Raw genomic sequence first — 44,808 nt, forward strand, 5'->3', positions numbered from 1 at the left:
TCTTATCAAGGTGGCATACTCAAGCGTGAATTACAAGGATGCGCTGGCTGCGACGGGGGCTGGAAAGATCATTCGCCGCTTTCCGTGCGTGGGGGGGATCGATCTGTCCGGGACGGTCGTCGAGAGAGCCGATCCGCGCTTCAAGATCGGTGATGCAATGATCGCCACCAGTTTCGACATCGGGGTGGCACACCACGGCGGTTACGCTGAATACGCGCGGATTCCGGCAGGCTGGGTTGTTCCTCTTCCGGCGGGCTTGTCACTTTTCGAGTCGATGGCCCTGGGCACCGCAGGCTTCACTGCCGCACTGGGCGTGGTCCGGATGGAAGACAACGGCCTGCGACCCGCGAACGGCCCGGTGGTCGTCACCGGCGCCAGTGGCGGCGTTGGCGGTCTGGCCATCGACATGCTTGCAGGGCTCGGCTACCACGTGGTCGCGCTGACCGGCAAGGCGCACGAGGAGGCCTACCTGAAGGAACTCGGTGCGGCAGAGATTCGCTTGCGTGACACCATCGATCCGGCCAAGACGCGCCCGCTTGATGCCGGCTTGTGGGCAGGTGCAGTGGACAACGTGGGCGGAGACATTCTGGCCTGGGTGCTGTCCACCATGAAGCAGGCCGGTACGGTGGCGAGCATCGGCAACGCCCAGAGCATCAACCTGCCGACCACCGTGTTTCCGTTCATCCTGCGGGGCGTGAGCCTGCTCGGGATCGATTCCGGCTACATGGGCTTTCCCACCCGGGCGCGGGTGTGGGAGCGCCTGGCCACCGATCTCAAGCCGCGCCACCTGGCAGCGATGACCCGGACCGTACCGTTTGCCGACTTGCCCGGGGTTTTTGACGACTTCATCGCCGGACGGGTCAAGGGGCGCACAGTCATTGCCGTAAATCCCTGAAGCCCATTTTGAGCGAGTCCAGCATGACAGAAGACAGCGATCAGGCCCTGCCTAGGGTCTTGATCATCGACGATTCCCGGATGGTGCGTGCTTCCATCATCCGGCACGTGCGGGACCGCTTTGAGGTGCGGGAAGAGGCCGATGGGGAGGCTGGCTGGCAGACCCTGATGGTGGACCCCACCATTCAGGCCGTGATCACCGACATTGGCATGCCTCGCCTAGATGGCTATGGTTTGCTCGAGCGCATCCGTCGCAGCCGTATTTCCCGTATCAACACCTTGCCGGTGGTGGTGATTTCCGGGGACGATGAACCGGATGTGAGGGTTAAGGCCAAGAGTGCCGGGGCCACTGATTTCATCTCCAAGAGCATCGGCAACGTCGAGTTGCTGGCGCGCCTGGAGGCCCTGACCCAACTGGCTCGTACCCAGCGGGACCTGGAAGAGAGTCGGGCGGCCCTGGCCACCGCCAGCCCTACCGACCCCGCTTCCGGGCTGGCCACTCCGTCCTATCTGCACTACCACGCAGCCCAGGAGCTGTCGCTGGCTCAGCGGCGACATGGGGATCTTTCGGTGATGGTCATCGAGATCGACCAGTTCGACACGTTGATTGCCCGTTACGGGGCGCATGTGGCGCAGCTGGTCAATCGCAAGCTCTCCAAGATCCTTGCCACCAAGCTGCGTCAGGAAGACACGGTCGCCGAACTGGCCCCGGCCCGTTTCGTGATTGTGTCCCCGAGTACCAACATGGATGGTGCTTGTGCTTTTGCCATGCGTCTGCGGGCGGCCATCGATCACATCGTGATGACCTATCGCGAGGAGCGTATCCGCATTCAGATCACTATCGGTCTGGCGGCTGCCGAGCCTGGCCGGACCCAGACCGTCAGTCACCTCATCGGTGTTGCGGTGCAGCGCATTGCGGCAGGCAGGGCCGACGGCGGCAACCGGGTGATGGGCGAGAAGGGCGAGGTTACGGCCGACATGGTCAGCGTGCCGACCCGTGCGCCGGTCAGCATCGACCAGTACCTCCTCCAGTTGCGGACTGCGGGTCTCGACCCTCGCTTGCGTAAGCAGCTTCCCGACGCCATACGGACACTCTTGCCGCTACTGGAATTGATAGAATCCGAATTCCCCTCCGGTCTGCCGCTAGCCACCCTCGCGCGCGTTGCAGAAACCGGTCTGGTGAATGCAGCATCCAAAGACGAATAACAAGGCGGGCGCCACGACGCATCGCCATCCTACGCAGTGGTTTGACTATTCGAAAAAGGGAGAGGAACCCATGGCTTCATACAAGGAATTTCACAAGCGCTCCGTTGAAGACCGCAACGGCTTCTGGGGCGAGCAGGCGCAGCTGGTCCACTGGAACAAGCAACCCGAACAGGTTTACGATTTTTCCAAGCCACCCTTCGTCAAGTGGTTCGTCGGCGGCGAAACCAACCTCTGCTACAACGCGGTTGACCGCCACGCCGAAACCAATCCCAACGGCAAGGCCCTGGTCTACATCTCCACCGAGACCGACGAGGAGAAGGTCTACTCCTTCTCTGAACTGCGTACCGAAGTCATGCGCATGGCGGCGATCTACCAGGAGCTGGGTGTCAAAAAGGGCGACCGGGTCCTGATCTACATGCCGATGATCGCCGAGGCCTGCTTCGCGATGCTGGCCTGCACCCGTATCGGCGCCATCCATTCCGTGGTTTTCGGCGGTTTTGCCTCCCACTCCCTGGCCACCCGCATCGACGACGCCAAGCCCACCGTGATCGTCTCCTCCGACGCCGGCATGCGTGGCGGCCGTCCGGTTCCCTACAAGCACCTGCTGGACGAAGCCATCGGCCTCGCCGAGCACAAGCCGGCTGCCGTGCTGATGGTCAATCGCGGCCTCGACAAGGAGATGAACGTCGTCGCCGGCCGCGACGTGGATTACGCCACCCTGCGCGCCAAGCATATGGATGCCCAGGTTCCCGTCACCTGGCTTGAATCCTCCGAGCCCAGCTACATCCTGTATACCTCCGGCACCACTGGCAAGCCGAAGGGCGTGCAGCGTGACACCGGCGGCTACGCAGTGGCCCTGGCTGCATCGATGAAGCACATCTACTGTGGCAATCCGGGCGAAACCTTCTTCTCCACCTCCGATATCGGCTGGGTGGTGGGTCACAGTTACATCATCTACGGCCCGCTGATCAACGGCATGGCCACGATCATGTACGAAGGCACCCCGCTGCGTCCCGACGCAGGCATCTGGTGGAAAATCTGCCAGGAGCAGGAAGTCACCGTGATGTTCAGTGCGCCGACAGCCATCCGCGTTCTCAAGAAGCAGGATCCGGCCTTCCTCAAGAAGTACGACCTGTCCAAGTTGCGCGCTCTGTATTGCGCCGGCGAACCGATGGATGAAACCTCCCACCAGTGGATGATGGACGAGTTGGGCATCCAGGTCATCGACCACTACTGGCAGACCGAGACCGGTTGGGCGATGCTGTCGCTGATGCCGGGCGTCGAGAAACACGACGTTCAGCTGGGTTCCCCGGGCTTCCCGGTGTATGGCTACGACGTGCGTCTGTTCCGCGATGACGGTTCCGAGTGTGGCCCCAATGAAAAAGGCATCGTCGGCGTTGTGCCGCCGCTACCGCCGGGTTGTTTGTCCACCGTATGGGGCGACGACAAGCGCTTCGTGTCCACCTACTTCACCCTGTTCCAGGAGCCGCTGGTCTACTCCAGCTTCGACTGGGGCATCAAGGACGACGCCGGTTACTACAAGATTCTTGGTCGTACCGACGATGTGATCAACGTGGCCGGCCACCGCTTGGGAACCCGTGAGATCGAGGAGGCCGTCCAGGCCCACCCGGCGATTGCCGAAGTGGCCGTGGTCGGTGTGGCTGATCAGCTCAAGGGCCAAATGCCCATGGCCTTCGCGGTGGTCAAGGATCCCGCTTCGGTGGATACGCCGGAAAAGGTGGTCGAGCTTGAGAAGGCCGTCATGAAGCTGGTGGATGGCAGCCTCGGCGCCATCGCCCGTCCGGCCCGCGTGCATTTCATCTCCGGTCTGCCCAAGACCCGCTCCGGCAAGATGCTGCGGCGCTCCATCCAGGCCCTGGCTGAGGGCCGCGATCCGGGTGATCTGACTACCATCGAAGATCCTTCGACCCTCGAGCAGATCAAGACCGCGCTGGCTGCAAAGTAAGTCGCCGGCCGCTCTGCCGTAAAAACCCGACCGGCCCATAAGGCCGGTCGGGTTTTTTATCCCTCCTGACGGAAGCCCGGGATCGGGGCGCTTCAGTAACCCTGGAAGTCCCGCAGCAAAAAGATATGGACTTCGCGCCGGAAATCCTTGTGGATCGGCACGACGATCTTGCCGAGCTTCTCGCTGGAGGCGAAGCGTGCGGCGATCTCGGGGATGTCGGCCTTGCGGCCGATGTAGAGGATGTCCCGGCCGCGCTTGTCGTCCAGTCTGGTCATCAGCTCATAGTGGTCGATGGGCGTTCCACCCGGATGCCAGGCGGCATATTCGGTGGGGTGGAGGCGATACACCAAGTGGGCGATCAGCTCACGGTCCTCGGCAACCATCACAGCGCCCGGATGTGCGGCCAGGTAAGGGCGTACGGCCTCAGCCAGATTGATCCAGCCGCGGGCGCGCTTGAAGGGGTCGTTCTTGGCAGTGAGTTCGATGCCGGTGGCACGGGCCAGATCCGGCCAGTGGTAGGCCGCAGTGGAGGCCAGCAGATTAAAGGCGATGCCGGCGATGACCCAGCGCTTGCGCTCTTTCAAGAACACGGCCGGAACCAGCAAGCAGGCTGCCACGAAAATGGGGGCCGCCCAGTTGCCGTTAGCCCGGCCGGTGAGTGCCTGCACGCTCACCAGCAGCAGTAGCGGCAGGATGAAGATCAGCAGCGTCCGGTGGGCTGGCGTTCTGGCCAGGCTGCGGCTGCGGAGCAGAGCCCAGGCCAGGAGTATTCCCAGCACCGGGCCGAAAGAAAGCCACTGGGCGCCCAGAAACTCTCCCAGCTGACCTGGGTGCAAGCCCCTTTCACCATGACCGACCCGGGTGATCTCGGCGGTATGGCGGAAGGTGGGGAAGTCGTGAGCCCAGTTCCAGTAAAGGTTTGGCGACAGCACCGCGAAGGCGAGGAGTAGCGCCACCCAAGGCTGGGGGCGGGCCAACCAGCGCCGATGATGTGGGTCGATGGTAAGGAGCAGCAGTGCCGACGGCAGAAAGGCGGCCATGGTGTACTTGGACATCAGGCCGATTCCGATCATTGCACCGCAGGCCAGCCAGTTGCTCCATCCGTCTCGCTCCAATGCCCGGAGCAGGAACAGCAGCGCCAGGGACCAACACAGCAGCAGCGGCGCGTCTGTGGACACGAACAGGCCCAAGGCGGCCACCAGCGGCATGGACAGGAAACCCAGCCCGGCCCAGAAACCGATCCGGGGCGAATACAAGCGACAGCCCAGCGCATACAGGGCGAAGGCGGTGGCGGGGTAGAGCAGCAGCGAGGGCAACTTGATGGCCACCAGCCCGTTGCCGAGCAAGGCGGTGCTGGCGGCGATCAGCGCGGCGATCAGCGGCGGCTTGGAGTAATAGCCCCAGTCCAGATTCTGGGACCAGCCCCAGTAATAGGCCTCGTCCACATACAGATCGATCCCCAGGTGGTTGATCACCCAGATGCGATAGGTGGTGAGGAGGGCGGCAATAAGGGCCAGCGGCCCGACAAGACTGCGGTCTTTCATGGCTTGATCCGCACCAGGGCAACACCGCCTTCACGGAACAGGATGTCCACCGGCGCATCTGCGGGCAGGCGGTCCACGCGTGTCAGAGCCACCTGGCCGGCTTCGGGGTTGCCCTTGAGGGTGATCGCCTGGCGATAGACGCTGAAGCTGGGCGCAGTGGTAAAGCGCCAGAACATCACTTCTTCGCCGAGCTCCCGGGCTTTCAGGCCGGCGGCCTTGACCGGGCCTTGTGCCAGCTCGCCCGCATAGGGGACAACCACGCCGGCGAGCAGGACGGCCTGCAATGCCGCGGTGATGACCAACTTGGGAATGAGTCGGACCCGGGGAAAGAACACGATGCCGAGCCACACCATCAGACCACCCACCGTGGCGCCGATGTAGATGCCGTCGGCCACCTCCAGAGCGCGGCCAAGCTGGGCACGGTAAAAGCCGTCGCCCAGGCTGCTGTGGGCTAGCGCATCAAACAGGTTTGGCAGCAGAGGGAAGAGCAGCAGCAGCAGGCCCGGCGCAATCAGGTGGGGCCAGGCCCGGCGGGCTTCGTCTGCATGCAGCCCGATCAGAATGAACAGCGGTGTACAGCCATAGAGCACGTAGTGGGGCAGCTTGGTGCCAGACAGGGAGAAGAAGGCCAGCACGAAGCCGAACCAGATCCACAGGAAGCGCCGGAGCGGGTAGGGCACATCGCTGCGGATCTTTCTCAGGCTGTTCACGAACAGGCCGCTCCACGGGAGCAGGAGCAGGGGTACGGCAATCAGGTAATAGAAGGCGCCGCCGCCGTGGCCCTCCAGGGATCCAGAGAAACGCTGGACGTTGTGGCGCATGATGAAGCCGTCGATGAAGTCCTGGCCGTGGAGCGCGTAGGCGTAGGCGTACCAGGGTGCCGCGATGGCCGTCAGAATCAGCAGACCAAGGGGGTTGAAGACGGTGCGCAGCCAGGTCTTCCACTCACCGCGGCTGGCGCAGTAGAGCAGGGTGACCGTACCCGGGACGATCAGGGCGACTGGTCCCTTGGTCAGGGCACCCAGCCCGATCCATACAAAGGCCCGCAGCAAGGGTGTGCGACGGCCACTTTCCAGGTGGCGCCAGACGTCGAAGAGGGTCAGGGCCAGCAGGCAATTGAGCAGGCCGTCAGCGGTAGCGGCGCGGCCGATGGCGAAGGGGCCGAGGGCCGTGCAAGCCACGGCCAGGGCGATCAGGGCGGCGTCCTCGCCGATGCGGCGGCGGGCAAAGAAGTAGGTGGCGTAGCTCCAAACGATGGCCGCCACTGCCGACGGCAGCCGGAAAGCCCATTCGCTGGGGCCGAAGATCAGGTAGCCGATGGACTGCAGCCAGTAAACCAGGATCGGCTTGTCGAAGCGCGGCGCGCCATTGAGGTAGGTGAACAGGAAGTCGCCCCGCTCGAACATCTCACGGGTGGCCTCCGAGAACGCCCCCTCGTCCACATCGAAGAGCGGTGCCCCGCCGAGACGCAGCAGGAAGGCCAGCAGCGGAAGTGCGAGAATAAGGCGGCCAAGGAGGCTGCCGGCGAGCGTTCCGCCGGCGGGATGGAATCCGGGCATCGGCGGAAGCGCTTACTTGTCGTCGCCGGTGCGCCAGCCCTGGCTGTCGTCCAGGGCTGCACTGTCCCGGGCCACGTAGGCTTGGCTCTGGCCGGATTCAAAGTACACCCGGGTGAGCAACTCGGCGAGGACGCCGGTGGTCACCATCTGGATGCCGGCGATAACGAAGAAGAAGCCGCCGAAGAACATCGGGCGGGTGCCGATCGAGGCGCCGGTGAACAGCTTGAGCAGGCCCAGGTAGCTGAGGATCAGCATGCCCAGCGCCCCCAGCCCCAGCCCAATGCCACCGAAGAAGTGGCCTGGGCGGGTGCGGAAGCGCATGAAGAAGTAAACAAAGATCAGGTCGAGAATGACCCGGAAGGTGCGCGAGATGCCGTACTTGGATTCGCCGAACATGCGCGCGTGGTGGGTCACGACCTCCTGGGCGATCTTGCGCGGCGTGGTGACCGTGGCCAGCCAGGCCGGGATGAAGCGATGCATCTCGCCATAAAGACGCACATTCTTGATGGCGCTGGCGCGGAAGGCCTTGAGGGAGCAGCCGTAATCCTGCAGATGCACGCCGGTGATGCGGGCGATCAGGCGGTTGGCGATCTTGGAGGGGATCTTGCGCAGGATCATCCCGTCCTTGCGGTTCTTGCGCCAGCCGGCCACCAGATCGAGGTCTTCGCGGAGCAGGCGGCCGACCATGCGGGGGATGTCGATGGGGTCGTTCTGCAGGTCACCGTCCATGGTGACAATGACATCGCCGCGGGCTGCGTCAAGACCCGCCTGCATGGCAGCAGTCTGCTTGAAGTTGCGCATCAGGGCGACGATGCGTACGTGGGGCCCGTAGCGCAGGGCGGCCTTCTCGAGATTGGGTACGGTGTTGTCGGACGAGCCGTCGTCAACGATCACCACCTCCCACGGATAGGGGTAGGGGCCGAGGGCCAGATGGATGCGCGCGAGGAGCGGGTCCACGTTGTCTTCTTCGTTGTACAGAGGCACGACCACCGACAGGCGATGAGGAGGCAGGTCAGCCGGGATGTCCGGTGAGGCCGGTGGAAGCGGGGAGAGCTGGGTGGAGTCGGTCATGATGGCTATTCGGCTGAGATTTTGGTTTGCGCCCCGTCGGCGGCGGACGAGGCGGATTGTAAGTCGGACGCGGCGGCTGCGCTCGCCTGATGGGCGGCCGGGGCGGGGAAAAGCCAGGCTCCAGCGCCGGCAGTGACCGAGCACGCGATGACGAATAAATGCAGGGCCAGGGCGACCTGCAGTCCGGCCGCCAGCGCAATGCCACTGGGCAGCAGGGCTGCAGCGGCACCGGCTTCGTAGGTGCCAAAGCCGGCCACGCCCTGGATCGGAAGGATGGCTGCCAGTTCGGCACCCAGGGCGCCGGCGGCCCCAATGGCGATGCCCGCGGGGATCAGGGCGGCCAGTAGGCTGGCCTGGGCAGCGAGCTTGACGGTCCAGTTGGCCAGCGTCCACACCCAGCCGAAGCGCGCGTGGCGTGTGCTTTCGGCGAAGGCGTCGCGAATCTTGCCGAGCTTGGCCGTGAGGGCTTTGCCCTCGGCCCAGTTGTGGGGCATGCGGGCCCAGCGGGGGAGCCACCAGGCCAGGGTCAGCACACCTGCCACGGCCAGGGCCTTTAGCGCTGGGTGTAGCCCCGGCCAGACAAGGGCCGCCAGCGCCAGGACGACGAAGGCGTCCTGCAGGCGGAACCAGAACAGGGACGCCACCGCCCGGGGTAGTGGAATGCCGAAGCTCTGCCGCAGGAGCAGCGGAAAGGCCGCCTCGCCACCGCGGAAGGGCACCACATTGACCATCGCGTTGTGGATCAGCACGATGCGCAGGCATGCGCCGAAACGCCCCTTCGCCTGGGCCCGGAACTCATCGAAGACCCGCAGGGTGCGTAGCAGATAGGACAGGAGGAAGCCGGCGGTGGACAGCGCCAGGGTAAGTCGGTCGACACGGCTGACCACCTCGCCGACCCCACGCCAGCGGTCGTCGGAGATCAGCCAGGCCAGCAGGCCCAGAGAGACGGTGACAGCGAGGATCCGTTTGATGATTTTCATGGTCAGCGTTCCCGATCCCGCATCAGCGCTGCAGCTGCCCCACCGATTCCCCATGCGGCGAGGCCGATCTGGTAGAGGTGCGCTTGAGGATAGCCCAGGTCCACGAAGATCATGGCCAGGCTGGTGGCTACTGCGACGGCGGCCATGGCGCGGACGCCCCCGGGGCGGTCCCAGAAGCGCAACCGGCCCGACAGCCACACGCCCAGGCTGCCGGCCAGCCAGCCCCCGGCCGCACCGACCAGCACATCCAGGGGCCAATGGGCGCCCACCGCGATGCGCGACAGGCCGATGAGGGCAGCAAGGGAAAGAAGGACGAGGGCCGCCCGGCCGCGGCGGTCATCCCGGGGCCAGGCGAGGATCAGTACCGCGGCGACCAGGAAGGCCGTCGTGCTGTGGCCTGAAGGGAAGGCATGCACATAGAGCTTCTGGCCGATCTGCTGAAAGCTGCCGGCTTCCAGCACACCGGCCGGGCGCATCACGTCGAAGTAGCGCTTCCCACCCTGGCTGAACAGCACGCCGAGCGGTGCCGCAAGAAAGGCGGCGGCGAGCCAGCGGGGCTGGGTCTTCAGGGTTGGGGCGAGAAGGGCGATCATGCCGAGCACTGACCCGCTCAGGGTGATGGCTGACCACAGGGCGGGCGGGAGCCATTCGGTGCTGGCCGCATTGATGCGCAGAAAAACGGCCTGGTTGTGCCCACTCAATGCCAAACCAGCTGCCATAGCCACCAGAAACGTGGCCGGGATCGCTGCCCACAGACGCGGGAAAGCATCGGCGGAGGTCGCTGGCGGATCGAATCCGGGCTTGGGCAGGGAGTGTGAGGGCAAGGCGTGGATGGTGACAGCAAAGCCCAGCAGTTTACCCGATCAGGCTGCCGGATTGACGCCGTTGTCAGGCTGCGCGGCCGTTGTTTCCGATGCTGGTCAGTAGAGCGGGGCGCTTGCCTGCCTGTTTTGCCCGGTACATGGCGGCATCTGCGGCGCGCAGGAGGCTGTCCTGATCGTTGCCGTCTTCCGGGGCCAGGGCCAGGCCAATGCTGCCCGCCATGGGAATAAGGTGCTCCTGAATCTGAAAGGGGTGGGCAAACACGCCGAGCAAGCGATCACCGAGGAAGCGCAGGCTTTCCCGGTTGTTGATGTCGGGAAATACCCCCACGAACTCGTCGCCGCCGACGCGGGCGATCACGTCGTCGTTGCGCAGGGCAGCGCTCAGGCGCTGGGCAATCTGCACCAGCAGGGCGTCGCCAATGGCGTGTCCGTAGGTGTCGTTGATGGGCTTGAAGCCATCCAGGTCGAGAACAGCGACACCCAGCGCCAGACCCTGTGCTGTGCTGCGGGCAAGCTCCTTCTTGAAGTGCCCTTCGAGGAAGCTGCGGTTGGGCAGGCTGGTGAGGGCATCATGATTGGCCAGGTGCTGCAGGCATTCGGCGGTCAGGTGGCGTGCTGTCACATCCAGCAGCGTTACGATGCGCAAGGGGCCTTTGTAACCTTCGATGGTGCCCGGAATGCGCTCGATGGCAAGGGGCATGCCGTCGGGGCGTTCGCCGGTCCAGACGCCTTCCTGCTCGGTCAGTATGTCTTCCAGGCGCTTGCCTCGGAGGGCCTTGCGAGGGCGGCCCAGCATGCGGCAGGCAGCCCGGTTGGCATCGGCGATTTTGTCGGTGCTGCCCAGGATGCAAACTCCGGCACCAATCTGGTTCATCATCGAACGCATCAACCGGCCTGAGCGCTCGGAGCGTTGCGTCTGCCGCAGGAATACGGCACACATGACCACAAAGGCGACCAGACCGGTGATCACCGCCAGCGCGGTGAGCCGGTCGGCCAGTACGACAGCCTCCTCGTGCTGGGTGGCGAGCAGTCGGGCCAGCTCGCTCAGGATCGGAGCGATGGTGGCGAGCTCGCGGGCGGCACTGGCAGAGCCTGGGTCAAGGACTTCGAGCCGGGCAAAATTGTTCCAGCGGGCCATCAGTTCGGTCAGGGTGCGGCGTGCGGCGACGTTGTCGAGGGGTGTCAGGACAAGTTCGACGTTCTCGAGGGTGTGCACCGTCCCTCCGCCGGCAAGCCCTTGCAGTGCTGACTCCAGCCAGCGGTGGCGTGGGTCGCGGACGGCGGGGTTGATGATGATGTCAGCGTGTACCGTGGGGGACTGGCCGGCCGCGATATCCCAAGCCATGGCTGTGCTCTGCCGGACTAGCGACAGCTGCTCTGACACGCGCCGATGGGCTACTGTCTGCTGGTAGGCCAGCATCAGGATGATCGTTTCGATGGCGCAGAATAGAACGGCGAGCACCCAGAACGTCCGGGAGGACAGGGAGGTTCGAGGTGATGCGCGGCGAGATGACATGAACGATCAATCCACAGACGGGATGGCGCCGGATTATTGCATAGGTCGGATGCATTTCCGACCGTCCGGGTAGTGCGTCCGGCATGCACGGTCGTGCCCTCCCATGAAACCCTGATCGGAGCCGGCCATGGGCTCGGGTATAATGCCGGGCTTTTCTCGGGTCCGTTTGTGAGTCTGCTGACTCCCGCGGGCCGGTACAAACCTCGCGCCCATCCTTGCCATGTCCGAAATCCTCAAGCTGCGCGGTGCGCCCGCCGTTTCCCGTTCCCGTCTTGCCCGCCTGACCGAATCGGTCAAAACCGTGCTGCCCCGCTTGCGGGGGCTGGCTGCGGAGCACTGGTACCTTGTCGAGATCAGTGCGCCCCTGTCGGCCGACGAGCTCGCCCGTCTGGTGGATCTGCTGGGTGCGCACCCGGAGGGAGAGGCGCCGGCGGGTAGCCTGCTGCTGGTCACGCCGCGCCTGGGCACCATTTCGCCCTGGTCGTCCAAGGCCACCGACATTGCCCGGCAATGCGGCTTTGACAAGATCATCCGCATCGAGCGGGGTATGGCTCTCAGCTTCGATCTGCGCGGCGGCCTCGACGCCCGCGACAGGGAGGCGGTGTTGCCGGCCATCCACGATCGCATGACGGAGTCGGTGCTGGACAACGTGGATGCGGCCCACGCCCTGTTCCACCACTACGAGCCCCAGCCCCTCACCACCGTGGCCATCATCGAGCAGGGCCGTGACGCCCTGGTGGTGGCCAACAGTGAGCTGGGCCTGGCCTTGTCCGAGGACGAGATCGACTACCTGGTGGACAACTTCACCCGCATGGGGCGCAACCCCACCGACGTGGAGCTGATGATGTTCGCCCAGGCCAACTCCGAGCACTGTCGCCACAAGATCTTCAACGCCGACTGGGTGATCGACGGCCGGCCGATGGACAAGACCCTGTTCGGCATGATCCGTGAGACCCACAAGGCCCACCCGGAGGGCACGGTGGTGGCCTACTCCGACAACGCCTCGGTGATCGAAGGCGCCACCGTCGCCAAGCTCTATCCGGATGCCGATGGCGCCTGGAAGTTCCGCGACGAGCTGACCCACATCCTGGCCAAGGTCGAGACCCACAACCACCCCACCGCGATCTCTCCCTTCCCGGGCGCTTCCACCGGCTCCGGCGGCGAGATCCGCGACGAAGGCGCAACCGGCCGCGGCTCCAAGCCCAAGGCCGGTCTGGCCGGCTTCTCCGTGTCCAACCTGGAGATTCCCGGCTTCGAGCAGCCCTGGGAGCAGGCCTACGGCAAGCCCGAGCGCATCGCGTCGCCGCTGGACATCATGATTGAAGGCCCCCTGGGTGCGGCCGCTTTCAACAACGAATTCGGTCGTCCCAACCTGACCGGTTATTTCCGCACCTTTCAGCAGAGCGTGCAGGACGAGGTGCGGGGCTACCACAAGCCCATCATGATCGCCGGCGGTCTGGGTAGCATTCAGGACCAGCAGTCCTTCAAGATCAAGTTCGGCCCCGGCACCCTGCTGATCCAGCTGGGCGGCCCCGGCATGCTGATCGGCCTGGGCGGCGGCGCCGCCTCGTCGATGGCGACCGGCACCAATACCGCCGACCTGGACTTCGCTTCCGTGCAGCGCGGCAATCCGGAGATCCAGCGCCGTTGCCAGGAGGTCATCGACGCCTGCTGGCAGAAGGGTGAAGCCAACCCCATCCTGTCGATCCACGACGTGGGCGCCGGCGGCCTGTCCAACGCCTTCCCCGAGCTGGCGGACTCCGCCGAACTGGGCGCGCACTTCGAACTGCGCGAGGTACACATCGAAGAGCCGGGCATGAGCCCGCGGGAGATCTGGTCGAACGAGTCCCAGGAGCGCTACGTGCTGGCCATTGCGCCGGAGAGTCTGGATGTCTTCAAGGCCATCTGCGAACGTGAGCGCTGCCCGTTTGCGGTGGTCGGCACGGCCTCGGACGACGGCCAGCTGGTGGTCTCCGACCGCCACTTCGACAACAACGCGGTGGACATGGAGATGCAGGTCCTGCTGGGCAAGCCGCCCAAGATGACCCGCAACGTGTCCAGCCGCCAGGTCTTCGTGCCGCCCTTCGACGTCACCGACATTGATCTGGGCGACGCCTGTCGCCGCGTGCTGCGCATGCCGGCGGTGGCCAGCAAGAACTTCCTGATCACCATCGGCGACCGCTCCGTTGGCGGCATGACCGCCCGCGACCAGATGGTCGGCCCGTGGCAGATTCCGGTGGCCGACGTGGCCGTGACCACCATGAGCTACCAGGGCTACCTGGGCGAGGCCTTCGCCATGGGCGAGCGTACCCCGGTGGCTACCCTCGATGCGCCGGCCTCCGGCCGCATGGCGATCGGCGAGGCCATCACCAACATCGCCGCCGCCGACATCCGCAGCCTGGGTGACGTGAAGCTCTCCGCCAACTGGATGGCTGCTGCCGGCCACCGGGGCGAGGACGTCAAGCTCTACATGACCGTCGAGGCCGTCTCGCAGTTCTGCCAGCGGGCCGGCATCGCCATCCCGGTGGGCAAGGACTCCCTGTCCATGCGTACCGCCTGGAACGAGGAGGGTGAGGACAAGCAGGTGGTGTCGCCCCTGTCCCTGATTGTCACCGGCTTTGCGCCGGTGCAGGATGTGCGCCGGACCCTCACGCCCCAGCTACAGTTCCCCGAGGGCGTCGACACCGAGCTGCTGCTCATCGATCTGGGCAACAACGCCAACCGCCTCGGCGGCTCGGTACTGCCCAGGCCTACAACTCGGTGGCCGAGCATGCTCCCGACGTGGACGCCGACCAGCTCAAGGCTTTCTTCGAGCTGATCCAGCAGTGGCGTCAGGATGACCTGATCCTTGCTTACCACGATCGCGCTGATGGCGGCCTTTTTGCCACCCTGTGCGAGATGGCCTTTGCCTCGAAATGCGGTTTGTCGGTGATGCTGGATACCGTGGCCTACGACCAGTACATGAACGACGTGGACGGCCTCGACAAGCGCCCGGATTCCCTCAAGGGGCGCTTCAACGACAAGCTTTTCCAGGCCCTGTTTGCCGAAGAGCTGGGTGCCGTCATCCAGATCCGTCGCGACGACCGCAGCCGTTTCACCGAGGCCTTGCGCGCCGCCAAGCTGTCCTACCACTTCGTTGGCGAGCCCAACGACCGGGACGAGCTGCGCTTCTGGCGTAACGCCAAGCTGGTGTTCAGTGCCCCCCGCGCCGAGCTGCTGCAAACCTGGTCCGAGACCAGTTACCAGATTGCCCGCCTGCGCGATGACGCAGACTGTGCCCGTGAAGAGTTTGAAGCCCTCGCCGACAGCGCCAATCCGGGGCTGTCAGTCGCGCTGACCTTCAATCCGGCCGATGATATCGCTGCACCCTTTATCGCCACTGGCGCCCGTCCGAAGATCGCTATCCTGCGTGAGCAGGGCGTCAACTCCCAGGCCGAGATGGCCGCCGCCTTCGAGCGAGCGGGCTTTGCTCCCTTTGACGTGCATATGTCCGACCTTCAGGCCGGTCGCGTTCGCCTGGCCGACTTCAAGGGTCTGGCGGCTTGTGGTGGTTTTTCTTACGGCGATGTGCTGGGGGCGGGGCAGGGCTGGGCTAAGTCCATCCTGTTCAACCCTGCGCTGCGTGAGCAGTTCGAGATTTTCTTCAAGCGCGATGACACCTTCGCCCTTGGGGTGTGCAATGGCTGCCAGATGATGTCCAACCTGGCAGAGATCGTTCCTGGCGCCGAGGCCTGGCCGCGGTTCCATCGCAATCGCAGCGAGCAGTTCGAGGCCCGCTTCGTGATGGTGGAGGTGCAGGACAGCCCGTCCATCCTGCTGGCCGGCATGGCCGGTAGCCGCATGCCCATCGTGGTGTCTCATGGCGAAGGCCGGGCGGTGTTTGCCGGTATCGATGCCCAGGACAACGCCCGGGTGGCGCTGCGCTATGTGGACAACACCGGCGCCGTGGCCGAGCGTTACCCCTTCAACCCCAACGGTTCGCCCGCCGGCATTACCGGCCTGACCACGCCGGACGGCCGCTTCACCATCATGATGCCGCACCCGGAGCGCACCGCCCGTACCGTGCAGATGAGCTGGCATCCGGCTGATCTGGGCGAGGATTCGCCGTGGATGCGGATGTTCCGCAACGCCCGCAAGTGGGTGGGCTAATGGCTGACTGAAAGTTCGTGGGGTCGAATGAGTTCGACCCCACGGTAGCCAAGAAAAAAGCCGGTGAGCGCGAACTCACCGGCTTTTTTCATAGTGCCAGGCAGGCTTACATGCCCTGGTAGATCGGCCCTTCGCCGCCCTGGGGGACGACCCAGTTGATGTTCTGGGTCGGGTCCTTGATGTCGCAGGTCTTGCAGTGCACGCAGTTCTGAGCGTTGATCTGCAGGCGTGGGTTGTCGCCCTCCTCGCTGCGCACGATCTCATACACGCCGGCCGGGCAGTAGCGCTGTTCGGGCGCGTCATACTTGGCCAGGTTGATTGCGATGGGCACCGAGCTGTCGCGCAGCTGCAGGTGGCAAGGCTGCTCTTCTTCGTGGTTGGTGTTGGAGAGGAAAACCGAGGACAGGCGATCGAAGCTGAGTTTGCCGTCGGGCTTAGGGTAGGGGATGGGGTGGCATTCTGCTGCCGGACGTAGGGCGGTGTGGTCGGCCGAGTTGTGCAGGGTCCAGGGCACGTTGCCACCAAAGAGCTTCTGGTCAATGCCGAAGAGCAGGGAGCCAAGCCACAGGCCTTTCTTCATGTACGGCTTGAAGTTGCGGGTCTTGTGCAGCTCGGCGTGGAGCCAGCTGGCCTTGAAGGCCTCGGGGAAGGCGCTCAGTTCATCCTGGGCGCGCCCGGCTGCCAGGGCGTCGAAGGCCGCTTCGGCGGCCAGCATGCCGGACTTCATGGCGGCATGGGAGCCCTTGATGCGGGCCGCATTGAGGAAGCCCGCATCGTCGCCGATCAGGGCGCCGCCGGGGAATACCAGTTTTGGTTGGCTCTGCAGGCCGCCGGCCGCGATGGCCCGGGCACCGTAGGCCAGACGCTTGCCACCTTCGAGGAATTTGCGGATTTCCGGGTGGGTCTTGTAGCGCTGGAATTCTTCAAAGGGCGAGAGGTAGGGGTTGGTGTAGTTCAGACCGACCACGTAGCCGACTGATACGAGATTGTCTTCCAGGTGATAGCAGAAGCCACCGCCGTAGGTGGCCGTGTCCATGGGCCAACCGGCGGTGTGTACCACGAGTCCGGGGACGTGCTGGCCGGCGGGAATCTCCCACAGCTCCTTGATGCCGATGGCGTAGGTCTGTGGGTCGGCACCCTCGTGCAGGGCATAGCGGGTTTCGAGCTGTTTGCCCAAGTGGCCGCGGCAGCCTTCGGCAAACAGGGTGTATTTGGCGCGCAGCTCCATGCCGGGCTGGAAGTTGGGGCCCTGGCTGCCATCACGCAGCACGCCCATGTCACCGGTGATTACGCCGGCCACCGCACCCGCTTCGTCAAAAAGCACCTGAGAACCTGCAAAACCGGGGTAGACCTCGACGCCGAGGGCCTCAGCTTGTTCACCCAGCCATTTGGCCAGATTGCCCAGGCGGACGATGTAGTTGCCTTCATTGTGGAAGGCATCGGGTAGCAGACCATTGGGAACCTGCTTGCCACCGGTCTCCGACAGGAAGATCACCCGGTCTTCGCTGACCGGTGTGTTGAGGGGCGCGCCTTGAGTCTTCCAGTCGGGAATCAGTTCGTTGAGGGCGCGGGGGTCAATCACCGCGCCGGAGAGAATGTGGGCGCCGATCTCGGCCGCCTTTTCGATCAGGCAGACGGAGAAGTCCTGCCCCTTTTCTGCTGCGAGTTGCTTGAGCCTGATGGCGGCAGCAAGGCCGGCGGGCCCGCCACCAACAATCAGGACGTCGAATTCCATCGAATCACGTTCCATCGCTATCTCCTCCTGAATCCTTATTTGAGTTGTTGTTCCGGGCCTTCGTCCGTCAAGCTTAGCGCTGTGACCCTGATGCGGCAAATGCCGGCCGAATGGGTGCTCCGGGTGCTGCAAAACATACGCAGGCGTATGTTACATTGAGCTGCCGTTCCGGTGCGCTTTGTCGTGTTATGTCGCAGTATCGCGTGTCGGCGCGGGATCATACCTACAAGAAACCCCGAAAGGAGAAACAGTGAGTGAGATTTCCGCAGCAAGCCCGTCGTCGCGCCGGCTCCTGCATACATCCAGACATGTTGTCCGCTGGGGCGACATGGATTTCTACGGCCACGTCAATAACACCGTCTATTTCCGCTACTTCGAGCAGGCTCGGGTAGAGTGGATCGAGGCGGCTGGTTTTCTGGTCAGCCCGGCAGCCGAGAATGGTGCTGTCATCATCAACGCCAGTTGCACCTTCCTGATCCCCGTTAATTACCCGGCTACGGTGGTGGTCAAGCTGTACGCGGGCGAACCTGGGCGCAGCAGCCTGATGACCTGGTACGAACTGTTCGTGGAAGGTGATGAGCGGCTCTACGCTGAAGGGGCCGCCAAAATCGTCTGGATGGATCCGCGCACCGGCAAGTCGGTGCCCATGCCCGAGGCGCTGCGCAACACGGTAAGCTAGCCGGGGTGTTTGTCAGTCAAGGCCGGACGGGAGATCCGGCACAACAAGAAGAGAGATCGAGGAGACCGTTTCATGAGTTATGCAGTTGCAGACCACCCCCTGTGGGTGCCCGACGCCGCGCGCGTGGCCGTTGCAAATATCACGGGTTTTGCCCGAGAGGCAGAACAGCGTTGGGGGCGTAGCCTGCCCGATTATCCGGCTCTTCACGCTTGGTCGGTGGATGAGCCGACGGAGTTCTGGGCTTCGATCTGGGACTACGGTGAGGTGCGTGGCGTGATGGGCGGCAGCGTGCTTGAGCAGCCCGGCCGCATGCCGGGTTCCCGCTGGTTTCCCGAGGCGAAGCTGAACTATGCCGAGAACCTGCTGCGCAGCCGGGATGATAGCGACGCGCTGGTGTTCTGGGGCGAGGATCGGGTCAAGAACCGGCTTTCCCATGGCGACCTTTATCGGCAGGTGGCCCACATGGTGGCGGCCTTTCAGGAGATGGGCGTGGTGGCGGGGGACCGTGTGGCCGCGTGGATGCCCAACCTGCCAGAGACCATCGTCGTGATGCTCGCCGCGTCGAGCATCGGCGCCATCTTCTCGTCGGCCTCGCCCGACTTCGGTGTTCAAGGGGTGCTCGATCGCTTTGGTCAGATTGAGCCGAAGGTGCTGGTGGCGGCTGACGGTTACTACTACAACGGCAAGTTGGTGGACTGCATGGATCGTCTGGCGGCGATCACTGAGGGCTTGCCCTCCCTGCGCCGGGTGGTGGTGGTGCCCTATGTCCATGCCCACCACGACATCTCCCACGTGCCTCACTCGCGCATGCTGGCAGACTTCGTCAAGCCCTTTCTGGCTGAAACCGAGATTCCGTTTGAGCGCCTGCCGTTCGATCATCCGCTGTTCATCATGTTTTCGTCGGGGACCACCGGGGTGCCCAAGTGCATTGTCCACTGTGCGGGCGGGGCGCTGCTGCAGCACATCAAGGAGCATCGCCTCCATGGTGATATCAAACCGGGCGATCGGCTGTTCTACTTCACTACCTGTGGCTGGATGATGTGGAACTGGTTGGTGTCCGGCCTCGCCTCCGGCGCTACGCTGCTGCTCTATGACGGTGCGCCGATGCTGGGTGGTGGATCGATTCTCTTCGACTACGCCGACGCCGAGGGTATGACCCACTTTGGCACATCGGCCAAGTTCATTGATGGCATTGCCAAGGCCGGGCTACGTCCCCGGGAGAGCCACCGCCTCGCCGCCCTGCGGGCGATGTTCTCGACCGGCAGCCCGCTGGTGCCGGAGGGCTTTGAGTACGTGTATCGGGAGGTCAAGGCCGACCTGTGCCTGTCGTCCATCTCTGGTGGAACCGACATCATCTCGTGTTTCGTGCTGGGTAACCCGACCCTGCCCGTATGGCCCGGCGAGATCCAGTGCCGCGGGCTCGGGATGGCGGTGGATGTGTTCGACGAGATTGGCGTGCCGGTGCGGGCCGAGAAGGGTGAGCTGGTGTGCACACGGCCCTTCCCGGTGATGCCTGTCGGCTTCTGGAACGATCCGGATGGGGCACGCTACCGAGCGGCCTACTTCGAGCGTTTCGAGAACGTCTGGTGTCACGGCGACTACTCGGAGATCACCCCCCACGACGGCCTGATCATCTACGGGCGCTCCGACGCGACCCTCAATCCGGGCGGCGTGCGCATTGGCACGGCGGAGATCTACCGCCAGGTGGAGAAGCTGCAGGAAGTGGTTGAATCCCTGGTGATCGGCCAGCAGTGGCCGCCGGGAGATGCCAGTGACGTGCGGGTCGTGCTCTTTGTGAAACTGCGTGAGGGGTTGAAGCTGGATGATGGGCTGGCAGACCGCATCCGGGGCACCATCCGCGAGAACACCACGCCGCGGCATGTGCCCGCCAGGGTGGTGCAGGTGACGGATATTCCGCGCACCAAGAGCGGCAAGATCGTCGAGCTGGCGGTGCGGGCCGTGGTGCACGGCGAGCCAGTCAAGAATGTCGAGGCGTTGGCCAATCCTGCCGCGCTTGACGAGTTTCGGGCTCGTCCCGAGCTGCAGTCCTGAGGAGCGTGCCATGTTGATGGATGCGAGCAAGTCCAGCCTGTTGATCGTTGACGTGCAGGAGCGTCTGCTGCCGGCGATTCAGGATGGTGCTACGGTGCTGCAAAACTGCATCTGGCTGGCGGGTGTGGCGCGCCGGCTGCAGGTGCCGGTGGTAGTCTCAGAGCAGTATCCGGCTGGGCTGGGCCCTACGGCGGCGGCGCTGCGTGATGCGCTTGAGGGAGCGCGTTTCGTCGAAAAGACCCATTTCTCCTGTGTGGCCGACGGGTGTCTTGCAGGTACCGAGGTGGATGCACGCCGGCAAGTTGTGGTGACGGGCACTGAGGCTCATGTCTGCGTCATGCAGACGGTGCTGGAGCTGCGTTGGCAGGGCAAGGAGGTCTTCCTCGTCGAGGACGCCGTCGGGTCGCGAAAAGCCGGTGACAAGCAGGCCGCCCTGGCCCGTATGCGGGCCCATGGGGTGGAGGTGGTGACCCGGGAGATGGTCGCTTTCGAGTGGCTCAAACGCAGTGCCACGGCATTGTTCCGGGAGGTCAATCGGGATTTCATCCGCGACAACTGACCAACGCACGGTCGCGGCCACGCAAGGGGGGGGCGACCGGGGTGGGGCAGCTTGTTCGGGATGATTGCGGGGGGGCAATGTGCGGCCTACGGTGGTCGGCCCGTTGAAGTGAGGGGGCTGGATCGGGTATCATTCCCCTTTCCAGAAGTCCCCCGTGTCATGACCAAATACGTCTTTGTTACCGGTGGTGTCGTGTCCTCTCTGGGCAAGGGCATCGCCGCCGCCTCCCTCGGGGCGATTCTCGAATCCCGCGGCATCAAGGTTACCCACCTCAAGCTCGACCCCTACATCAACGTCGACCCCGGCACGATGAGCCCCTTCCAGCATGGAGAGGTGTTCGTGACTGAAGATGGTGCCGAGACCGACCTCGACCTCGGCCACTACGAGCGCTTCACCAGCGCCAAGATGGGCAAGCGCAACAACTTCACCACCGGCCAGATCTACGAGGCGGTGATCAAGAAAGAGCGTCGCGGCGAATACCTGGGCAAAACCGTCCAGGTCATCCCTCACATCACCGACGAGATCAAAACCTACGTCAAACGCGGTGCCGAAGGTGCCGACGTGGCCATCGTCGAAGTGGGCGGTACGGTAGGTGACATCGAATCCCTGCCGTTCCTGGAAGCGATTCGCCAGATGGGCATCGAGGAAGGCCGCCAAGGCACCTGTTTCATCCACCTCACGCTGCTGCCCTACATCCCGACTGCCGGCGAGCTGAAGACCAAGCCCACCCAGCACTCGGTCAAGGAGCTGCGCGAGATCGGCATCCAGCCCGACATCCTGCTGTGCCGTGCCGACCGCTCGGTGCCTGCGGACGAGCGCCGCAAGATTGCCCTGTTCTGCAATGTGATGCCGGAAGCCGTGATCGAGTGTCTCGACGCCGATTCCATCTACCGCATCCCGGGCATGCTCCACGACCAGATGCTCGACGAGATCGTCTGCCACAAGCTGGGCATCCTGGCCCGCGCGGCTGACCTGTCCATCTGGGAGCGCCTGCTCGACGCCCTGAACAATCCGCAGAACAACCTGAACATCGCCTTTGTCGGCAAGTACGTGGACCTCACCGAGTCCTACAAGTCGCTCATCGAGGCACTCAACCACGCCGGGATGCACACCCGCAGCAAGGTGAACATCCACTACCTGGATTCCGAGGACATCGAGAAGAACGGTTGCGAGGTGCTGAAGTCCATGGACGCGATCCTCGTGCCGGGTGGCTTTGGCCGTCGCGGCACCGAGGGCAAGATCGCCGCGATCCGCTACGCCCGCGAAAACAAGGTGCCCTACCTGGGCATCTGCCTGGGCATGCAGCTGGCCGTGGTCGAGTTTGCCCGTGACGTGGCCGGCATGGCCGGAGCCCACAGCACCGAGTTCGACAAGCACACCGCGCATCCCGTCATCGGCCTCATCACCGAATGGCATGACGCCTCGGGCAAGGTCGAAAAGCGTGGTGAGGATTCCGATCTGGGTGGCACCATGCGCCTGGGTGGTCAGGTCTGTAATCTTGCCGAGGGCTCCCTGGCCCGTCAGGTTTATGGCAAGGCCGAGATCACCGAGCGCCATCGTCACCGCTACGAGGTCAACAACACCCTGCTGAGCCAGCTTGAAGCCCAGGGGCTGAAGGTTGCGGGCCGGGCACCTGGCACCGACTTGTGCGAGATGATTGAGCTGCCCACCGATGTGCACCCGTGGTTTGTGGGCTGTCAGTTCCATCCGGAATTCACCTCCAACCCTCGCAACGGTCATCCGCTGTTCACCGCCTTCGTCAAGGCCGCCCTGGCCCACCAGCAGGCCGGCTGAAAGGAAATTCCATGAAACTCTGCGGCTTCGACGTCGGCATCGACAAGCCTTTCTTCCTGATCGCCGGGCCTTGTGTGATCGAGTCCCGCGAGATGGCCTTCGAGACCGCCAAGGCGCTCAAGGACATCTGTGGCGAGCTGGGCATTCCCTTCATCTACAAGTCCAGCTACGACAAGGCCAACCGCAGTTCCGGCAAGTCCTATCGCGGCATGGGCATGGAGAAGGGGCTGGAGATCCTCGGCGAAGTCCGCGAGAAGGTCGGAGTGCCCGTCCTTACCGACGTGCACTCCGAAGCCGAAGTGCCCCATGTGGCAGCGGTTGTTGATGTGCTGCAGACCCCGGCCTTCCTGTGCCGTCAGACTGATTTCATCCACGCTGTTGCCGCCTCCGGCAAGCCGGTGAACATCAAGAAGGGCCAGTTCCTGGCCCCGGGCGACATGAAGAACGTCGTCGACAAGGCCCGCGAGGCCAATGGCGGCGGCGACACCATCATGGTGTGCGAACGAGGTGCATCTTTCGGTTACAACAATCTCGTCTCCGACATGCGCTCCCTGGCGATCATGCGTGAGACGGGCTGTCCAGTGGTGTTCGACGCCACACACTCAGTCCAGCTGCCGGGCGGGCAGGGGACGGTTTCCGGTGGTCAGCGGGAGTTCGTTCCCGTGCTGGCCCGGGCGGCCGTGGCTGTCGGTGTTGCCGGCCTGTTCATGGAGACCCACCCTGATCCCGCCAAGGCCTTCTCCGATGGCCCCAACGCGTGGCCGTTGCCCAGGCTCAAGTCCCTGCTTGCGACCCTCAAGGCGATCGATTCGCTGGTCAAGGCTGAGGGCCTCGAAGAGCTGAAGGCCTGAGCCTGCGGGCGATTTTCCGGTTTCGAAGTTAGAGGCGGCCGGAAGGTCGCCGCTGTAAATTCAGTGATAAGAAAGGAAGTTCATGAGCGCCATTGTTGATGTCATTGCCCGCGAGGTCCTCGACTCCCGCGGCAATCCCACCGTTGAGGCCGATGTCCTGCTTGAGTCCGGCATCATGGGTCGTGCCGCTGTGCCGTCGGGTGCCTCCACCGGCTCCCGCGAGGCCATTGAGCTGCGCGACGGCGATGCCGGTCGTTACCTGGGCAAGGGCGTGCTGCAGGCGGTCGAGAACGTCAACACCGAGATCTCCGAGGCGCTGATCGGCCTGGATGCCGAAGAGCAGGCGTTCATCGACAAGACCCTGATCGACCTGGACGGCACTGACAACAAGTCCCGCCTGGGCGCCAACGCCATGCTGGCCGTGTCCATGGCTGTGGCCAAGGCTGCCGCTGAAGAAGCCGGGTTGCCCCTGTATCGCTACTTCGGCGGCTCCGGCGGCATGGCCCTGCCTGTTCCGATGATGAACGTCATCAACGGTGGCGCCCACGCCAACAACAGCCTGGACATCCAGGAATGCATGATCATGCCCATTGGCGCGAAGAGCTTCCGCGAAGCCCTGCGCTGTGGCGCCGAGATCTTCCATCACCTGAAAAAGCTCACCGACAAGAAGGGCTACCCCACCACTGTGGGTGACGAAGGTGGCTTTGCCCCCAACGTCTCTGGCACCGAGGAAGCCCTCAACCTGATTTTGGAAGCCACCGTGGCTGCCGGCTACGAGCCGGGTCGTGACGTGGTGCTGGCCCTGGATTGTGCTGCCTCCGAGTTCTACAAGGACGGCAAGTACGAGCTGGTTGGTGAGGGGCTGTCCCTGACCTCCGAAGGCTTCACCGACTATCTCGCCACCCTGGTCGAGAAGTTCCCCATTGTCTCCATCGAGGATGGCATGGCCGAAGGCGACTGGGCTGGCTGGAAGACGCTCACCGATCGTCTCGGCAAGACCGTGCAGATCGTGGGTGACGATCTCTTCGTGACCAACACCCGCATCCTCAAGGAAGGCATCGAGAAGGGCATCGCCAATTCGATCCTCATCAAGATCAATCAGATCGGGACCCTGACCGAGACCTTTGCCGCTGTCGAGATGGCCAAGCGCGCCGGCTACACCGCAGTGATTTCCCATCGCTCCGGTGAAACCGAAGACTCCACCATTGCCGATATTGCAGTGGGTCTGAACGCCATGCAGATCAAGACCGGCTCCCTGTCCCGTTCCGATCGCATCTCCAAGTACAACCAGTTGCTGCGCATCGAGGAAGATCTTGGCGATACCGCCTTCTACCCGGGCGTGTCCGCTTTCTACAACCTGCGTAACCGCTGATTGAAGGAAGCAGCGGCCATCCTTCCGGGGTGGCCGCAATGACGTCATGCGCTGGCCCGTTCTCGTTCTCGTCTTTTTGGCTCTCGCCTTGCAGTATCCCTTGTGGATTGGCAAGGGCGGGTGGTTGCGTGTCTGGGAAGTGGAAAAGCAGCTGACGGCCCAGAAAGAGGGCAATCGAAAGCTTGAGCAACGCAACACCGGACTGGAGGCCGAGGTCCGTGATCTGAAGACCGGTTATGAGGCCATCGAAGAGCGGGCGCGCTTCGAACTCGGTCTGACCAAATCGGACGAAATCTTCGTCCAGACTCCCCAGCAAAAGTAAGTCTCCATCCGGGCATCAGCTATCTCAGGCGAATGTGTTGTTCGCTTGGATCATGTGTTGCTCCTTGCCCTGCGGGCAGGCTGCTGGGCTGCTATTCAATATCCAGATATGACTGATCGAGGGATCAAGCCGGATCGGAATTGATCAAGGACTTCATTCGTCGCGTCTGTAGAGCCTGAAGGTTTCCGCTTTCCGCCCGCCTCCAAGGTGGCGCTCCCAGATGAGGTTCCATTCCCGGGGCACGCTTTGGGATGTGCCGCTGGTGCTGTAGGTGAGTAGCAGCGTGCATTCTTCTTTCGCGTCAAAGCGCAAAGTCCGGATCCCGGCAAAGTAGTCGAGTGCGGCTCGTTGGGTATCGCCCAGGTTGCGGCGCGTGATACAGCCGGCTTGCGGGCCGAGGGCCTGGCGCAGCTCGGTGGCGAGGGGCTGGTAGTTCTTGGTGTGGGCGAACCAGGGCTGCCACAGCATGACGGCGAGACACCACAGCAGGGTCATGCCCAGTGCCCAATTGGTGGTTCCCCGTTGCATGTTGCGCTGGGTGCCCAGGGGCAGGAGGAGGAGTAGCAGGCTCAGGGCCGTACCGACGACTGCGCCGACGAGCCACGTGCCGTGCTGGAAGTCGGGTGCCATGCGGGCAACCTGGCGGGCGAGCCCCGGGGGCCAGCTGAAATGGAGGGCGCTCCAGCCCAGCCAGACCAGAATGCCAAAGAAGATGAAGACCATCACCCCGAACCAGTCAAAGGCATTGGCCGCGCCGCGACGCAGGCTTGTGACCCCCAGTGCCGCCAGCAGACACAAGGGGGGGAGAACGGGCAGCAGTCCGGCAGTCCGCAGACCACCGGTGGTGGCGACCAGAAATATGGCCAGGATGCTGCCCATCAGGGGGAGTGCCAGCTGTGGGCTGGTGATGTTATGACGGTTACGCCACACCGCCCAGCCGGCGATAGGCCAGAGTGGCCACGCAAACCAGCCGAACAGTTGCAGCAGTTTGCCTAGTTCGGAAACGTGGCTGGTGTGGGGTAGGGTGCTGGCAAGTTCCTCTTGCCACCAGAGGGGGATTTCCCCGGGATACTGGTTCGCCACAGCGCCTAGCCAAAGAGCACCGATCGCGAGGGCAATGCCCAGACCCAGTGCAACGCTGCCCAGCACTGCCCGATTGCGGCAACGGGCGCACAGCAAGGGGGTCAGGATGATGACCGGCAGTGTCAGGGCAAGCCCTGAAAGGCCGCCGGCAAGGAAGGCCAGTGCGGCCCCCAATCCGGCCTGGATGGCGCCGCGACCGGGCTTCTCGGCGAGTTCGCCTAGGCCGGCAAAGCACAGTGCCATTCCAGCGAGTTGGGCCAGCAGTGGTTGGGTTTCGTGGGCATGCACCACCAGCCCAAGAGAGCCCATGCCAAGCAGGATGGCTGGTGCGAAGGAGGCTTCGCCATAAAGGCGCCGTGCTGCCAGACCGGTCCAGTAGAGGCTGGCCGCACAGAACAGGCTTGTGGCGAGCCGGGCGGCATCATGAACCGGCAGCAGCCAGCCGAGCAGTCGGGCCAGTAGGGCGCCCACCCAGTAATAAAGAGGGGCTGCGCCGCGATAGGTTTCGCCGGCAATTTCGGGAACGAGCCAGCTGCCACCCTGGAGAATGGCGTGAATCGGGCCAAGGTGGGTCAGATCGTCGCCACGCCAGGGGAGATGCCCAGTGGTGCCTACCAGCAGGTAAATACCCAGAAGGACGGCGAGCGGCCAGCCTGTCAGGGGGGCGGGCAGCGAGAAACGTGAGGGGGCGAGAGGCATGGCGGCGGGTTTCCTGCAGGCAACAAAAAAGGCAGCCGTGGCTGCCTTTTTCGGTCGATCCCGGCTACTGAGCGGAAATCAGCCCAGACGCTGAACGGTACCGTACTTTTGACGGAAGCGTTCGACACGGCCGGCGGTGTCAACGATCTTCTGCTTGCCGGTGTAGAACGGATGGCAGAGGGAGCACACTTCCACGTGGTATTGGGGCTTGCCCATGGTGGAGCGGGTGGTGAAGGTGGCGCCACAAGAGCAGGTCACCTGCACTTCGGTGTAATTCGGATGGGTATCGGCTTTCATCGCTTTATCCTTTGGGTACGTGGGTGGTGAATTTGGCCACCCGAAAGCGGAGCATTCTGAAGCATTTCAGCCCCTTATGCAAGGTTTCTTCCGCGACTTCTGTTTGCTTTAAAGAAATCTGGCGACGAAAGCACCGACGCTTTCTGCCGGTAGGGGCAGCCAGGCCCGATGGTCGCTGCCGGGGATGCGTTCGACGGCTTCGCCTTGCGCGTTCCGGATCTGCTCGATTCGGACTTCGCGGTTGCCGGAGGGGTGCACCAGCTCCAGGTGATCGCCCACGGCGAAGGCATTCTTCGATGCGATCTCGACCATACCCCGCTCCGCATCGTAGGCCACCACGTCCCCCACGTAAATGCTGCGTCCCGACTCGGAGTGGCCACGCAGGTAGTTTTGGGTTTCGTGGGGTGTGTGACGTTGGAGGAAGCCGTCGGTGTAGCCCCGGTTGGCGAGGCCCTCAAGTTGCCCCAGCAGGGCTGGATCAAGGCTGCGCCCGGCGACGGCATCGTCGATGGCCTGACGATAGGCCTGGCAGGTGCGGGCCACGTAGTAGGGGCTCTTGGTACGTCCTTCGATCTTCAGGGAGTCGATGCCGATTTCCACCAGCCGCTGGACGTGCTCGATGGCGCGCAGATCCTTGGAGTTGAGGATGTAGGTGCCGTGCTCATCTTCTTCGATGGGCATGTACTCGCCGGCGCGTTTGTGGGGTTCCTCGATGAGGTGTACGTCACCGGCGCCGCAGGTCTTGGCTTCGTGGGTCTTGAAGTCCCAGCGGCAGGAGTTGGTGCAGCTGCCTTGGTTGGGGTCGCGGTGGTTGAAGTAACCGGACAGCAGACAGCGACCCGAGTAGGCGATGCACAGGGCCCCGTGGATGAAGACCTCCAGTTCGGTGTCGGGGCAGTCCTGGCGGATGCTGGCGATCTCGTCGAGGGACAGCTCCCGGGACAGGATCACGCGGGAGATGCCGGCCGATTTCCAGAAGCGTACCGCCGCGGCGTTGACGGTGTTGGCCTGTACGGAGAGGTGGATGGGCATCTCCGGGAAGTTCTCGCGGACCATCAGTATGAGGCCCGGGTCGGACATGATCAGGGCGTCGGGCTTGAGGGCGATGACCGGGGCGATGTCCTTGATGAAGGTCTTGATCTTGGCGCCGTGGGGGTAGATGTTGGCCACCACGTAGAAGTGCTTGCCCAGGGCCCGGGCCCGATTGATGCCGTCGGCCAGTACGGGGAGATCGCCGAAATCATTGTTGCGGACGCGCAGGGAATAGCGCGGCTGACCTGCGTAGATGGCTGTGGCGCCAAAGGCGAAGGCGGTATCGAGCATGGCCAGTGAGCCGGCAGGAGCGAGGAGTTCGGGAGTCTTGAGAGGCATGAATGGGGTACTGATGGGGTGAATGGGCAGGCGCGGATGTCGGCTGATCCAGAAGGTCAGCGATTCTGGTTGAGGGTGTCGCGCCAGCGTGCCAAGGTGGGACTTTGATCGTCGAGCTGTTGCTGGAGAACCTGGTCGGCCATTTCGAGCAGGGCTCTCTGCTCGTTGCTCAGATAGCGAGGGTATTGCACCTGCAGGTGGGCGATGAGATCGCCAGCGTGACGGCGACCACGGGCCGGGAAGCCGGCGCCGGGGAGCCGGATCTCCGTTGTGGTAGAGGCTTCCGGTAGCAGTGCTTCGTGCACGCCGTTCAGGCTGGGGACATCGATGACACCACCAGCAAGCACCCGGAAGATGCTAACTGGCAGATCGAGATGGATGTCAGGGCCTTCGAGGCGGAAGAGAGGGTGCACCCGGGCATGCAGGGTGAGGTAGAGGTCGCCGGACTCCCCGTTCTCGGGGGCGGGGCCGCCCTGGCCGGCAATCCGGAGCTCCTCTCCGGGCAACATGGCTGCTGGAATGCTGACGACGAGCTGCCGGTCGGCGGCGTTCCAGCCGCGGCCTTCGCAATCGGGGCAGTGGTTATCGGTGAAATAACCTTTTCCGCTGCATGACGGGCAGGGTTTGAGGCCCGCGCTGCTTCGGACGCGCCCGCTGCCATGGCAGGTGCCGCACATGGTCGTTCGGCCATAGCTGCGTCGTCCGCTGCCTTCGCAACTCGTGCAGTTCACGCGTCCTTCGAGACTGACCGTGATGGTGCCGCCGAAAGCGGCTTCTGCAAGGTCCACATCAATGTGGAGTCGTCGGTCTTCACCCTTCGGGCGCCGGGGCGGGGAGCTTGCTTCGCTAGCCTTAGGGGCTTCGGTTTCGCGGATGCCGGTGAGATGCTCGAAGGCTTCTCGGGCCAGGCGGAATTGTTCATGTGCCTGGGGGTCGGCGTTGCGGTCCGGGTGCCAGCGCATGGCCATCCGTTTGAAGGCGCGCTTGATTTCGGCCGCAGTGGCACATGGGGTGACCCCCAGAATCTGGTGAAAATCAGGTTGAGACATTTCGGCATTCTAATCGGCGCGGGCCGGTTGATGGCTGAAACGGGGATGTGGACGGGTAAAACGTGGGGTTCAAGGGGGGCTGGGGCTGCTCTGGATCTGGTTGGTGCCCAGCAGTGCAGCCCTAGAAGCGACTGAGAATCGCCATGCTGACCCGCGAGAGGTAAAGGTTCAGGTCGTGGGGGCCGAGGCGCGTGCAGCCCCTGAAGCCCATGGTTTCCGTTCTCCAGCTGAAAGACCCGGGTCAGTTCTTGTCGGTCTTGCGCCTGTCCTGGTGGCACTCGTGGAGGACTTCAATACGTCCATCCTCGTGGGCTACTTCCATCTTCACCGCAAATCCCCACAGTCGTGCCACATGCTTGATGACCTCGTCGGCGTCGCCGTTGAGGGGGCGGCGGAGGTAGGCCTGGTGGCGCAGGGTGAGGGAGCGGTCGCCCCTAAGGTCGACGTTCCAGACCTGCAGGTTGGGCTCGCGGCTGCCAAGGTTGTAGTTGTCGGAGAGGATCTCCCGGACCTTGCGATAGCCGGCTTCGTCGTGAATGGCCGATACCTTGAGTTTGGCGTCGTGGTCGTCATCCAGAATGGCGAAAAGGCGGAAATCGCGCATGATCTTCGGCGACAGGAACTGGGCGATGAAGCTCTCGTCCTTGAAGTTGCGCATGGCGAAATCGAAAGTTTCGCGCCAGTCACTGCCGGCGATGTCCGGGAACCAGTAGCGGTCTTCGTCGGTGGGATGCGCGCAGATGCGCCGGATGTCCTGCCACATGGCGAAACCCAGGGCGTAGGGATTGAGGCCCCGGTACCAGGGTTCGTTGTAGCCGGGCTGGTAAACGACATTGGTATGGGAGTGCAGAAACTCCATCATGAAGCTGTCGGTGAGCAGCCCTTCGTCGTACAGGGTGTTGATGAGGGTGTAGTGCCAGTAGGTGGCCCAGCCTTCGTTCATCACCTGGGTCTGCCGTTGGGGAAAGAAGTACTGGCCAACCTTGCGCACGATGCGCACGACCTCCCGCTGCCAGGGTTCGAGGAGCGGTGCGTTCTTCTCGATGAAGTAGAGCAGGTTCTCCTGGGGTTCGGGTGGAAAGCGGCGCGCCTCGACGGTTTGAGCCTTGATTTGCTGGGCGGGCAGGGTGCGCCACAGGTCGTTGACCTGGCTCTGCAGGTACTCGGCCCGCTCGCGTTGCCGGGTGAGCTCCTTGGTCAGGGAGAGCTTGGCCGGACGTTTGTAGCGGTCGACCCCGACGTTCATCAAGGCATGACAGGAGTCGAGCAGGAGCTCAACCTCTTCCTCACCGTAGCGTTCTTCGCATTCGCTCAGGTAATTGCGGGCAAAGAGCAGGTAGTCAACGATGGCGTCGGCGTTGGTCCATTGGCGGAAGAGGTAGTTGCCCTTGAAGAAGCTATTGTGCCCGTAGGCAGCGTGGGCAATCACCAGAGCCTGCATCGTCATGGTGTTTTCTTCCATGAGGTAGGCGATGCAGGGATTGGAGTTGATGACGATCTCGTAAGCCAGCCCCATCTGCCCGCGTCGGTAGCCCTTTTCGGTCTGCAGGAAGCTCTTGCCGAAGGACCAGTGGTGGTAGTTCACCGGCATGCCGACGGACGAGTAGGCGTCCATCATCTGTTCGGAGGTGATTAGCTCAATCTGGTTGGGGTAGGTGTCCAGCCCGTATTCGCGCGCTACCCGGTCGATCTCGGCGTGATAGGCCTCAATGAGCTCGAAGGTCCATTCGCCGGGAGCCGGAAGGGGCTGCTTGCGCTTCTGTCTTTTGGCGCTCATGCGAGTTTCTTTTTGAAGAGTTCGCGGAATACCGGGTAGATGTCCGGCAGGCCTTCGATATGTTGCATGGCGAAGTTGGCGTGGGCGCCCACCAGCTTTTCATATTCGCGCCAGAGGTTCTGGGGTTCGCCGGGGGTGATCTCAATGTAGGCGAAGTACTGAACAAAGGGCAGGATGGACTCGGAGAGCAGTTCGCGGCAGTGGGGCGAGTCGTTCTCCCAGTTGTCCCCGTCGGAGGCTTGGGCACCATAGACATTCCAGGCGCCATTGAGGTAGCGCTGGTGCAGGATGTCCTTCATCAGTTCGATTGCGCTGGATACCACTGTGCCACCGGACTCCCGGGAGTGGAAGAAGTCTTCCTCGTTCACTTCCTTGGCGACGGTGTGATGACGGATGAAGACCACCTCGATGTGTTCGTAGGTGCGGGTCAGGAAGAGGTAGAGCAGCATGAAGAAGCGCTTGGCGGTGGCCTTCTTTTCTTCGTCCATGGAGCCGGATACGTCCATGATGCAGAACATCACCGCTTGAGTGGTCGGCTTGGGGATCTTGATCCGGTTGTTGTAGCGCAGGTCGAAGCTGTCGATGAACGGTATGGCTTCGATCTTGGCCCGCAGGATGCCGATCTCGTCCTTCAGCCGGACGATCTCGGGATCGTCCTCGGGGAGGCACTTGAGTAGGTCCTCAATCTGCTTCTGCAACTCTCGCAGACGCCCCTGATAAGGCGAGGCGAGGGCAAGGCGACGCCCCAGTGCGCCGCGCAGCGAGCGCACCACGTTGATGTTGGCCGGCGTGCCGTCGTTGGTGAAGCCGGCGCGCTGACTCTTGTATTCCTGGATACGGGCGAGCTGGGTCTTGACAAGATTAGGGAGGGCGAGATCGTCGAAGAAGACGTCGAGGAATTCTTCGCGAGAAAGGTTGAAGACGAAATCGTCTTCACCTTCACCGTCCTTGCTGGCCTTGCCCTTGCCTGATCCGCTGCCACTTCCGCCTTGCGGGCGGTTGATCTGATCGCCAGACGAGAACTGGTCGTTGCCGGTGAAGACTGTCTCCCAGATACCGCCCCGGCCATGATGGAACTGAGGCTCGGACAGATCTTTGGAGGGAATGGACACACTTTCGCCGTTATCCAGATCCTTGATGGAGCGTCCGGCGATGGCGTCGGCCACGGCCTCGCGGATCTGGCCCTTGAAGCGGCGCATGAATCGCTGCCGGTTCACAGCACTCTTGTTCTTGCTGTCGAACCGGCGGTCGATGATACGTACCATTCGAGCCTCCCGAAGTGTCGGCGTATGCAGCCCGCCGGAGTGGCGGGCTGGTCAGCGGGGCGTCACGAAGACTTGCGGACGCGCAGGTACCATTCGCACAGCAGGCGGACCTGCTTCTCGGTGTAGCCCTTTTCGATCATGCGATTGACGAAGTTCTGGTGCTTCTTCTGATCGTCGCCGCTGGCCTTGGCATTGAAGCTGATGACCGGCAGCAGGTCTTCGGTATTGGAGAACATCTTCTTCTCGATTACCGCGCGCAGCTTCTCGTAGCTCGTCCAGCTCGGGTTCTTGCCGGTGTTCTTGGCCCTGGCACGCAGCACGAAATTGACCACTTCATTCCGGAAGTCCTTGGGATTGCTGATGCCGGCTGGTTTTTCGATCTTTTCGAGCTCGTCGTTCAGGGCGTTGCGGTCGAGGATCTCGCCGGTGTTCTGATCCCGGTATTCCTGATCCTGAATCCAGAAGTCGGCGTAGGTGACGTAGCGGTCAAAGATGTTCTGCCCGTACTCGCTGTAGCTCTCCAGATAGGCGGTCTGGATTTCCTTGCCGATGAACTCGGCATAGCGGGGGGCCAGAAACTCCTTGATGAAGGCCAGATACTTGGCCTCGTGCTCCGGTGGGTACTGCTCCTGCGCGATCTGCTGCTCAAGGACGTACATCAGGTGTACCGGGTTGGCGGCGACTTCCCGGTGGTCGAAGTTGAAGACCTTGGACAGCACCTTGAAGGCAAAGCGGGTGGATAGGCCGGTCATGCCTTCATCGACGCCGGCGTAATCGCGGTACTCCTGGTAGCTCTTGGCCTTGGGGTCGGTATCCTTCAGGTTTTCGCCATCGTAGACACGCATCTTGGAGAAAATGCTGGAGTTCTCTGGCTCCTTCACCCGGGACAACACGGCAAACTGGGCCATCATGCGCAGGGTGTCGGGGGCGCAGGGCGCCTGGGACAAGGAGCTGTGGGCAAGGAGCTTGTCGTAGATGCGGATCTCGTCGGACACCCGCAGGCAGTAGGGCACCTTGACGGTGTAGATCCGGTCGAGGAAGGCCTCGTTGTTGCGGTTGTTGCGAAAGGCGACCCACTCTGACTCATTGGAGTGGGCCATCACGATGCCGTCGAAGGGAATCGCCCCGAAACCTTCGGTGCCCTTGTAGTTGCCTTCCTGGGTCGCGGTGAGCAGCGGGTGCAGGACCTTGATGGGTGCCTTGAACATCTCGACGAATTCAAGCAGGCCGCGGTTGGCCAGGCACAGGCCGCCCGAATAGGAGTAGGCGTCCGGGTCGTCCTGGGAAAACTGTTCGAGCATCCGGATGTCGATCTTGCCGACCAGGGAGGAGATGTCCTGGTTGTTCTCGTCGCCCGGCTCGGTCTTCGCTACCGCTATTTGACGCAGCACGGAGGGGCGTAGCTTCACGACGCGGAACTTGGTGACGTCGCCGTTGAACTCATGCAGGCGCTTGACCGCCCAGGGGCTCATGATGGTATTGAGGTAGCGCCGGGGGATGCCGTAGTCGTCTTCGAGGATGGCGCCATCTTCTTCCGGGCTGAAAAGCCCTAGTGGCGACTCATGGACCGGGGAGCCCTTGATCGCATAGAAGGGGATTTTCTCGACCAGCGACTTCAACTTTTCCGCCAGGGAGCTCTTGCCCCCGCCAACCGGCCCCAACAGGTAGAGAATTTGTTTCTTTTCCTCCAGTCCCTGTGCGGCGTGTCGGAAATACGACACGATGTTCTCTATCGACTCCTCCATTCCGTAAAAATCCCGGAAGGCAGGGTAGATCTTGATCATCTTGTTGGAAAAGATGCGCGACAGGCGCGGATCAAGCCGGGTGTCGACGAGTTCCGGTTCGCCGATGGCCTGCAGCATGCGCTCGGCGGATGTCGCGTAGGCCATGGGGTCAGCCTTGCAGAGTTCCAGGTATTCCTGGACCGACATTTCCTCTTCCCGGGCAGACTCGAAACGGGCCTGGAAGCTGGTGAAGATACTCATCTCATGTCTCCTGGGGCACATGCCCGGGCCAGGCGCCGGGCTCGCCATCGCTTGTCTGCATGCAAACGGCTCGTAACACAGATGCTTTAGGCCCGTGCGGCGCGACAGGATCAAGTCCATGCCGTGGGCAAGCCTATTTCACTCCATCTGATATCCAAAAGGCGAGGGGAGTTCCACCGCTGCACAAGCAGTTTTTCACACCTTGGGGCCTGAAGCAAAGCACTGGCGTGGGGGCTGCGAGCGGATCCGAGGGCTGTGTTAGACTAAAGGTTTTTCCGACGACCTCACGAACGGAAACACCCGAAAGGCACACGTTTTGCTAAGTGTCTCTCGTCCTGTTCGTAAGGCGTTTTTGTTAAGACCGATCAGGGAATTTTCATGAGCAATCAGGTTACCGTGAGCGCGCTGGAGCGCCGTATCGACATGTCCGTGCCGCTGGCCGAGATCGACAAGGATGTGGAAGCCCGTCTGAAAAAGATGGCCCGCACCGTCAAGATGCCGGGTTTCCGTCCGGGCAAGGTCCCGTTCCGCATGGTCGCCCAGTCCTACGGCCCGCAAGCCCGTTCCGAAGCCATTGGTGCTGCGGTTGAAAAGGCTCTGGGCGAGCAGATTCGTGCGCAGAGTCTGCGCGTGGCCGGCTATCCCAATATCGAGCCGAAAGAAGCCGCCGGCACTGAAGCGCTGGAATTCACCGCTGTGTTCGAGGTTTACCCGGAAATCGTGATCGCTGACGTGAGCGCCCAGGAAGTGGAACGCCCCCAGCTGGTCGTGACCGACGCCGAAGTGGACAAGACCCTCGACGTGCTGCGTAAGCAGCGCACCACTTTTGTGCCCGTCGAACGTATCGCTCAGGATGGTGACCGTGTCGAGGTGGACTTCACCGGTCGCAAGGACGGCGAGGAGTTTGAGGGGGGCAAGGCTACCGATTTCGCTTTCGTCATCGGCGGCGGTCAGATGCTCAAGGATTTCGAGACCGCTGTTCTCGGCCTTGGCGTTGGCGAAAGCAAGACCTTTGACATGACTTTCCCCGCGGATTACCACGCCGCTAATCTGGCCGGGCAGACCGTCCAGTTTGAAGTGGCTCTCAAGAAGGTTGAAGAGCCCAAGCTCCCGGAAGTCGATGCCGAGTTTGCCAAGTCCCTGGGTATCGTCGACGGTGACGTCGCCAAGATGCGTGAAGAGGTCAAGGCCAATCTGGAGCGTGAAGTGAAGCGTCGTATCCAGGCCAAGGTCAAGGAGCGCGTCATGAACGTGCTGATCGAGACTCACCCGATCGAAGTGCCGAAGGCGCTGGTCGAGCAGGAGTCCGCCCAGCTTGCCGAAAACGCGAAGAAGGATTTTGAGGCCCGTGGCATGAAGACCAAGGACCTGCCGATTGAACCCGCCTGGTTTGCAGAGCAAGCCGTGCGTCGCGTCAAGCTGGGTCTGATCATGTCCGAACTGGTGAAGAGCAAGGAACTGCACGCCAAGCCCGAGCAGATCCGCGCGATCATCGAAGACTTTGCAGCCAGCTACGAAGATCCGAGCGAGGTCGTGAGCTGGTACTACTCTCAGCCCCAGCGTCTGGCCCAGGCCGAAGCGCTGGTGATCGAGGATAATGTGGTGGCGTGGGTTGTCGGCAATACCAAGACGACCGATGTCACTGCTTCTTTTGATGACTTGATGGGCAATGCGGCTTAATTCCGCAGAAAGCGACGGCAAATGAATCCCCTGACACCCCCGAATTCTCGTAGTGACTGGGATCCGGTCGGCCTCGGCCTGATTCCGATGGTTGTCGAACAGAGCGGTCGCGGTGAGCGCTCCTACGACATCTATTCGCGCCTGCTCAAGGAGCGGGTGGTGTTCCTGGTGGGGCCGGTCAATGACGTGACCGCCAACCTGATCGTCGCCCAGTTGCTGTTCCTTGAGTCGGAGAATCCGGACAAGGACATCTACTTCTACATCAATTCTCCGGGTGGGTCTGTCACGGCCGGCATGGCGATCTACGACACCATGCAGTTCATCAAGCCGAACGTGAGCACCCTGTGCATTGGGCAGGCAGCCAGCATGGGCGCCTTCCTGCTGGCTGCCGGGGAGAAGGGCAAGCGCTTCTCCCTGCCCAATTCCCGGATCATGATTCACCAACCGCTGGGCGGGTTCCAGGGTCAGGCTTCGGATATCGAGATTCACGCCCGCGAGATCCTGTCCCTGCGTGCCAAGCTCAACGACATGCTGGCCAGGCACACCGGGCAGTCGATTGAGGCCATTGAAAAAGACACCGATCGGGACAATTTCATGTCTGCGGAAGAAGCCGTGCGCTATGGTCTGGTGGACAAGGTCCTGACCAGTCGCAACGACGTGGTTTGATCATCCCCAGCATCAGTTTCAGAGAGAAAGGGCAGTAATGGCGGACAAGAAAACGAGCGGAGAGAAGCTGCTGTATTGCTCGTTCTGCGGCAAGAGCCAACACGAGGTCCGCAAGCTGATCGCGGGGCCATCCGTGTTCATCTGCGATGAGTGCATCGAGCTTTGCAACGACATCATTCGTGATGAGATCAGTGCAGATACCGGCGGCGCCAAGGGTGTCAAGGGTGAGCTTCCATCGCCCAAGGAAATCAGCGCGATTCTCGACCAGTACGTCATCGGTCAGGCGTCGGCCAAGCGGATTCTTTCGGTGGCGGTGTACAACCATTACAAGCGGCTGCGTCATCTCTCCAAGACGCACGACGAAGTCGAACTGTCCAAGAGCAACATCCTGCTGGTCGGTCCTACCGGTTCCGGCAAGACGCTGCTTGCCCAGACGCTTGCCCGGCTTCTCAACGTGCCCTTCGTGATGGCCGATGCGACCACGCTTACCGAAGCCGGCTACGTGGGTGAAGACGTCGAGAACATCATCCAGAAGCTGCTCCAGAAGTGCGACTACGAAGTCGACAAGGCGCAGCAGGGCATCGTATACATTGACGAGATCGACAAGATCTCCCGCAAGTCGGACAACCCGTCCATCACCCGTGATGTGTCGGGTGAGGGCGTGCAGCAGGCCCTGCTCAAGCTGATCGAAGGCACCGTCGCCTCCGTGCCGCCGCAGGGTGGCCGCAAGCATCCGAACCAGGATTTCGTGCAGGTGGACACCACCAACATCCTGTTCGTGTGCGGTGGTGCGTTCGACGGTCTCGACAAGGTGATCCGCAACCGTACCGAGAAATTCGGTATTGGTTTCGGTGCCGAGGTGAAGAGCCGCGAGAACAAGAATGTTTCGGAAGCGCTGCTTGAAGTCGAACCCGGCGATCTGATCAAGTTCGGTCTGATCCCCGAGCTGATCGGTCGTCTGCCGGTGGTCGCGACCCTGCAGGAGCTCGACGAGGAAGCGCTCATCCAGATCCTCATCGAACCCAAGAACGCGCTCATCAAGCAATACCAGAAACTGTTTTCAATGGAAGGCGTCGAACTCGAAGTGCGTCCGGCGGCCCTGCAGGCGATTGCCCGCAAGGCCCTCAAGCGCAAGACGGGTGCCCGTGGCCTGCGTTCGATTCTCGAAGGCACGCTGCTGGATACGATGTACGAACTGCCCTCCATGGAAAACGTTTCCAAAGTGGTGATCGACGAAGGCATGATCGATGGCGGCACCAAGCCGATCCTGATCTACGCTGATCAACCCAAGGTCTCCGGCTCCAACTGACATCAAGCAGAAGTTTTTCGCAGGACTGCTTGAATTGATGTCACTAGGGCCCCATATGGGGCCTTAGTGCCTTTTAAGGAAAAATCATGTCGAGCACGCTTGACCTCCCCGAAGAACAGATCGAACTGCCGCTGCTGCCACTGCGCGACGTGGTGGTGTTCCCGCACATGGTGATCCCGCTGTTCGTGGGTCGCCCCAAGTCCATCAAGGCGCTCGAGAATGCGATGGAAGCCGGCAAGAGCATCCTGCTGGTGGCCCAGAAGTCCGCAGCCAAGGACGAGCCTTCTGCCGAAGATCTCTACGACCTGGGTTGTATCGCCAACATTCTCCAGATGCTCAAGCTGCCCGATGGCACCGTGAAGGTGCTCGTCGAGGGCGTCCAGCGTGCCCGTGTTGTGTCGGTTGAAGATCTGCGCACCCTGTTTGTCGCCAAGGCCAGCCCCATGCCGGCAGCCGAATCGCCGAACAACGAAGTTGAGGCCATGCGCCGGGCCATCATCAGCCAGTTTGACCAGTACGTTAAGCTCAACAAGAAGATCCCGCCCGAGATCCTCAGTTCCCTGTCGGGCATTGAGGAGCCTGGCCGGCTGGCGGACACCATCGCTGCTCACCTCCCGCTGAAACTTGAGCAGAAGCAGGAAATCCTTGAAATGCTGGATGCCGGTGAGCGCCTCGAACGCCTGCTCAACCAGCTCGAGACCGAACTGGACATCCTCCAGGTCGAAAAGCGCATTCGTGGCCGCGTCAAGCGCCAGATGGAGAAGAGTCAGCGCGAGTACTACCTGAACGAACAGGTCAAGGCTATCCAGAAGGAACTCGGCGAAGGTGAAGATGGCGCCGATCTCGAGGAGATGGACAAGAAGATCAAGTCCGCCGGGATGACCAAGGAAGCCATGGCCAAGGCCCAGGCCGAGCTCAAGAAGCTGCGCCTGATGTCGCCCATGTCGGCCGAAGCTACCGTGGTCCGCAATTACATCGAGACCCTGGTCGGCCTGCCTTGGAAGAAGAAGTCCCGCATCAGCAAGGATCTCGCCGAAGCCGAAAAAGTGCTCGACACCGAGCACTACGGCCTCGAGAAGGTCAAGGAACGCATCCTTGAGTATCTTGCCGTGCAACAGCGCGTGGACAAGCTCAAGGCGCCGATCCTGTGCCTGGTTGGTCCTCCGGGGGTTGGCAAGACCTCCCTTGGTCAGTCGGTGGCTCGCGCCACGAATCGCAAGTTCGTGCGCATGAGCTTGGGCGGTGTGCGTGATGAAGCCGAAATCCGTGGCCACCGTCGCACTTACATCGGTTCAATGCCGGGCAAGATCCTCCAGAACATGTCCAAGGTTGCAGTTCGCAACCCACTCTTCCTGCTCGACGAAGTGGACAAAATGGGCCAAGACTTCCGTGGCGATCCGTCTTCAGCTCTGCTCGAGGTGCTGGACCCCGAGCAGAACTCCACCTTCGTGGATCACTACATTGAAGTCGAATACGACCTGTCCGACGTGATGTTCGTGGCGACGGCCAACACCCTCAACATCCCTGCGCCGCTGCTGGACCGTATGGAACTCATCCGCCTGTCCGGCTACACGGAAGACGAAAAGGTTAACATCGCCCAGCGCTACCTTGTCCCGAAGCAGATGAAGAACAACGGGATCAAGCGTGAGGAGCTGTCGGTAACCGAGGACGCCATCCGCGACATCGTGCGTTTCTACACCCGCGAGGCCGGCGTGCGTGGCCTGGAACGCGAGGTCTCCAAGGTGTGCCGCAAGGTCGTCAAGGCGCTGGTGCTCGGCAAGCGCAAGGCCAAGGTCGTGGTCAACTCCAAGAACATCGACAAATACCTGGGTGTGCACAAGTACAGCTTTGGTGTGGCTGAGAAGGAAAACCAGATCGGGCAGGTGACGGGGCTGGCGTGGACGGAGGTCGGTGGTGAGCTGCTGACTGTCGAGGCTGTTGCGCTGCCGGGCAAGGGCAAGATCATGACTACCGGGAAGCTCGGTGAAGTCATGCAAGAGTCTATTCAGGCTGCACTCTCCGTGGTGCGCCGTCGCTCACGCTCCCTGGGTATTCAGGAGGATTTCTACCAGAAGTCGGATATCCATATCCACTTGCCGGAAGGTGCCATTCCCAAGGATGGGCCGTCGGCCGGTATCGCGATCTGCACGGGTCTGGTCTCTGTGCTGACCGGTATTCCAGTGCGTTGTGATGTGGCGATGACCGGTGAAATCACCCTGCGTGGTGAAGTCCTGCCGATTGGTGGTCTGAAGGAGAAGCTGCTTGCCGCCGTGCGTGGTGGAATTCGTACTGCACTGATTCCTCAGGAGAATGTTAAGGATCTCACCGAGATTCCTGACAACGTCAAGAATGGGCTGGAGATCATTCCCGTTAAATGGATTGATCAGGTTCTTGAGCATGCGCTCGAAAGAACTCCGGAAGCCCTGCCGGATGCGCCTGCCGGTGAAGCAAGCGTTGCTCCGGCCGAGCCCCTGGCCAATGGAGAGGTCGTAAAGCACTGATGGTGCGCTTAGACAGGAGAGTCTGGCGGAGCATCGCAGGCTTCTCCTGCCTTTAGGCATGGCGTTCCTGGTTCCGGCCGGCTAGAATGCCGGGCCTCGCTCTCCGTAGTTCAATGGATAGAACAAGCGCCTCCTAAGCGCTAGATACAGGTTCGATTCCTGTCGGGGGGACCAGTCGCTTTCCTGTTGTAGTGCAGCATTCGAAAAGCCCGCTTTTGCGGGCTTTTTGCTGTGTGGTATTTCCTTGTTCTGCTTGACTCGTTTTCTTGACATCACGATTTTTAGCGCGTTATATAAAGGTCAGCACAAGTATTGATCTGTCTCGAGCAGCGTTCGGTTTTTGGCAGTTGATGTCGGAGTTTCCTGTTTGTTAATTTATATAACGAGGGGGCGAGTATGAATAAATCCGAGTTGATTGATCACATTGCTGCAGATGCCGATATTTCCAAGGCTGCGGCTGGTCGAGCGCTTGATGCTGCTGTGGCAGCTGTCAAACAGACCTTGAAGAAGGGCGGTACCGTAACTCTGGTGGGGTTTGGTACTTTCCATGTTGGCAAGCGGGCTGCTCGTACGGGGCGAAACCCTCGGACCGGAGCGACGATAAAAATCCAGTCGGCAAAAATTCCTAAATTCAGGCCTGGCAAAGCGTTGAAAGATGCGCTAAACTAGTTGGCTGTTGAATTTGCTTCTAAGCAAATCAATCGGGTGCTTAGCTCAGTTGGTAGAGCGTCGCCCTTACAAGGCGAATGTCGGCGGTTCGACCCCGTCAGCACCCACCACCTTGGTTCAGGTGGATGATTAGTTGGAGTGGTAGTTCAGTTGGTTAGAATACCGGCCTGTCACGCCGGGGGTCGCGGGTTCGAGTCCCGTCCACTCCGCCATTTGATCAATGCTGATCCTTTGGCTCAAAAAGAAAAAATAGCCACCTTAGGGTGGCTTTTTTTGTTTTGAGCCTTCGTCACGCTCGACCCGGCCCCGCTAACACCACTGATGGCTTGCATCGTCTGTATTTGGATGCATGCTGGCTTCTTGCCCGAGTGGTAAGGCGCTCATTGCAGCCCAGCCCGGAGGCCCAGTTCCTCTTCACTTGCGGGTTCTTGGCGGGGTTCTGCGGAGATTGCTTTGAGGAACGCGAAAAGGGCTTTTCTTTCACGGGCGTTGAGGCCGAGGGGGCGGACCGCCGGGGAGGTGACGGGGAGATCGGGCTGGTACTTGGCTGGCCCGGTGGGGCCGAATTGGACCATTCCTGCGTCGTACATGGCGATGACGCCCTGGCCTTCGGTGAGGGGAAAGCGTCCGTTGTGCATGTAGTTGCCGGTGTGCATGACGTCGCGCAGGCCGGGGGTGCGGAAGCGGCCCTTGTCCTCGGGGCGGCCGGTGACCTCGAACCGGCCCAGGTCTTCCAGTTCGCGGCCATAAAAGTGCAGACCGTTGCTATGAAAGCGGTTGTCGGAAAACAGCGGTGTGTTGTGGCAGTTGATGCAGCGTGCCTTTGTGCGGAACAGATGCAGGCCCCACAGGGCGTTGTCGGAGAGGGCCTGATGGTGCCCCTTGAGGAAGCGATCGAAGTCGCTTTCACGGCTGATGAGGGTCCGTTCAAAAGTGGCAATGGCCTGGGCGATGCGTGTCAGGGTTACTTCGTGGCTGCCGAAGGCCGCCTGAAACAGGGGCGTGTAGTCATCCCGGGTGGCGAGGCGGGCGACAACCTCGGCGGGGGTTGTGTGCATTTCCAGCGGATTGGCGATGGGGCCGCCGACCTGCTCTTCCAGGCTCGCTGCGCGGCCATCCCAGAACAGGTCTTTCACGTAGGCTGTGTTCAGAATGCTCATGGAGTTGCGTGTGCCGAGTTGGCCGACGTGACCTGGGGAGACGCTGCGCCTGTCGGTCCAGCCTGTGGTGGGCTGGTGGCAGTGGCTGCAGGCGATTTTCTGGTTGCGGGAGAGGACAGTATCGAAGAACAGGCGTTGGCCCAGGGCTACCTTGGCGGCGGAATAGGGGTTGTCGGGAGGAAAGGGGACCGGCGGCAGAAGCCCGAGATCGACGAAGCCGTCTTCCATGCTGGCGTCCAGAGTGGGTGCGGGCCAATGAGGCTGCCGGGCGGCTCCCGGCAGGTAGCGGGCGTAGGCTGCACGCAGGCGGGCCAGCTCGGTCGCCGGCAGATCCCGCTCGGGGGCGGGCTTGGGCCGCGCCAAGGTGGGGCGTGCTACGGGGGCGTACAGCAGGAGGTCGGGTGGTCCTGCGGCCTCGGCACAAGCCTGGGCACAGGCTGGAGTCAGGCGGCCATCTGCGTGCCGTACCCACACCGGTCGATCCGGGCGTAGCCCGGGCAGGGCTGTCTGCAACTCCGCGGTGCTGCCCGGTGATGCGCCGCGGAACAGGTCACGGGCTTCATCCGGCGTGGGGATGCGCCAGCCATGGACACCGCAGGCTCCGGTTTGACGGAGTTGCTGTTCGACAGTGCCTACCTCTTCCAGCGGCTGGGGGCCGTTCAGGTGCCAGAGGCTCTCCGTGCTCAGAGGCGCGGCGCTCTGGGTATCGTCGACGCATGCCGTGATCTCCCCGGGGCCGGCCGCGCTGCCTTTATGGACGAGCGGAATGAAGCGTCGGCGACGTGGAATGTGGGGCGGGGGCGGGTCGTCCAGGCGGGGGCCGCGGACTAGCCGGAGGTGGGCGTGATCACCCCGGGCCAGGCTGATGCCCGGCTGAATGTGGTGCTCTGCGTCGAAGGCTACGGCAAGGACGCCGTCTACCCGGCGGAGGCTGCGAGTCCAGTAGAAGCCGGTCCGCTGGTCCGGAAAGGCCTTGGCGTCGATGCTCGGGATGGTGGCTGGCATCGTGGAAATGCGCAGAGTTTCTAGTTCGCGCTCGCTGGGCACGCGCCAGTCGGCGTAGCCGCACAGGTTGCTGTGATTTACTGCGGCGACGTAGTCGGCGCTGCTGCACCCCGGGGTGTGGCCGCCACAGGCGGGCGGATTGAGGGGGGCCGCGGGAGGCGTGGGCAGGTAGTGGTGGTCGGCGGCGCGGAGGCCGGAGGCGGTCTTGCGCTCCCAGCTCAGGCCGCTGCCGGCGTCGATGACGCAGGCGGCTGAGGCCGCATCGCTGGGTTCTCCGCGTGCATCCTGAAAGCTATATCGGGTAGGGCCGACCGGCAGGGTGCAGGCGGCCAGGGGTAGCAGGGCGAGGGTAAGGAGATGCCGTTTCATGGTGCGTTCAGGGTTGGGCGGGCAGCATGGCGGCGCGGTGGATCCGCAACCGGGGTGCAAGGGCGCGGATGCGTTCGGTGACTGACGCGGCATCCAGTTGCGCCAGGGCTGCCGCAGTGCGGCGCGTGTGGAGCAGGTCGCCGTCCTGCCGGTAGCTGCGCAGCAGGGTTGTCATATATGAGTCGTCGGAGGCCTGATGCGCGGCTTCCTCCGCTTCGCGCTGACGCCGGAAGCGTTCGATGGCGGTGGCGTCGATGCCTTGGGAGAGCAAGTCCTGGAAGGTCTGCAGGGCATGGTGGACGAGCTCGTCCTCCCGCTCCGGCGCGCAGCTGAAGCGGATGCTGCCCCGGACGTGCCTGTCCACCGCATCGACATGGGCACTCGCACTCACGCTGTAGGTGCCGCCGAGGGCTTCCCGCAGTTCGGTGCGCAGCCGGGTGCTCAGTTCCCGCATGAGTGCCTGCAGGGACAGTTCCGTTTCCGGAGAGGCACTGTCGGTTGGGCCGTCGATCGACAGAATCACTTCGGTGCGCTGGCTTGTGACCCCTCGCAGGCGCAGCTCGGTAGGTTGATGGCGGTACTGGAGCGGCCGTATGGCGGGGGCCATCGCTTCGTGTGCCGGCAGGCTGGCCAGGTAGCGCTCGACGAAGGGGCGCAATGCAGACGGCTGGTTGGGGGTAAGGAGGATCACGGTGCTTTCCGCAGGGGGCGCTATTAGCGCCCTCAGACTGCTGACGAACCCCTGGTTTTTCCGGGGGTTCGTGTTTTTGAAGCCCTCTCAGACGACGAGAAACGCTCGGTAGCGGCCAACGGCTGTGGGGCTCGTTGGGATCGAAATGATGTGTTGGCG

31 protein-coding genes, 3 tRNA genes and 1 pseudogene are annotated in these 44,808 nt (G+C 62.5%); 19 read left to right on the top strand and 16 right to left on the bottom strand.

What is annotated here, in order from left to right; translation table 11 throughout:
- The 3 genes from PHI64_RS15280 to PHI64_RS15290 all read left to right on the top strand — a co-directional run.
- Nucleotides 1-895: oxidoreductase (locus PHI64_RS15280; protein ID WP_299884327.1), on the top strand; the 895-nt coding region annotated here is incomplete at its 5' end.
- Between the two features lie 23 nt (nucleotides 896-918).
- Complete coding sequence (locus PHI64_RS15285) at nucleotides 919-2,100, top strand: response regulator (RefSeq protein WP_299884329.1); 1,182 nt, start codon at nucleotides 919-921, stop codon at nucleotides 2,098-2,100.
- Nucleotides 2,078-4,066, top strand: a complete 1,989-nt coding sequence (locus tag PHI64_RS15290; protein ID WP_299884331.1) for a propionate--CoA ligase — start codon at nucleotides 2,078-2,080, stop codon at nucleotides 4,064-4,066. Before PHI64_RS15285 ends, PHI64_RS15290 begins: the two co-directional genes overlap by 23 nt.
- A gap of 92 nt (nucleotides 4,067-4,158) precedes the next feature.
- On the opposite strand, the gene PHI64_RS15295 is transcribed toward PHI64_RS15290, so the two are convergent.
- The 6 genes from PHI64_RS15295 to PHI64_RS15320 form a co-directional block, all read right to left on the bottom strand.
- Nucleotides 4,159-5,610 carry a glycosyltransferase family 39 protein gene (locus PHI64_RS15295; protein ID WP_299884333.1) on the bottom strand — a complete coding sequence of 484 codons (1,452 nt, stop codon included), beginning with the start codon at nucleotides 5,608-5,610 and terminating at the stop codon, nucleotides 4,159-4,161.
- Nucleotides 5,607-7,169 carry a glycosyltransferase family 39 protein gene (locus tag PHI64_RS15300; protein WP_299884336.1) on the bottom strand — a complete coding sequence of 521 codons (1,563 nt, stop codon included), beginning with the start codon at nucleotides 7,167-7,169 and terminating at the stop codon, nucleotides 5,607-5,609. The genes PHI64_RS15295 and PHI64_RS15300 overlap by 4 nt, the downstream gene beginning before the upstream one ends.
- A 12-nt stretch (nucleotides 7,170-7,181) precedes the next feature.
- Nucleotides 7,182-8,240 carry a glycosyltransferase family 2 protein gene (locus tag PHI64_RS15305; RefSeq protein ID WP_299884338.1) on the bottom strand — a complete coding sequence of 353 codons (1,059 nt, stop codon included), beginning with the start codon at nucleotides 8,238-8,240 and terminating at the stop codon, nucleotides 7,182-7,184.
- Nucleotides 8,241-8,245: 5 nt separating this feature from the next.
- Nucleotides 8,246-9,220: a lysylphosphatidylglycerol synthase transmembrane domain-containing protein gene (locus PHI64_RS15310; RefSeq protein WP_299884340.1), complete on the bottom strand. Its 975-nt coding sequence runs from the start codon at nucleotides 9,218-9,220 to the stop codon at nucleotides 8,246-8,248.
- Between the two features lie 2 nt (nucleotides 9,221-9,222).
- A complete protein-coding gene (locus tag PHI64_RS15315) occupies nucleotides 9,223-10,044 on the bottom strand; it encodes a phosphatase PAP2 family protein (RefSeq protein ID WP_299884342.1) in 822 nt (273 codons plus the stop codon).
- A 64-nt stretch (nucleotides 10,045-10,108) separates the two neighbouring features.
- On the bottom strand, nucleotides 10,109-11,506 hold the full coding sequence (locus PHI64_RS15320) for a sensor domain-containing diguanylate cyclase (RefSeq protein ID WP_299884344.1): 1,398 nt from the start codon (nucleotides 11,504-11,506) through the stop codon (nucleotides 10,109-10,111).
- Nucleotides 11,507-11,780: 274 nt separating this feature from the next.
- On the opposite strand from PHI64_RS15320, the pseudogene purL reads away from it, so the two are divergent.
- Nucleotides 11,781-15,709: pseudogene (gene purL, locus PHI64_RS15325) on the top strand (phosphoribosylformylglycinamidine synthase).
- 106 nt (nucleotides 15,710-15,815) lie between these two features.
- On the opposite strand, the gene PHI64_RS15330 reads toward purL, so the two are convergent.
- Complete coding sequence (locus PHI64_RS15330; RefSeq protein WP_299884346.1) at nucleotides 15,816-17,459, bottom strand: electron transfer flavoprotein-ubiquinone oxidoreductase; 1,644 nt, start codon at nucleotides 17,457-17,459, stop codon at nucleotides 15,816-15,818.
- Between the two features lie 235 nt (nucleotides 17,460-17,694).
- Between PHI64_RS15330 and PHI64_RS15335 the strand changes: the two genes are divergently transcribed.
- From PHI64_RS15335 to ftsB, 7 genes are all read left to right on the top strand, one after another.
- Nucleotides 17,695-18,123 (top strand): thioesterase family protein, encoded by a 429-nt coding sequence (locus tag PHI64_RS15335; protein WP_299884348.1) that lies wholly within the window; start codon nucleotides 17,695-17,697, stop codon nucleotides 18,121-18,123.
- 72 nt (nucleotides 18,124-18,195) lie between these two features.
- Nucleotides 18,196-20,175: an acetoacetate--CoA ligase gene (locus PHI64_RS15340; protein WP_299884350.1), complete on the top strand. Its 1,980-nt coding sequence runs from the start codon at nucleotides 18,196-18,198 to the stop codon at nucleotides 20,173-20,175.
- 10 nt (nucleotides 20,176-20,185) lie between these two features.
- Complete coding sequence (locus PHI64_RS15345; protein WP_299884352.1) at nucleotides 20,186-20,734, top strand: hydrolase; 549 nt, start codon at nucleotides 20,186-20,188, stop codon at nucleotides 20,732-20,734.
- A 159-nt stretch (nucleotides 20,735-20,893) separates the two neighbouring features.
- Nucleotides 20,894-22,528: a CTP synthase gene (locus PHI64_RS15350; RefSeq protein WP_299884354.1), complete on the top strand. Its 1,635-nt coding sequence runs from the start codon at nucleotides 20,894-20,896 to the stop codon at nucleotides 22,526-22,528.
- 11 nt (nucleotides 22,529-22,539) lie between these two features.
- The gene (gene kdsA / locus PHI64_RS15355; RefSeq protein WP_299884356.1) at nucleotides 22,540-23,379 is read left to right on the top strand and encodes a 3-deoxy-8-phosphooctulonate synthase; all 840 of its coding nucleotides are present in this window, start codon (nucleotides 22,540-22,542) and stop codon (nucleotides 23,377-23,379) included.
- An 82-nt stretch (nucleotides 23,380-23,461) separates the two neighbouring features.
- Nucleotides 23,462-24,751 carry a phosphopyruvate hydratase gene (gene eno, locus PHI64_RS15360; RefSeq protein WP_296568904.1) on the top strand — a complete coding sequence of 430 codons (1,290 nt, stop codon included), beginning with the start codon at nucleotides 23,462-23,464 and terminating at the stop codon, nucleotides 24,749-24,751.
- A gap of 46 nt (nucleotides 24,752-24,797) precedes the next feature.
- Nucleotides 24,798-25,073 (top strand): cell division protein FtsB, encoded by a 276-nt coding sequence (gene ftsB, locus PHI64_RS15365; protein WP_299884359.1) that lies wholly within the window; start codon nucleotides 24,798-24,800, stop codon nucleotides 25,071-25,073.
- Nucleotides 25,074-25,226: 153 nt separating this feature from the next.
- On the opposite strand, the gene PHI64_RS15370 is transcribed toward ftsB, so the two are convergent.
- From PHI64_RS15370 to PHI64_RS15400, 7 genes are all read right to left on the bottom strand, one after another.
- Nucleotides 25,227-26,855 (bottom strand): hypothetical protein, encoded by a 1,629-nt coding sequence (locus PHI64_RS15370; RefSeq protein WP_299884361.1) that lies wholly within the window; start codon nucleotides 26,853-26,855, stop codon nucleotides 25,227-25,229.
- A gap of 78 nt (nucleotides 26,856-26,933) precedes the next feature.
- Nucleotides 26,934-27,152, bottom strand: a complete 219-nt coding sequence (gene rpmE, locus PHI64_RS15375; protein WP_296568897.1) for a 50S ribosomal protein L31 — start codon at nucleotides 27,150-27,152, stop codon at nucleotides 26,934-26,936.
- A 108-nt stretch (nucleotides 27,153-27,260) separates the two neighbouring features.
- A complete protein-coding gene (locus PHI64_RS15380) occupies nucleotides 27,261-28,523 on the bottom strand; it encodes a U32 family peptidase (RefSeq protein WP_299884363.1) in 1,263 nt (420 codons plus the stop codon).
- A gap of 56 nt (nucleotides 28,524-28,579) precedes the next feature.
- Nucleotides 28,580-29,572: a DnaJ C-terminal domain-containing protein gene (locus PHI64_RS15385; RefSeq protein WP_299884366.1), complete on the bottom strand. Its 993-nt coding sequence runs from the start codon at nucleotides 29,570-29,572 to the stop codon at nucleotides 28,580-28,582.
- 241 nt (nucleotides 29,573-29,813) lie between these two features.
- Nucleotides 29,814-31,349 carry a SpoVR family protein gene (locus PHI64_RS15390; RefSeq protein ID WP_299884368.1) on the bottom strand — a complete coding sequence of 512 codons (1,536 nt, stop codon included), beginning with the start codon at nucleotides 31,347-31,349 and terminating at the stop codon, nucleotides 29,814-29,816.
- Nucleotides 31,346-32,614, bottom strand: coding sequence for a YeaH/YhbH family protein (locus PHI64_RS15395; RefSeq protein ID WP_299884370.1), 1,269 nt, complete (start codon nucleotides 32,612-32,614; stop codon nucleotides 31,346-31,348). Before PHI64_RS15395 ends, PHI64_RS15390 begins: the two co-directional genes overlap by 4 nt.
- A 62-nt stretch (nucleotides 32,615-32,676) precedes the next feature.
- Nucleotides 32,677-34,599 (bottom strand): PrkA family serine protein kinase, encoded by a 1,923-nt coding sequence (locus PHI64_RS15400; RefSeq protein WP_299884372.1) that lies wholly within the window; start codon nucleotides 34,597-34,599, stop codon nucleotides 32,677-32,679.
- 378 nt (nucleotides 34,600-34,977) lie between these two features.
- Between PHI64_RS15400 and tig the strand changes: the two genes are divergently transcribed.
- From tig to PHI64_RS15440, 8 genes are all read left to right on the top strand, one after another.
- Nucleotides 34,978-36,279, top strand: a complete 1,302-nt coding sequence (gene tig / locus PHI64_RS15405; protein WP_299884374.1) for a trigger factor — start codon at nucleotides 34,978-34,980, stop codon at nucleotides 36,277-36,279.
- Nucleotides 36,280-36,300: 21 nt separating this feature from the next.
- Nucleotides 36,301-36,945 carry an ATP-dependent Clp endopeptidase proteolytic subunit ClpP gene (clpP, locus tag PHI64_RS15410; RefSeq protein ID WP_299884376.1) on the top strand — a complete coding sequence of 215 codons (645 nt, stop codon included), beginning with the start codon at nucleotides 36,301-36,303 and terminating at the stop codon, nucleotides 36,943-36,945.
- A 37-nt stretch (nucleotides 36,946-36,982) separates the two neighbouring features.
- Nucleotides 36,983-38,254 carry an ATP-dependent Clp protease ATP-binding subunit ClpX gene (clpX, locus tag PHI64_RS15415; protein ID WP_299884378.1) on the top strand — a complete coding sequence of 424 codons (1,272 nt, stop codon included), beginning with the start codon at nucleotides 36,983-36,985 and terminating at the stop codon, nucleotides 38,252-38,254.
- An 86-nt stretch (nucleotides 38,255-38,340) separates the two neighbouring features.
- Nucleotides 38,341-40,755 (top strand): endopeptidase La, encoded by a 2,415-nt coding sequence (lon, locus tag PHI64_RS15420; RefSeq protein ID WP_299884380.1) that lies wholly within the window; start codon nucleotides 38,341-38,343, stop codon nucleotides 40,753-40,755.
- A 99-nt stretch (nucleotides 40,756-40,854) separates the two neighbouring features.
- A tRNA-Arg gene (locus PHI64_RS15425) sits at nucleotides 40,855-40,929 on the top strand.
- 222 nt (nucleotides 40,930-41,151) lie between these two features.
- Entirely contained in the window at nucleotides 41,152-41,424 is a 273-nt protein-coding gene (locus tag PHI64_RS15430) for an HU family DNA-binding protein (protein WP_299884382.1), read from the top strand.
- A 34-nt stretch (nucleotides 41,425-41,458) separates the two neighbouring features.
- Nucleotides 41,459-41,534 (top strand) — tRNA-Val (locus tag PHI64_RS15435).
- Between the two features lie 25 nt (nucleotides 41,535-41,559).
- Nucleotides 41,560-41,636, top strand: a tRNA-Asp gene (locus PHI64_RS15440).
- A 168-nt stretch (nucleotides 41,637-41,804) separates the two neighbouring features.
- On the opposite strand, the gene PHI64_RS15445 is transcribed toward PHI64_RS15440, so the two are convergent.
- Together PHI64_RS15445 and PHI64_RS15450 are read right to left on the bottom strand one after the other, a co-directional pair.
- On the bottom strand, nucleotides 41,805-43,958 hold the full coding sequence (locus PHI64_RS15445) for a cytochrome c peroxidase (protein WP_299884384.1): 2,154 nt from the start codon (nucleotides 43,956-43,958) through the stop codon (nucleotides 41,805-41,807).
- Between the two features lie 7 nt (nucleotides 43,959-43,965).
- Nucleotides 43,966-44,649: an insulinase family protein gene (locus tag PHI64_RS15450; protein ID WP_299884385.1), complete on the bottom strand. Its 684-nt coding sequence runs from the start codon at nucleotides 44,647-44,649 to the stop codon at nucleotides 43,966-43,968.
- Nucleotides 44,650-44,808: the final 159 nt, after the last annotated feature.

This window comes from Zoogloea sp. (genome assembly GCF_028689785.1).
Taxonomy (GTDB): domain Bacteria; phylum Pseudomonadota; class Gammaproteobacteria; order Burkholderiales; family Rhodocyclaceae; genus Zoogloea.

What these genes read in the sequence shown, in the direction of transcription:
- tig (WP_299884374.1), top strand. Translation starts at nt 34,978, where the DNA reads ATGAGCAATCAGGTTACCGTGAGCGCGCTGGAGCGCCGTATCGACATG.
- PHI64_RS15345 (WP_299884352.1), top strand. Translation starts at nt 20,186, where the DNA reads ATGTTGATGGATGCGAGCAAGTCCAGCCTGTTGATCGTTGACGTGCAG.
- PHI64_RS15380 (WP_299884363.1), bottom strand. Translation starts at nt 28,523, where the DNA reads ATGCCTCTCAAGACTCCCGAACTCCTCGCTCCTGCCGGCTCACTGGCC.
- PHI64_RS15310 (WP_299884340.1), bottom strand. Translation starts at nt 9,220, where the DNA reads ATGAAAATCATCAAACGGATCCTCGCTGTCACCGTCTCTCTGGGCCTG.
- PHI64_RS15400 (WP_299884372.1), bottom strand. Translation starts at nt 34,599, where the DNA reads ATGAGTATCTTCACCAGCTTCCAGGCCCGTTTCGAGTCTGCCCGGGAA.
- PHI64_RS15300 (WP_299884336.1), bottom strand. Translation starts at nt 7,169, where the DNA reads ATGCCCGGATTCCATCCCGCCGGCGGAACGCTCGCCGGCAGCCTCCTT.
- eno (WP_296568904.1), top strand. Translation starts at nt 23,462, where the DNA reads ATGAGCGCCATTGTTGATGTCATTGCCCGCGAGGTCCTCGACTCCCGC.
- ftsB (WP_299884359.1), top strand. Translation starts at nt 24,798, where the DNA reads ATGCGCTGGCCCGTTCTCGTTCTCGTCTTTTTGGCTCTCGCCTTGCAG.
- PHI64_RS15430 (WP_299884382.1), top strand. Translation starts at nt 41,152, where the DNA reads ATGAATAAATCCGAGTTGATTGATCACATTGCTGCAGATGCCGATATT.
- PHI64_RS15290 (WP_299884331.1), top strand. Translation starts at nt 2,078, where the DNA reads ATGCAGCATCCAAAGACGAATAACAAGGCGGGCGCCACGACGCATCGC.
- PHI64_RS15445 (WP_299884384.1), bottom strand. Translation starts at nt 43,958, where the DNA reads ATGAAACGGCATCTCCTTACCCTCGCCCTGCTACCCCTGGCCGCCTGC.
- kdsA (WP_299884356.1), top strand. Translation starts at nt 22,540, where the DNA reads ATGAAACTCTGCGGCTTCGACGTCGGCATCGACAAGCCTTTCTTCCTG.
- lon (WP_299884380.1), top strand. Translation starts at nt 38,341, where the DNA reads ATGTCGAGCACGCTTGACCTCCCCGAAGAACAGATCGAACTGCCGCTG.
- PHI64_RS15395 (WP_299884370.1), bottom strand. Translation starts at nt 32,614, where the DNA reads ATGGTACGTATCATCGACCGCCGGTTCGACAGCAAGAACAAGAGTGCT.
- PHI64_RS15285 (WP_299884329.1), top strand. Translation starts at nt 919, where the DNA reads ATGACAGAAGACAGCGATCAGGCCCTGCCTAGGGTCTTGATCATCGAC.
- PHI64_RS15305 (WP_299884338.1), bottom strand. Translation starts at nt 8,240, where the DNA reads ATGACCGACTCCACCCAGCTCTCCCCGCTTCCACCGGCCTCACCGGAC.
- PHI64_RS15330 (WP_299884346.1), bottom strand. Translation starts at nt 17,459, where the DNA reads ATGGAACGTGATTCGATGGAATTCGACGTCCTGATTGTTGGTGGCGGG.
- clpX (WP_299884378.1), top strand. Translation starts at nt 36,983, where the DNA reads ATGGCGGACAAGAAAACGAGCGGAGAGAAGCTGCTGTATTGCTCGTTC.
- PHI64_RS15295 (WP_299884333.1), bottom strand. Translation starts at nt 5,610, where the DNA reads ATGAAAGACCGCAGTCTTGTCGGGCCGCTGGCCCTTATTGCCGCCCTC.
- PHI64_RS15350 (WP_299884354.1), top strand. Translation starts at nt 20,894, where the DNA reads ATGACCAAATACGTCTTTGTTACCGGTGGTGTCGTGTCCTCTCTGGGC.
- PHI64_RS15385 (WP_299884366.1), bottom strand. Translation starts at nt 29,572, where the DNA reads ATGTCTCAACCTGATTTTCACCAGATTCTGGGGGTCACCCCATGTGCC.
- PHI64_RS15390 (WP_299884368.1), bottom strand. Translation starts at nt 31,349, where the DNA reads ATGAGCGCCAAAAGACAGAAGCGCAAGCAGCCCCTTCCGGCTCCCGGC.
- clpP (WP_299884376.1), top strand. Translation starts at nt 36,301, where the DNA reads ATGAATCCCCTGACACCCCCGAATTCTCGTAGTGACTGGGATCCGGTC.
- PHI64_RS15340 (WP_299884350.1), top strand. Translation starts at nt 18,196, where the DNA reads ATGAGTTATGCAGTTGCAGACCACCCCCTGTGGGTGCCCGACGCCGCG.
- PHI64_RS15370 (WP_299884361.1), bottom strand. Translation starts at nt 26,855, where the DNA reads ATGCCTCTCGCCCCCTCACGTTTCTCGCTGCCCGCCCCCCTGACAGGC.
- rpmE (WP_296568897.1), bottom strand. Translation starts at nt 27,152, where the DNA reads ATGAAAGCCGATACCCATCCGAATTACACCGAAGTGCAGGTGACCTGC.